General features: G+C 69.0%; 55 protein-coding genes (2 of these 55 cut by a window edge). 33 read left to right on the top strand and 22 right to left on the bottom strand.

Features of this window, described 5'->3' with window-relative positions:
• Positions 1 to 736, top strand: the 3' portion of a protein-coding gene (locus tag BRESU_RS02500; protein ID WP_013267918.1) for an RsmB/NOP family class I SAM-dependent RNA methyltransferase. 656 nt of this gene lie to the left of the window's left edge; only the last 736 of its 1392 coding nucleotides appear in the window; the start codon falls outside the window, past its left edge; its stop codon occupies positions 734 to 736.
• 137 nt (positions 737 to 873) lie between these two features.
• On the opposite strand, the gene BRESU_RS02495 is transcribed toward BRESU_RS02500, so the two are convergent.
• From BRESU_RS02495 to BRESU_RS02485, 3 genes are all read right to left on the bottom strand, one after another.
• A complete protein-coding gene (locus BRESU_RS02495) occupies positions 874 to 1956 on the bottom strand; it encodes a DUF4167 domain-containing protein (RefSeq protein WP_013267917.1) in 1083 nt (360 codons plus the stop codon).
• A gap of 293 nt (positions 1957 to 2249) precedes the next feature.
• Complete coding sequence (gene prmC, locus BRESU_RS02490; protein ID WP_013267916.1) at positions 2250 to 3134, bottom strand: peptide chain release factor N(5)-glutamine methyltransferase; 885 nt, start codon at positions 3132 to 3134, stop codon at positions 2250 to 2252.
• Positions 3135 to 3905 carry an MOSC domain-containing protein gene (locus tag BRESU_RS02485; protein ID WP_013267915.1) on the bottom strand — a complete coding sequence of 257 codons (771 nt, stop codon included), beginning with the start codon at positions 3903 to 3905 and terminating at the stop codon, positions 3135 to 3137.
• Positions 3906 to 4033: 128 nt separating this feature from the next.
• Here BRESU_RS02485 and BRESU_RS02480 point away from each other — a divergent pair, with 128 nt between their 5' ends.
• The 8 genes from BRESU_RS02480 to BRESU_RS02445 all read left to right on the top strand — a co-directional run bounded on the left by BRESU_RS02480 (position 4034) and on the right by BRESU_RS02445 (position 11236).
• Positions 4034 to 5209 carry a YihY/virulence factor BrkB family protein gene (locus BRESU_RS02480; protein WP_245528587.1) on the top strand — a complete coding sequence of 392 codons (1176 nt, stop codon included), beginning with the start codon at positions 4034 to 4036 and terminating at the stop codon, positions 5207 to 5209.
• A gap of 42 nt (positions 5210 to 5251) precedes the next feature.
• Positions 5252 to 5521 (top strand): hypothetical protein, encoded by a 270-nt coding sequence (locus BRESU_RS02475; protein ID WP_013267913.1) that lies wholly within the window; start codon positions 5252 to 5254, stop codon positions 5519 to 5521.
• 183 nt (positions 5522 to 5704) lie between these two features.
• On the top strand, positions 5705 to 5917 hold the full coding sequence (locus tag BRESU_RS02470; protein WP_013267912.1) for a cold-shock protein: 213 nt from the start codon (positions 5705 to 5707) through the stop codon (positions 5915 to 5917).
• Between the two features lie 130 nt (positions 5918 to 6047).
• Positions 6048 to 7124 carry a phenylalanine--tRNA ligase subunit alpha gene (gene pheS, locus BRESU_RS02465; RefSeq protein ID WP_013267911.1) on the top strand — a complete coding sequence of 359 codons (1077 nt, stop codon included), beginning with the start codon at positions 6048 to 6050 and terminating at the stop codon, positions 7122 to 7124.
• Position 7125: 1 nt separating this feature from the next.
• On the top strand, positions 7126 to 7536 hold the full coding sequence (locus BRESU_RS02460) for a hypothetical protein (RefSeq protein ID WP_013267910.1): 411 nt from the start codon (positions 7126 to 7128) through the stop codon (positions 7534 to 7536).
• Positions 7533 to 9971, top strand: a complete 2439-nt coding sequence (pheT, locus tag BRESU_RS02455; protein ID WP_013267909.1) for a phenylalanine--tRNA ligase subunit beta — start codon at positions 7533 to 7535, stop codon at positions 9969 to 9971. Before BRESU_RS02460 ends, pheT begins: the two co-directional genes overlap by 4 nt.
• A gap of 3 nt (positions 9972 to 9974) precedes the next feature.
• Positions 9975 to 10517 (top strand): TIGR00645 family protein, encoded by a 543-nt coding sequence (locus BRESU_RS02450; protein ID WP_013267908.1) that lies wholly within the window; start codon positions 9975 to 9977, stop codon positions 10515 to 10517.
• Between the two features lie 101 nt (positions 10518 to 10618).
• On the top strand, positions 10619 to 11236 hold the full coding sequence (locus BRESU_RS02445; protein WP_013267907.1) for a DUF1134 domain-containing protein: 618 nt from the start codon (positions 10619 to 10621) through the stop codon (positions 11234 to 11236).
• Here BRESU_RS02445 and BRESU_RS02440 read toward each other — a convergent pair.
• From BRESU_RS02440 to glmS, 4 genes are all read right to left on the bottom strand, one after another.
• Positions 11233 to 12096: an SDR family oxidoreductase gene (locus BRESU_RS02440; RefSeq protein ID WP_013267906.1), complete on the bottom strand. Its 864-nt coding sequence runs from the start codon at positions 12094 to 12096 to the stop codon at positions 11233 to 11235. The two genes, BRESU_RS02445 and BRESU_RS02440, sit on opposite strands and share 4 nt — an antisense overlap.
• A gap of 8 nt (positions 12097 to 12104) precedes the next feature.
• Positions 12105 to 13361, bottom strand: coding sequence for an NAD-dependent epimerase/dehydratase family protein (locus tag BRESU_RS02435; RefSeq protein ID WP_013267905.1), 1257 nt, complete (start codon positions 13359 to 13361; stop codon positions 12105 to 12107).
• Positions 13362 to 13443: 82 nt separating this feature from the next.
• Positions 13444 to 14322, bottom strand: a complete 879-nt coding sequence (locus BRESU_RS02430; RefSeq protein ID WP_013267904.1) for a UTP--glucose-1-phosphate uridylyltransferase — start codon at positions 14320 to 14322, stop codon at positions 13444 to 13446.
• A 73-nt stretch (positions 14323 to 14395) separates the two neighbouring features.
• Positions 14396 to 16225, bottom strand: a complete 1830-nt coding sequence (glmS, locus tag BRESU_RS02425) for a glutamine--fructose-6-phosphate transaminase (isomerizing) (RefSeq protein ID WP_013267903.1) — start codon at positions 16223 to 16225, stop codon at positions 14396 to 14398.
• Positions 16226 to 16344: 119 nt separating this feature from the next.
• On the opposite strand from glmS, the gene glmM reads away from it, so the two are divergent.
• A complete protein-coding gene (gene glmM, locus BRESU_RS02420; RefSeq protein ID WP_013267902.1) occupies positions 16345 to 17694 on the top strand; it encodes a phosphoglucosamine mutase in 1350 nt (449 codons plus the stop codon).
• Here glmM and BRESU_RS02415 read toward each other — a convergent pair.
• On the bottom strand, positions 17691 to 18014 hold the full coding sequence (locus BRESU_RS02415) for an ArsR/SmtB family transcription factor (protein ID WP_013267901.1): 324 nt from the start codon (positions 18012 to 18014) through the stop codon (positions 17691 to 17693). The two genes, glmM and BRESU_RS02415, sit on opposite strands and share 4 nt — an antisense overlap.
• A 50-nt stretch (positions 18015 to 18064) precedes the next feature.
• Here BRESU_RS02415 and BRESU_RS02410 point away from each other — a divergent pair, with 50 nt between their 5' ends.
• The gene (locus BRESU_RS02410; protein WP_013267900.1) at positions 18065 to 18544 is read left to right on the top strand and encodes an SRPBCC domain-containing protein; all 480 of its coding nucleotides are present in this window, start codon (positions 18065 to 18067) and stop codon (positions 18542 to 18544) included.
• On the opposite strand, the gene BRESU_RS02405 is transcribed toward BRESU_RS02410, so the two are convergent.
• Positions 18535 to 19851 carry an FAD/NAD(P)-binding protein gene (locus tag BRESU_RS02405; RefSeq protein WP_013267899.1) on the bottom strand — a complete coding sequence of 439 codons (1317 nt, stop codon included), beginning with the start codon at positions 19849 to 19851 and terminating at the stop codon, positions 18535 to 18537. The two genes, BRESU_RS02410 and BRESU_RS02405, sit on opposite strands and share 10 nt — an antisense overlap.
• A gap of 72 nt (positions 19852 to 19923) precedes the next feature.
• Entirely contained in the window at positions 19924 to 20160 is a 237-nt protein-coding gene (locus BRESU_RS02400; RefSeq protein WP_013267898.1) for a hypothetical protein, read from the bottom strand.
• 240 nt (positions 20161 to 20400) lie between these two features.
• Here BRESU_RS02400 and BRESU_RS02395 point away from each other — a divergent pair, with 240 nt between their 5' ends.
• Positions 20401 to 20826, top strand: a complete 426-nt coding sequence (locus tag BRESU_RS02395) for a DUF2141 domain-containing protein (protein ID WP_013267897.1) — start codon at positions 20401 to 20403, stop codon at positions 20824 to 20826.
• Between the two features lie 78 nt (positions 20827 to 20904).
• The gene (locus BRESU_RS02390; protein ID WP_013267896.1) at positions 20905 to 22371 is read left to right on the top strand and encodes a carotenoid oxygenase family protein; all 1467 of its coding nucleotides are present in this window, start codon (positions 20905 to 20907) and stop codon (positions 22369 to 22371) included.
• Positions 22372 to 22393: 22 nt separating this feature from the next.
• Here the strand turns inward: BRESU_RS02390 and BRESU_RS02385 are convergent, their stop codons facing one another.
• Positions 22394 to 23176, bottom strand: coding sequence for a LytTR family DNA-binding domain-containing protein (locus BRESU_RS02385; protein WP_245528586.1), 783 nt, complete (start codon positions 23174 to 23176; stop codon positions 22394 to 22396).
• Between the two features lie 70 nt (positions 23177 to 23246).
• Between BRESU_RS02385 and BRESU_RS02380 the strand changes: the two genes are divergently transcribed.
• Complete coding sequence (locus tag BRESU_RS02380; RefSeq protein ID WP_013267894.1) at positions 23247 to 23657, top strand: DUF2141 domain-containing protein; 411 nt, start codon at positions 23247 to 23249, stop codon at positions 23655 to 23657.
• Between the two features lie 101 nt (positions 23658 to 23758).
• Positions 23759 to 24289 carry a DUF2306 domain-containing protein gene (locus BRESU_RS02375; protein ID WP_013267893.1) on the top strand — a complete coding sequence of 177 codons (531 nt, stop codon included), beginning with the start codon at positions 23759 to 23761 and terminating at the stop codon, positions 24287 to 24289.
• Positions 24290 to 24323: 34 nt separating this feature from the next.
• On the opposite strand, the gene BRESU_RS02370 is transcribed toward BRESU_RS02375, so the two are convergent.
• Positions 24324 to 25037, bottom strand: a complete 714-nt coding sequence (locus BRESU_RS02370; protein ID WP_013267892.1) for a TetR/AcrR family transcriptional regulator — start codon at positions 25035 to 25037, stop codon at positions 24324 to 24326.
• A gap of 179 nt (positions 25038 to 25216) precedes the next feature.
• On the opposite strand from BRESU_RS02370, the gene BRESU_RS02365 reads away from it, so the two are divergent.
• The 9 genes from BRESU_RS02365 to BRESU_RS02325 all read left to right on the top strand — a co-directional run bounded on the left by BRESU_RS02365 (position 25217) and on the right by BRESU_RS02325 (position 37285).
• A complete protein-coding gene (locus BRESU_RS02365) occupies positions 25217 to 27469 on the top strand; it encodes a TonB-dependent receptor (protein WP_013267891.1) in 2253 nt (750 codons plus the stop codon).
• A gap of 157 nt (positions 27470 to 27626) precedes the next feature.
• Complete coding sequence (locus tag BRESU_RS02360; RefSeq protein ID WP_013267890.1) at positions 27627 to 28952, top strand: spinster family MFS transporter; 1326 nt, start codon at positions 27627 to 27629, stop codon at positions 28950 to 28952.
• Between the two features lie 408 nt (positions 28953 to 29360).
• Positions 29361 to 29594, top strand: a complete 234-nt coding sequence (locus tag BRESU_RS02355) for a hypothetical protein (RefSeq protein ID WP_013267889.1) — start codon at positions 29361 to 29363, stop codon at positions 29592 to 29594.
• 91 nt (positions 29595 to 29685) lie between these two features.
• Positions 29686 to 30876, top strand: coding sequence for an ADP-forming succinate--CoA ligase subunit beta (gene sucC, locus BRESU_RS02350; protein ID WP_013267888.1), 1191 nt, complete (start codon positions 29686 to 29688; stop codon positions 30874 to 30876).
• Positions 30877 to 30934: 58 nt separating this feature from the next.
• Positions 30935 to 31837 (top strand): succinate--CoA ligase subunit alpha, encoded by a 903-nt coding sequence (gene sucD / locus BRESU_RS02345; protein ID WP_013267887.1) that lies wholly within the window; start codon positions 30935 to 30937, stop codon positions 31835 to 31837.
• A 295-nt stretch (positions 31838 to 32132) separates the two neighbouring features.
• Positions 32133 to 35129, top strand: a complete 2997-nt coding sequence (locus BRESU_RS02340; protein ID WP_013267886.1) for a 2-oxoglutarate dehydrogenase E1 component — start codon at positions 32133 to 32135, stop codon at positions 35127 to 35129.
• A 90-nt stretch (positions 35130 to 35219) separates the two neighbouring features.
• Complete coding sequence (odhB, locus tag BRESU_RS02335; protein WP_013267885.1) at positions 35220 to 36482, top strand: 2-oxoglutarate dehydrogenase complex dihydrolipoyllysine-residue succinyltransferase; 1263 nt, start codon at positions 35220 to 35222, stop codon at positions 36480 to 36482.
• A 69-nt stretch (positions 36483 to 36551) separates the two neighbouring features.
• Entirely contained in the window at positions 36552 to 36833 is a 282-nt protein-coding gene (locus BRESU_RS16745) for an antitoxin (protein ID WP_013267884.1), read from the top strand.
• Positions 36827 to 37285: a type II toxin-antitoxin system VapC family toxin gene (locus BRESU_RS02325; RefSeq protein WP_013267883.1), complete on the top strand. Its 459-nt coding sequence runs from the start codon at positions 36827 to 36829 to the stop codon at positions 37283 to 37285. Before BRESU_RS16745 ends, BRESU_RS02325 begins: the two co-directional genes overlap by 7 nt.
• On the opposite strand, the gene BRESU_RS02320 is transcribed toward BRESU_RS02325, so the two are convergent.
• From BRESU_RS02320 to BRESU_RS02300, 5 genes are all read right to left on the bottom strand, one after another.
• Positions 37275 to 38465, bottom strand: coding sequence for a CaiB/BaiF CoA transferase family protein (locus BRESU_RS02320; protein ID WP_013267882.1), 1191 nt, complete (start codon positions 38463 to 38465; stop codon positions 37275 to 37277). The genes BRESU_RS02325 and BRESU_RS02320 overlap by 11 nt on opposite strands.
• Before the next feature lie 10 nt (positions 38466 to 38475).
• Positions 38476 to 38742 carry a DUF6356 family protein gene (locus tag BRESU_RS02315; RefSeq protein WP_013267881.1) on the bottom strand — a complete coding sequence of 89 codons (267 nt, stop codon included), beginning with the start codon at positions 38740 to 38742 and terminating at the stop codon, positions 38476 to 38478.
• A 56-nt stretch (positions 38743 to 38798) separates the two neighbouring features.
• Positions 38799 to 39326, bottom strand: coding sequence for a hypothetical protein (locus tag BRESU_RS02310; protein ID WP_013267880.1), 528 nt, complete (start codon positions 39324 to 39326; stop codon positions 38799 to 38801).
• A 139-nt stretch (positions 39327 to 39465) separates the two neighbouring features.
• Positions 39466 to 39918 (bottom strand): hypothetical protein, encoded by a 453-nt coding sequence (locus BRESU_RS02305; RefSeq protein ID WP_013267879.1) that lies wholly within the window; start codon positions 39916 to 39918, stop codon positions 39466 to 39468.
• A 72-nt stretch (positions 39919 to 39990) separates the two neighbouring features.
• A complete protein-coding gene (locus BRESU_RS02300) occupies positions 39991 to 41226 on the bottom strand; it encodes an argininosuccinate synthase (RefSeq protein WP_013267878.1) in 1236 nt (411 codons plus the stop codon).
• A gap of 148 nt (positions 41227 to 41374) precedes the next feature.
• Here BRESU_RS02300 and BRESU_RS02295 point away from each other — a divergent pair, with 148 nt between their 5' ends.
• Complete coding sequence (locus BRESU_RS02295) at positions 41375 to 41614, top strand: DUF1674 domain-containing protein (RefSeq protein ID WP_013267877.1); 240 nt, start codon at positions 41375 to 41377, stop codon at positions 41612 to 41614.
• A gap of 7 nt (positions 41615 to 41621) precedes the next feature.
• Here the strand turns inward: BRESU_RS02295 and dapF are convergent, their stop codons facing one another.
• The gene (gene dapF, locus BRESU_RS02290; protein WP_013267876.1) at positions 41622 to 42455 is read right to left on the bottom strand and encodes a diaminopimelate epimerase; all 834 of its coding nucleotides are present in this window, start codon (positions 42453 to 42455) and stop codon (positions 41622 to 41624) included.
• Between the two features lie 109 nt (positions 42456 to 42564).
• Here dapF and BRESU_RS02285 point away from each other — a divergent pair, with 109 nt between their 5' ends.
• From BRESU_RS02285 to BRESU_RS02260, 6 genes are all read left to right on the top strand, one after another.
• Entirely contained in the window at positions 42565 to 42963 is a 399-nt protein-coding gene (locus BRESU_RS02285; protein WP_013267875.1) for a host attachment family protein, read from the top strand.
• 81 nt (positions 42964 to 43044) lie between these two features.
• Positions 43045 to 43842 (top strand): potassium channel family protein, encoded by a 798-nt coding sequence (locus BRESU_RS02280; RefSeq protein ID WP_013267874.1) that lies wholly within the window; start codon positions 43045 to 43047, stop codon positions 43840 to 43842.
• Between the two features lie 98 nt (positions 43843 to 43940).
• Positions 43941 to 46121 (top strand): prolyl oligopeptidase family serine peptidase, encoded by a 2181-nt coding sequence (locus tag BRESU_RS02275; RefSeq protein WP_013267873.1) that lies wholly within the window; start codon positions 43941 to 43943, stop codon positions 46119 to 46121.
• Between the two features lie 54 nt (positions 46122 to 46175).
• On the top strand, positions 46176 to 48359 hold the full coding sequence (locus tag BRESU_RS02270; protein ID WP_013267872.1) for a prolyl oligopeptidase family serine peptidase: 2184 nt from the start codon (positions 46176 to 46178) through the stop codon (positions 48357 to 48359).
• A gap of 91 nt (positions 48360 to 48450) precedes the next feature.
• Positions 48451 to 49203 (top strand): DUF1223 domain-containing protein, encoded by a 753-nt coding sequence (locus tag BRESU_RS02265; RefSeq protein ID WP_013267871.1) that lies wholly within the window; start codon positions 48451 to 48453, stop codon positions 49201 to 49203.
• A gap of 146 nt (positions 49204 to 49349) precedes the next feature.
• A complete protein-coding gene (locus BRESU_RS02260; protein ID WP_013267870.1) occupies positions 49350 to 50027 on the top strand; it encodes a pre-peptidase C-terminal domain-containing protein in 678 nt (225 codons plus the stop codon).
• A 4-nt stretch (positions 50028 to 50031) separates the two neighbouring features.
• Here BRESU_RS02260 and BRESU_RS17270 read toward each other — a convergent pair whose 3' ends face one another.
• Both BRESU_RS17270 and greA read right to left on the bottom strand, forming a co-directional pair.
• Positions 50032 to 50208, bottom strand: a complete 177-nt coding sequence (locus tag BRESU_RS17270) for a hypothetical protein (protein ID WP_013267869.1) — start codon at positions 50206 to 50208, stop codon at positions 50032 to 50034.
• Positions 50209 to 50308: 100 nt separating this feature from the next.
• Complete coding sequence (gene greA / locus BRESU_RS02255) at positions 50309 to 50785, bottom strand: transcription elongation factor GreA (RefSeq protein WP_013267868.1); 477 nt, start codon at positions 50783 to 50785, stop codon at positions 50309 to 50311.
• A 65-nt stretch (positions 50786 to 50850) separates the two neighbouring features.
• On the opposite strand from greA, the gene BRESU_RS02250 reads away from it, so the two are divergent.
• Positions 50851 to 52086, top strand: coding sequence for a BaiN/RdsA family NAD(P)/FAD-dependent oxidoreductase (locus BRESU_RS02250; protein ID WP_013267867.1), 1236 nt, complete (start codon positions 50851 to 50853; stop codon positions 52084 to 52086).
• Positions 52083 to 53231, top strand: coding sequence for a serine hydrolase domain-containing protein (locus BRESU_RS02245; RefSeq protein ID WP_041761224.1), 1149 nt, complete (start codon positions 52083 to 52085; stop codon positions 53229 to 53231). Before BRESU_RS02250 ends, BRESU_RS02245 begins: the two co-directional genes overlap by 4 nt.
• Here BRESU_RS02245 and BRESU_RS02240 read toward each other — a convergent pair.
• Positions 53216 to 54688 (bottom strand): MFS transporter, encoded by a 1473-nt coding sequence (locus tag BRESU_RS02240; protein WP_013267865.1) that lies wholly within the window; start codon positions 54686 to 54688, stop codon positions 53216 to 53218. The genes BRESU_RS02245 and BRESU_RS02240 overlap by 16 nt on opposite strands.
• 9 nt (positions 54689 to 54697) lie before the next feature.
• A protein-coding gene (gene rarD / locus BRESU_RS02235) for an EamA family transporter RarD (protein WP_013267864.1) crosses the window boundary here: on the bottom strand, positions 54698 to 55530 show its 3' portion. It continues 100 nt past the right edge of the window; only the last 833 of its 933 coding nucleotides appear in the window; its start codon lies beyond the right edge, outside the window; the stop codon is at positions 54698 to 54700.

Below are 55530 nucleotides of genomic sequence, written 5' to 3'. Positions count from 1 at the left end.
CCTGGCCGAGGCTCTGGAAGCCACCGTCCTGCCCGGTGGCACGGTCCGGTCCGGCGTGCGCGGCGACGTGTCCGCCTGGCCCGGCTATGACGCCGGCGGCTGGTGGATCCAGGACGCCGCCGCCGCCATCCCCGCCCGAATGCTGGCACCGAAAGCGGGCGAAACGGCTCTGGACATGTGCGCGGCCCCGGGCGGCAAGACGCTGCAGCTGGCCGCCTCGGGCGCCTCCGTGGTGGCGCTGGACCGGTCCGAGGCTCGCCTGCGTCGCCTGCGTCAGAACCTGGAGCGGACCGGCCTGTCGGTCGAGATCGTGGTCACGGCGGCCGAGGACTGGGACGATCCCCGGACCTTCGACGCCGTGCTGCTGGACGCGCCCTGTACGGCGACCGGCACGCTCCGCCGCAACCCGGAAGTCCTGCGCGCCACCAAGCCGGCCGAGGTCGCCAAGCTGGCCGACGTCCAGCACCGGCTGCTGGATGCGGCGGCACTGCGCGTCGCGCCCGGAGGCCGGCTGGTGTATTGCGTCTGTTCGCTGGAGCGCGAGGAGGGCGAGACCCAGGTCATCGCCTTCCTGCGCCGGAACCCGGACTTCCGCACGGTCCCGGCCGACGTCGCCGCCGTGGGCGCCCCGGCCGAGGCCCTGACGCCCGAGGGCTGGCTGCGCGTCCTGCCGTCGTACTGGCCCGAACAGGGCGGGCTGGACGGCTTCTTCATCGCCGGACTGCAGCGCGTCTAGAGCCTGATGGACGCCGACGGTGGACGCCCGAAAGGGGTCCACCGCGAACGATCCCGCCTCTTGTCTCGGTCGTCGCCGAATTCTCCGTTCCGCGTATGCGAAGTCACCGGATCGCCGTCGTCGAATTCCCCGTCGGCCTATTCCCCGTCGGCGGGGGCCTCGGCCTTCTTGCGCGGGGCCCGACGCTTGGGCGCGGCCTCGTCGGACGAGGCCTCGGCGGACGCCGCCGGCGCGGACGAGCGGGTCAGAAAGCCGGGCAGGGCCTGGGCCGTGTCGCCGTCGTTCTCGGCCTTGGGCGTGCGGGTACGACGCGCGGGCCGTTCGGGTTTTTCAGGGACCGCCGGCGCGGACTCGACCGGGGGCGAATAGGCGATCGGGGCCGTCGAGACGACCGAGTCCGATCCGCTTTCGCGGTGACCCTCGGTCCGTTCGGCGTCGCCACGGTCGCTGCGGTTCTGGTCGCGCCCGCCGTCGTTCCGGTTGCCTTCGCCGCGATTTCCCTCGGCTTCTTCGTAGGTTCGCAGGTCGGGCGTGCCGCCCTCGGCCTCATAGCGACGGTTGCGTTCCTCGCGGCGGCGCTCCCAGCGCTCGCGACGGGTCTCGCGGCGACTGCCCTCGCCCCCTTCGCCTTCGGCGCGGGGCTGGCCCCCCTCCTGGCCGTCGCGGGTCTCGCGGGGCGGACGCGGGGTCCACTCACGGTCGCGGTTCTGGGTCTGGTCGCGGTCCTGATTCTCGCGGGGCGGGCGCGGCGTCCACTCGCGCTGTTCGCGGGGCTGCTGCGAACCCTGCGCGGCTTCCGCGTCGCGGGCGTCGCTCTGCTGCTGGATCCGGTCGGCCGCCTGCTGGGCGGCGAGGAAGGCGGCCGCCTGGGCCCCCGTCTCATCCTCGAAATCGATGTCGTAGCCCTGGTTCGACAGCTCGCGCGCAGCGATCTCCGATACGGGCCGCTGGGGCTGCAGGGCGCGCAGGACGCGGAAATAATGCTCGGCGTGCTGCAGATAGTTCTCGGCCAGGACCCGGTCACCCGAGGATCCCGCGTCGCGCGCCAGCTGCTGGTAGCGCTCGTAGACGGTCTGGGCATTGCCCCGAACCTTGATGTTTTCGGGACCCTGCGAGTCCCAGGACCGGTTCGGATTGGCCGCATTGGCATTGCCGCCGCTACCGCCGCCGGGTTTCCGGTTGCGGCCACGCTGGCGCTTCATGCCCTTGAAATCTCGCATCGAGGCTTACCGTGCTGGTTCGGCGTGGCCCTGCGCGACAGTTGCGAGGGTGACAGGCCGGTTTTCGTGGTTCCGGGTTCGCTGGGGGCCAATCCCTGCAGCGATGTGATCGGAAGGACTTCTGTCGCCCGTCGTGGTCCGCAGGGGGTTGTTTTCAACACCCGACCTTCACGCACGTCCCGGCCGAGCGTCACGGAACCTCGAAAGGCGGTCCAGTGAGATGCGGTTGGGAGGGAGACACTGAAGGCTTAGCGCGGGTCGGGCCCGTTTGAAAGGGGTTTTGTGTGGCGGGCTTACGATGCGCGGATCGGCGTTGTCCTGGGGTCCGGACCGTTGGTGACCACCCGGTGGCGATCGCCCAGATCCTTGACGACCTTGACGTCCGTCAGGCCGGCGGCCTCGAACAGGGCCTTGACCTGCGGCCCCTGGTCCCAGCCGATCTCGACGGCGAAAACCCCCCCGGGCTTCAGGATGCGGGCGATCTCGGGGGCGAGGTCACGATAGGCCTGCAGACCGTCGGGCCCGCCATCGAGCGCCAGGACCGGATCGTGATCGCGGACTTCCGGATCCAGACCAGGAATGTCGCCGGACGGAATATAGGGCGGGTTGGACACGACCAGATCGAAACTGGCATCGCCGAATCCGGCCGCCCATTCGGTGCGCAGGAAGGTGGCGCGGCCGTCCAGACCCAGATTGGCCGCGTTTTCCCGGGCGACAGCGAGCGCCTCGGACGAGATGTCGGTGCCGACGCCGTGGGACCCGGGCCGTTCGGACAGGACCGCCAGCAGGATCGCCCCCGAACCGGTCCCCAGGTCGATCACATTGAAGGCCTGCGCCGGCTCGAAGGCCAGCATGGCGACGTCGAGAATGGTTTCCGTATCCGGGCGTGGGCTGAGGACGTCGGGCGTGACGTTCAGCATGATCTTCCAGAACCCCTTGCGGCCCAGGATGCGCGAGACCGGCTCGCGCCTCAGGCGGCGCTCCAGATAGCCGGCCAGGGCGGCCTGCTGATCGGGCGTCAACGGGCGGTGTGGATCGGTCAGGATGTCCAGGCGCGACGCGCCCGAGGCCGCTTCCAGCAACAGACGGGCATCGATGGCCGGGCTGTCGATGCGCGCGGCTTTCAGTTCGCCTTGCGCGGCCTTCCAGGCAGAGACGAGGGTCGGGGTATCGGTCATTCAGATCAGCTCCGCGCGGTCGCCGGGGCGCACGGCGCCGCCGGCCTCGACCGAAAGATAGAGGCCGCACCAGCGGTGGCCATAAAGGTCATGGAGAGCGGAAACCACATCGATGTCGCGGGTTCCGGTCACGGGGTTCGCATGGGTCGCGACGCAGCGGACGATCGGCTTGACCACCTTCAGCCTCGCGCCTCCCAGTCTCAGATCGCGGCCGGTCCAGTCGTTCTCGATCCAGGCGGGCCAACCCTCGACCCAGACATTGGCCCGGAACCGCAGGGGATCGACCTCGACCTCCAGGCGCTGCGAAAGGTCGCGCACGCTGGCCAGGTTCAGTACCGAGACGGCCCCGGACGGGTCATCCATGAACCGGTGGCCTTGCCCGTCGAGCAGGCGCAGAGGGGCCGTCGCCTCCTCGCCCAGGACATCGGTCAGCCAGGCTTCCAGGCGGCGATCATCCACGGCCAGCCCCAGCCGCACGACCAGGTCGGCTGCGCCCGGAGCCGAAACGGTCAGCGTATCGGTCGGCTCATCCCACTGCGTGCGGACCCGTGCCATCTGCGGCAAGCGTGCCAGAACGGTGAACCGCATTTTCGAGATGTGGGCGGGAGCGGCCGGATCGAAACCGGACGGGCCGATCTCGATGGCGCGCAGGCGGTCTCCGGGAAAGGCCTCCCCCGCGCCCAGCAAGGCCTCGTCCAGCGGCTCGGGCGTGAAGCCCTTGACCGGATGCCGATACAGGGCGGCGATCGTTGCGGGATTTGCGTCTGGCACGCCCGGTGAGTGCCCCAGCCGGGGATTTCAGGCAAGGTGGTCGGGCCGGAACGTCTCCGGAGTCTGAGCCGTTCTCCGCCCCAATGACCTCCTCCAAATCCCGTCCTCTCTCGTCCGTCTGGAAAATCGTGGGCGCCGTCGCCGGTGGCCTCGCCGCCGGAGCGGGTGCCGCGCATCTGATCTACAGCCAGGGACACCGGTACGGACTCGAACTGCGGCGCGAGCGGCCCGCCCCGACGCCGGTCAAGCCTCCGACCCCGGAGGCGCTGGACCTGATGGCCCCCCGGCGCGGGCGTCTCGCGCAGAGACCCGCCCACATTCCGGCCAAGGGCTGGATCGACATCGTCTGGCGCGTGGTCAACGGCTATTTCAACGACCAGGTCGGGTTCGTCGCGGGCGGCGTCACCTTCCTGATGCTGCTGTCGCTGTTCCCGACGCTGGCCGCCTTCGTAACCGTCTATGGGCTGTTCGCGGATCCGGCCGACGCCTCGGCCCGCATCCAGTTCCTGTACTCCTTCCTGCCGGCGAACGTGGCGGGCTTCCTGGCCCAGGAACTGACCCGGCTGGCGGCCGGCTCGACCGGATCGCTGACCTTCACACTGATCTGGACCCTGGCCCTGTCGCTGTGGACCGCGAACAACGGGGTCAAGACGCTGTTCCACGGCATCAACGTCGCCTACCACGAGGTCGAGAAACGCGATTTCGTGCAGTACAACCTGCTGTGTTTCGCCTTCACCCTGTCGGGACTGGCCGCGGTCCTGCTGAGCGCCGCCCTGGTCGTCGGCGTGCCGATCTTTCTGGGGCTGTTCGGCCTGGCCGACGACTGGGAGCGACTGGCCCCCCTGCGCTGGCCCATGCTATTCGCTATCTATGTTCTGACGCTGGTCACCATGTACCGGTTCGGACCCAGCCGCACCCGGGCGCGCATCCGCTGGCTGGTGCCCGGCGCGCTGTTCGCGGCCAGCGTCAGCGTCTTCATCTCGTTCGCCTTCAGCTGGTACCTGACGACCTTCGTGCGGATGGACTCCTACGGGCCGCTGGCGACGGCCATGGGTTTCCTGCTGTGGGTCTGGCTGTCGGTGCAGGTCGTCCTGATGGGTGCCAAGCTGAACGCCGAGATCGAGCATCAGACGGCCATGGACACCACCGTGCTGCGCGGGGCCGACATCGGCGCGCGCGGGGCCATGATGGCCGACACCGTCGGTTCGCCGCAGGCCAGTCGCGAGGTCGTGGCCTTCACCCGGCGACAGGCGGCAATGGTGGGGCGCATGATGGGCCGCGGTCCCAAGACGCCCCCCGCCTGAACCTCCCTCGCTTATCGGCCCGGACGTCCCTATCTAGGGTCGATGAGCAACAACTTTCGACCGACGACCCTCGAACGCGCCTACGAACTGGCCCGCAGCGGCGAGTGCCGCACCGTGGGCGACATCAAGACCCGCCTGCAGCAGGAAGGCCACGAGCGGGTCCAGGACCGGCTGTACGGCGGATCCCTGACGTCGGCGCTGCGCAAGCTGTGCGTGGCGCACTATGTCGCGCCCGAAGGCGAGGAGGCCCCGGTGGGGGCTGCTGATCAGGACCTCGACGACGCTGAAGAAGACGGTCCGATCCCCGCCTGAATCGGGCATCGTCGAGACTCAGGTTGTACACAGGGGCGTTTCGGTCCATATGAGGGCCGTCGATCTCTCTGCGTAACGCCCCTCTCTCTTTGCGAACGCACCGAGTTTCTGGCCGATCCCATTCAGACCCGACAGGCTTCAGGCGCTCTTGCCTGATGCAAACTGCTAACGGAGGTCCTTAAAATGGCTACCGGCACTGTCAAATGGTACAACTCCACTAAAGGCTACGGCTTCATCGAGCCCTCGGACGGCGGCAAGGACGTGTTCGTTCACGTTTCCGCCGTTGAAGGCGCTGGCATGAACGGCCTGAACGAAGGCCAGAAGGTCTCGTACGAAGTCGAAAAAGATCGCCGCACCGGTAAGGAATCGGCAGGTCAACTGAAGGCCGCCGAATAGTCCTAACGGATTATCTGGCGACAGATTCGGAAGGGCCGGTGCATCGCGCCGGCCCTTTTTCGTTGCGTGACGACCGACGGAGAGCCCGGCCACTTTCCCCTGTGGCGCTCAACCGCTAGACGGACCGGCCATGACCGACCTCGCTGCTCTCGAACTCGACCTGATCAACGCCATCGGCGCTGCCACCACCGTGGCGGAGGTCGAGGCCGTGCGCGTCGCGGCGCTGGGCAAGACCGGCGCGATCTCGGGCCTCCTCAAGGGCATGGGGGCCATGAGCCCGGACGAACGCCGCGAGCAGGGGCCCGTCATCAACGGCCTGCGCGACCGCGTGACCTCGGCGATAGCCGAGAAAAAGGCCGGGCTGGAGGCCGCCGAGTTGGATGCGCGCCTGCAGGCCGAGCGGATCGACCTGAGCCTGCCGGCCCGTCCGCGTCGCAAGGGAGGTGTCCACCCCACCATGCAGGTGATGGACGAGATGATCGCCCTGTTCGCGGAGATGGGGTTCGCGGTCGCCGAAGGGCCGGACATCGAGGACGACTTTCACAACTTCACGGCCCTGAACTTCCCGCCCAAGCATCCGGCCCGCGAGACCCACGACACCTTCTTCCTGAGGCCCGACCCCGAGACGGGCGAGCGCAAGGTCCTGCGCACCCACACCAGCCCGGTCCAGGTGCGCACGATGATGAGCCAGGAGCCGCCGATCCGCATCGTCGCGCCTGGACGGACCTTCCGGAAGGATTCCGACGCGACCCACACGCCCATGTTCCACCAGATCGAGGGTCTGGTGATCGGCCGGGACATCCACATGGGTCACCTGAAGACGACCCTGGAGACTTTCGTCGCGCGCTTCTTCGAGCTGGACGGCGTCGACGCGCGGTTCCGGCCGCACCATTTCCCCTTCACCGAGCCGTCGGCCGAGATGGACATCCGCTGCGACCGTTCGGGCGGCAAGCTGGTGCTGAACGAAGGCACCGACTGGCTCGAGATCCTCGGCTGCGGCATGGTGCATCCCAATGTCCTGAAAAGCTGCGGCATCGACCCGGACCAATGGCAGGGCTTCGCCTTCGGCATGGGCGTGGACCGGATGGCCATGCTGAAATACGGCGTGCCGGATCTGCGCCCCATGTTCGAGGCCGACGTCCGCTGGCTGGCCCACTACGGCTTCTCGGCCTTCGCGGCCCCCAACCCTTCCAGCGGACTGAGCTGACATGACCTCCAGACTGCCGATCACCCGCGCCTACAAGGCCCCCACCGATTTCGACGCCGCCGTGTTCGAGGACGTCGATCTGTTCGTGCACCAGATCCTGGCCGCCAGCATGGCCAAGGGCATCCCGGCGATTCAGGATCGCGTCTTCCGGGGTTGCCGCATCAATGGACCGGCCCTGTTGCTGCCCACGCGCGGCACCAGCTTCGACGACTGCAATTTCGGAGACCCGCGCGGAGACATCAACAATCTGCTGTTCCAGCCCCTGGGCGACCGTGCGACGGGGGCCGTGGCCCTGCTGAACTGCAAATTCGAAGGCTGCGAATTCTCGGAGGTCGGCTTCACCGGACCCACGACGTTCATGGACAGCATGAAGGCGATCGGGACCAAGCCCCGGTTCGGCACCCTCTCGTGAAGTTCACGCTCTCCTGGCTGAAAGACCACCTCGAGACGACCGCCTCCGCCGCCGGGGTGGCCGAGGCCATGACCATGGCCGGCCTGGAGGTCGAACATGTCGCCGACCCCACCGTCGCGCTCGCGCCGTTCACCGTGGCGAAGATCGTCTCGGCGGAGCGTCACCCGAACGCAGACCGGCTTCAGGTCTGCCAGGTCGAGACCATCGACGGCATGAAGGAAATCGTCTGCGGCGCGCCGAACGCGCGGGCGGGCCTGACCACCATCTATGCGCCGATCGGAGCCTGGGTCCCCGGCCTGGGCGTCACCCTGGTCGAGAAGCCGGTGCGCGGCGTGGTCTCGAACGGCATGCTGTGCTCGGCCTCCGAGCTGCAGCTGGCCGACGAGAGCGACGGCATCCAGGAGCTGCCGCCCGAGATCCCGGTCGGCACGCCGGTGGCGAAACTGTTCGGGGCCGAGCCGGTCATCGACTTCGAGGTCACGCCGAACCGGCCCGACTGGCTGGGCGTCGCGGGCATAGCCCGCGATCTGGCGGCGGCGGGCGTGGGCACGCTGAAGCATTTCGACATCGCGGTGGTGCGTGGGGCCTATCCCTGCCCGATCTCGGTGCGGCTGGATGCGCCGGAGATGTGCCCCGTGTTCGCCGGTCGCGTGATCCGCGGCGTGTCGAACGGGCCCTCTCCCGCCTGGCTTCAGACGCGGCTGCAGGCCATCGGGCTGCGGTCGATCAACCGGCTGGTCGATGTCACCAATCTGATTGCCTACGACCGCGCCCGGCCGCTGCACGTCTATGACGTGGGCAAGCTGGTCGGGACTGAGATCGTCGTGCGCGCCGGCCAGGTGTCCGCCGGCAGCGAACACATTGCGGCCGGGACGCCCGAGCAGCTGATCGCCCTGGACGGCAAGACCTATGGCGTCGATCCGACCATGTGCGTGATCGCCGACGCCATGGGCGAACGCCCCATCGGCCTGGGCGGGGTCATGGGCGGGGAATCGACCGGCTGTTCTGACGAGACCACGGACGTCTTCCTGGAGAGCGCCTGGTTCGATCCCTTGGTCACGGCCCAGACCGGCCGCAGCCTGACGATCAACTCCGACGCCCAGTATCGGTTCGCCCGCGGCGTCGATCCGGTCTCGGTCACGCCGGGGCTGGAACTGGCGACGCGGCTGATCCTGGACCTGTGCGGCGGCGAACCGTCCGAGATCGTCTTCGTCGGCGAACCCCCGGCCAGCCCGGCCCCCTTCGCCTTCGACCCCGCCTATGTGAAGCAGCTGTCGGGCATGGACCTGTCCGAGGACCGGATCGGCACCATCCTCAGCCAGCTGGGCTTCCTGGTGCAGGCGGCCCCCGCCGGCGCGGCCGGCCCCTGGATCGTGACGCCTCCGTCGTGGCGTCGCGACGTGGGCGGCAAGGCCGACCTGGTCGAGGAGGTCACCCGCATCCACGGCTTCCAGCACCTGCCCGCCACCCCCCTGCCCGATCAGGGCGCGCCGTCGAAGGGCGTGCTCAACCCGCGCCAGACCCGCGTGCGGATCGCGCGCCGTGCGCTGGCGGCGCTGGGCTATTCGGAAGCCGTGACCTGGTCGTTCACGCGCCGGGACATCGCGACGCTCTTCGGCGGGGGTGACGAGCGCCTGATCGTCGACAACCCCATCGCCTCCGACCTGGACTGCATGCGACCCTCGGTCCTGCCGAACCTGATCCAGGCGGCGGCGCGCAATGCCGCGCGGGGCCATGCCGACGTCGCCCTGTTCGAGATCGGCCCCATCTATCTCGGCGACCGGCCGACCGATCAACGGACTGTGATCTCAGGTCTGGTCTCCGCCCGCGCCGCGCGCCACTGGGCCGGTTCGGGCGAGGATGCCCTGTTCGGCCTGAAGGGCGACCTGATGAGCGTGCTGGAGGCCATCGGCGCGCCGGTCGGATCGCTGCAGCTGGCCCAGGGCTCCAACCGCGACTGGTGGCATCCGGGCCGGTCCGCCCGTCTGCAGCTGGGCCCCAAGACCGTGATCGCCGAGTTCGGCGCGTTGCATCCGCGCGTGCTCAAGGGTCTCGACGCTGACGGCCCCCTGCTGGCGTTCGAGATCATTCTGGACGCGGTGCCCGAGCCGAAATCGAAACCGACCAAGGCGCGCGGCAACGCCGACCTGCCCAATCTGATGCCCCTGACCCGCGACTTCGCCTTCGTCGTGGCCGAGGACCGGGCGGCCGGCGATCTGGTGCGGGCGGTGCAGGGCGCGGACAAGGCCCTGATCACGGATGTGCGCGTGTTCGACGTCTATCGTGGACCCGGCGTGGACGACGGGTCGAAGTCGGTGGCCCTCGAGGTCGTCGTCCAGCCGCGCGAAGCCACCTTGACCGACGCGGATATCGAGGCACTCTCGACCCGCATCGTCACGGCGGCCGAAAAGACCGGGGCGCGTCTGAGGGGGTAGGGCATGGGGCTGAAGCCACGCATCGAGACGGCGTTCGAGCGCCTTCTGTTCCAGTCGCGCTGGCTGATGGCCCCCTTCTACGTCGGACTGGCGCTCGCGCTCGCCATGCTGCTCGCCGTCTTCGTGGCCGAGTTGTTCTACTATGTGCCGCAGGCCTTCGTGATCGGCGAGCGGATGGATTCGAACGACGCGATCCTGGCCGTCCTGACCCTGGTCGACCTGTCGCTGGCCGGAAATCTGCTGCTGATCGTGATGTTCTCGGGCTACGAGAACTTCGTCTCCAAACTGGATCTGGACGGCGAGACGGACCGGCCGCCGTGGATGGGCACGGTCGATTTCTCGGGCCTGAAGATGAAGCTGATCGCCTCCATCGTGGCGATCTCGGGCATCCAGCTGCTCAAGGTGTTCATGAACATCGGCAAGCCCGGCTACCCGCTGGACGAGGCGGCCATGATGTGGGGCGTCATCATCCACCTGACCTTCGTGGTCTCGGGCGTGCTGCTGGCCCTGATGGACTGGCTGACGGCGAAAACCGACAAGCACTGAGGTAAGGTCTGGTTAACCTTGAGGCCGCAAGTCTGCCGCAAAACCCAGCGACCCTGCGGCCTCGCCCGCGTCGCGGACGACCAGCTTTCGGGGACACCACCATGCACCGCCGCCACCTGATCCAGACCGGCTTCGCCGCGACGGCCATGACCGCTCTCGGCGCCTGCGCCACCGCCCCGCAGCAGCAGCCGAACGAGCCCCAGTATCCGATCGCCTCGGACACCACGGCCCCCGCCTACACCTCCGACGAACTGGTCGCCGCCGGCTCGCGCGAGCTGGGCATCGCGGCCGAGGCCATGGGCGCGGCCATCGAGAAGATCTTCGCCGACCAGGGCGACCGCCCCACCGCCTATATCGCGGGCGAGGAAGGGGCCGGGGCCGCCGTCGTCGGTCTGCGTTATGGCCGCGGGGCCCTGCACATGAAGGACCTGTCGGCTTCGCAGGAAGTGTTCTGGCAGGGAATCTCGGTCGGCTGGGACGTCGGCGGCAATGCCAGCCGCGTGTTCACCCTGGTCTATGGCCTCTATGCGCCCGACGCGATCTACCGCCGCTATCCGGGGGTCGAGGGCTCGGCCTATCTGGTCGGGGGCGTGGGGGTGAATTACCAGCGCGCCGACGGTATCGTCCTGGCCCCGGTCCGCACCGGCGTCGGCCTGCGGCTGGGGGCCAACGTCGGCACCATGGCCTACAGCCGCCAGCGGAACCTGCTGCCCTTCTAGACGGTCAGCTGCGCCTCCAGCCCCTCGCGCCACGTCGGGTACATCGGCTGCCAGCCCAGCTCGGCCTTGGCCCGTGCGTTCGAGATGCGTTTGCTGTCGAGGTAGAACCTGCGCATGGCGTCGGAGACCGAGGGATCGGTCCACTCGACCTCTGGCGGGCTGGGCAGGCCCATGCGATCGGCGGCCCAGCTCATGACCACGTCGGCGGACGACGGCTCGTCGTCGCACAGATTGTAGGTACCTCCCGGGCGCGGGCGGGCGATGGAGGCGAACATCCCGCCCACGGCGTCCTCGACATGGACGCGGTTGAAGATCTGGCCGGGCTTTCTGACGATGCGGGCCGAGCCGTCGCGCAGCCGGTCCACGACCGAACGGCCGGGGCCGTAGATACCCGGCAGACGGAAGATCTGCACGGTCAGCCCCATGCCGCGCCCGGCGTCCAGCCAGTCGGCCTCGGCCCGGACGCGACGGGCCCCTTCCAGGCTGGCGGCGTTCAGGGCGTCATCCTCGAACACCCAGCCGCCGGCGCGGTCGCCATAGACGGCGGTGGAGGAGACATAGCCGATCCAGTCGGGATAGGCGCCGCTGGCGCTCAGGGCTGGCGACAGCGCCCGCAGACCGGGACAGCCGCGCGCGTCCGGCGGCGCGGTAATAAGGATCGCCGACGCGTTCACGACCGCGGCCTGCATCGCTGCGTCGTCCAGCGGATCGACGGGCGCGATGCCCTCGGCCTCCAGCGACGCCCGGCGCGCCGGGTCGCGTGACGTCGCGGCGGCCGTCATACCGCGCCGCTGGGCCTCGCGCGCAGCGGAGATGCCCAGATAGCCGGCCCCGAAGATCAGCAGGGATGGGGACGCCATGGAGAGGGTCAGCCGACGACCTTGGTCCGGACGGAGTCGGTCTGGAACGCGGCCTGGCTCGCGACGCAGGGATCGGCCGGCGCGGCTTTCAGAGCCTCAGCCCGCGCCCCGTTCCAGGCCGATACGCACGGAATCTTGGAACAGTCGGCCCGGTCGGCGTAGCGGCGCGCGATGTCGGTGACGTCGCCCATCAGCCCCTCGGCCAGGGTGATCGGCTTCAGACCCAGGTCGCGGAACTGGTCGTTGGCGACCACCAGCTCGTTCTCGTCGGCCTCCTGCCTCGGATTGGCGACGTTGTGGATCTCGGCCCCGGTCATGTCCGCCACCAGGGCCGCCAGGTCGCGCACGCGGCGGCTCTCGGTCATCTGGTTCAGGATCTTGACCCGTTCGCCCCTCTTGGGCGGGTTCTTCAGCGCCAGCTCGACGCAGCGCACCGTGTCCTGGATGTGGATGAAGGCCCGCGTCTGGCCGCCCGTGCCGTGCACCGTGAGCGGATAGCCCAGCGCGCCCTGCATCAGGAACCGGTTCAGGACGGTGCCGTAGTCGCCGTCATAGTCGAAGCGGTTGATCAGCCGCTCGTCCAGCCGCGTCTCCTCGGTCTGGGCTCCCCAGACGATGCCCTGGTGCAGGTCCGTGATCCGGACCCCGTCGTTCTTCGCGTAGAACTGGAACAGCAGGGCGTCCTGGGTCTTGGTCATGTGATAGATGCTGCCCGGATTGGGCGGGAACAGGATCTCCTGCTCGGTCGGACCGAAATCCGTCTGGACGGTGACGGTCAGATAGCCCTCGGGAATGCGCAGCCCGGCGGTGGTGTAGCCGTAGACCCCCATGGTCCCCAGGTGCGCCAGGTGGACGTCCAGACCGCTCTCGACGATCGCGGCCAGCAGGTGGTTGGTCGCGTTGATGTTGTTGTCGACGGTGTAGAGCTTGTGCCGCGCCGACTTCATCGAATAGGGGGCCGCGCGCTGCTCGGCGAAATGGACCACGCTGTCGGGTTTCTCGGCGCGGACCAGGGCGACGAGACCGTCGAAATCCTTGCCGACGGTGAGGTTGACGAAGCCGATGTCGCGGCCGGACACCTCTTTCCAGGCCGCGATCCGGTCCTCGATCGTGCCGATCGGCGTCAGGGACTGGACGCCCAGTTCCACGTCGATATCGCGGCGGCTCAGGTTGTCGACGATGGTGACGTCCCAGCCCCGTGCTGACAGATGCAGCGCCGTCGGCCAGCCGCAGAATCCATCTCCGCCCAGAACCAGAACCTTCATCCGCTCGCTTCCCTTTGTGTTCGTTGGGATATGCGTAGCCGATGCGCAGGAACTGGCAAAGCGTGACCGTAACGCGCGGTGCCTAGAGGAGGCCCGTCACCGCCGCCCGCGCCGCCTCGCTCAGTGATGCGTGCTCCAGCGCATAGGCGACATTGGCCCGCAGCAGGCCGACCGGATCGCCGCAGTCGTAGGTCGCGCCCTCGTACTCCAGGGCGTGGAAATCCTTGACCTTCATCAGCCGCGCCATGGCGTCGGTCAGCTGGATCTCGCCGCCCGCCCCCGTCTGCTGGTCGGCCAGCAACGGGAAGATGTCGGGCGTCAGGACGTAGCGGCCCGAGATGAACAGGTTGGACGGCTCGGTCCCGAGGGGCGGCTTCTCCACCATGCCGGTCATGCGATTCAGCCGACCGTCCTGACCGTCGAGCGCGACGATGCCGTATTTGTGGGTCTCGCCTTCCGGGGCCTGTTCGACCACGACGACATTGCCGCCGGTCTTTTCATGGGCGTCGATGGCCTGCTTCAGCGCGGGGGTGTCGGCCATCATCAGCATGTCGGGCAGCATGACCGCGAAAGGCTCGTCGCCGATCAGGTCGCGGGCGCAGAAGACGGCGTGACCCAGACCCAGCGGAGCCATCTGGCGCACGTAGCTCATCTCGCCGGGCTTCGGCAGGTCGGCCACCACCTGGGCCAGGATGTCGTCCTTGCCCTTGGCCTTGAGGATCGCCTCCATCTCGTAGGCGTGGTCGAAATAGTCCTCGATCGAGCCCTGGCCGCGTCCGACGACGAAGATGATGTGTTCGATGCCCGAGGCGCGCGCCTCCTCGACGATGTGCGACAGGATCGGCCGGTCGAACACGTTCAGCATGTTCTTGGGCGTGGTCTTGGCGGCGGGCAGGACCCGGGTGCCCAGCCCGGCGACGGGCAGGACGGCCTTGCGGACGCGAGACGGCGATGTGGTCATGACGGGCTCCCCTGACGGCAGGATCAGCCTAACGCACGCGCAGCCATCGCGAACCCCGCCTTGCGAAAAATCGCTATTCGACCGTCACCGACTTGGCGAGGTTGCGGGGCTGGTCGACATCCGTGCCCTTCTGGACGGCGGTGTAGTAGGCCAGCAGCTGGACCGGGACCGCATAGACCAGCGGGGCGATCAGCGGGTGGCAGTCCGGGGCATGGATGCGGCGGATGCCCGCGCCGTGTGGATCGGGCGCGGTGCGCGGGGCGATCATGATCACGGGGCCACCGCGTGCTGCGACCTCCTGCAGGTTCGACGCGGTCTTTTCGAACACATCGTCCAGCGGAGCCAGGGCGATCGTCGGCGTTTCCTCGTCGATCAGGGCGATGGGGCCGTGCTTCAGCTCCCCCGCGGCATAGCCCTCGGCATGGATATAGCTGATCTCCTTCAGCTTCAGCGCCCCCTCCATGGCCAGCGGGAACATCGCGCCCCGGCCGAGGAAGAGGACATCGGTCGCCTTTGACAGGTCATGTGCCACGGCGCGGATGTCGGCATCCATCTGAAGCGCCTCGGCGATCAGGCGCGGGGCCTCGAACAGCGCCTTGACCAGCTCGCCCTCCGACTGTCCGTCGATCCGGCCCCGGGCGACCCCGGCGGCAACGGCGAGCGCCAGCAAGGCCGCGACCTGGGCCGTGAAGGCCTTGGTCGAGGCGACACCGATCTCGGGACCCGCATGGGTCGGCCACAGCACATCGGCCTCGCGCGCCATGGAAGACGAATGGACATTGACCACGGCGGCGGTCTTCAGCCCCTGGCCCTTGCACCAGGTCAGGCTGGCGAGGGTGTCGGCGGTCTCGCCCGACTGGCTGACGGCGACCGCGAGGGTGCCCGGCGTCACGGCCGGGGAGCGGTAGCGGAACTCGGACGCGATCTCGACGTCACAGGGCAGGCCAGCGATCCTCTCGAAGGCATAGCGGCCGATCTGTCCGGCATAGAAGGCCGTGCCGCAGGCGACGATCTGGATGCGGTCGATCCGGGCGAAGTCGATCGCGCCGGCCTCCAGCGTCTGGACCTTGGCCCGGCCGGTCACCAGATCGAGATAGTGTGACAGGGTATGCTGCACGCTGTCGGGCTGTTCATGGATCTCCTTTTCCATGAAGTGGCGATAGGCGCCCTTCTCGACCATGGCCGAGGAGGCGGACACCTGGACCACCGGCCGGTCCACGGGCGCGCCAGACGCATCGAACATGGTCGCGCCTGACCGCGTGACGGCGACGAAATCGCCCTCTTCCAGGTAGCTGATCTTCTGAGTGAACGGTCCGACGGCCAGGGCGTCGGAGCCCAGATACATCTCGCCCTCGCCCCAGCCGACCACGAGGGGACTGCCCTTGCGGGCGCCCAGGATCAGCTCGTCCTCGCCCTCGATCAGCACGGCCAGGGCATAGGCCCCGGTCAGCCGGTCCAGCGTCGCCTTGAAGGCGTCCAGCGGCGATTTGCCGGTCCCCAGTTCGTGATCCAGCAGATGGGCGACGACCTCGGTATCGGTCTGGCTCTCGAAGGCCCGCCCCTCGGCCTGCAGTTCGGCCTTCAGCTCGGCGAAATTCTCGATGATTCCGTTATGGACCAGGGCGACACGGCCGGCCTTGTGCGGGTGGGCATTGGGGGTCGTCGGCGCGCCGTGGGTGGCCCAGCGGGTGTGGCCGATGCCGATGGTGGCAGCCAGCGGCTCGGCCACGAGCACGGCCTCCAGTTCGCGGATCTTGCCCTTGGCGCGGCGGCGCTCGATCCGGCCGTCGACCATGGCCGCCACGCCGGCGGAATCGTAGCCGCGATATTCCAGCCGCTTCAGGCTGTCGATCAGCCGGGGAACGGCAGGGCCGGTACCGGTCACGCCGATGATGCCGCACATAGGGGGTCTCCGTGGTCCGCCCCGCCCAAGGATGACGGCGTCGATATCCTGCTCTAGGACGGGCTTAGGACGTCATCACCTAAAAAGGCGTTTCGGATGATTTCGGCCGGGAGCTGACGATGGGCGAGCGCAAATATTTCGGGACCGACGGCATTCGCGGCAAGGCGAACGCGTCGCCCATGACGGCCGAGATCGCCCTGCGGGTCGGACTGGCGGCGGGCAAGCTGTTCATGTCGGGCGACGACCGCCGCCACCTGGTGGTGATCGGCAAGGACACCCGCCTCAGCGGCTATATGATCGAGCCCGCCCTGGTCGCCGGGTTCGCCTCGGTCGGGATGGATGTGCGCACCTTCGGCCCGATCCCGACGCCGGGTGTGGCCATGATGACCCGGTCCATGCGGGCGGACCTGGGCGTGATGATCTCGGCCTCGCACAACGACTATGCCGACAACGGCATCAAGCTGTTCGGACCGGACGGCTACAAGTTGTCGGACGAGATCGAGCTGAAGATCGAGGCGCTGATGGATGCCGGACTCGACGAAGGCCTGGCCCCGTCCAACCGGCTCGGGCGCGTCAAACGCATCGACGACGCCCCGCCCCGCTACATCGAGATCGCCAAGGCGGCCTTTCCGCGCCACCTGTCGCTGTCGGGCCTGCGCATCGCCGTGGATTGCGCCAACGGGGCCGGGTACCGCGTCGCGCCGACCACCCTGTTCGAGCTGGGGGCCGAGGTCTGCGCCGTTGGCGTGTCGCCGAACGGGACCAACATCAATGCCGAATGCGGCTCGACCCATCCGGAAACCCTGGCGGCGGCGGTCAAGCAGTACCGGGCCGACATCGGCATCGCCCTGGACGGAGACGCCGACCGGCTGATCGTCTGCGACGAGAACGGCAAGGTCGTCGACGGCGACCAGATCATGGCGCTGATCGGCCGCGACTGGGCCCGGCGCGGCGTGCTGAAGGGCGGAGGCGTGGTGGCGACCGTCATGTCCAACCTGGGCCTGGAGCGCGCCCTGAAGGCCGACGGCCTGACGCTGGAGCGGACCAAGGTCGGCGATCGCTACGTCATGGAGCGGATGCGTTCGGGCGGCTTCAACCTGGGCGGCGAACAGTCCGGCCACCTGATCCTGCACGACCACGCCACCACCGGGGATGGCCTGATGGCGGCGCTTCAGGTGCTGGCCGTGATGGTCGAGAGCGGCAAGCCGATGAGCGAGCTGGCCCGCCAGTTCGCGCCGGTGCCGCAGTTGCTGCAGAACGTCCGCTTCACGGGCGGAAAGCCGCTCGAGGACGCCGCGGTCAAGGCGGCGATCGCCGAGGGCGAGGCCGCGCTGAACGGTTCGGGCCGGCTGCTGGTCCGGCCGTCCGGCACCGAAAAGCTGATCCGGGTGATGGCCGAGGGCGACGACGGGGCCCTGGTCAAACGGGTCGTGGCGGATGTGTCGGCTGCGGTGAAGGCGGCGGGCTAGCCCTCCACCCGCTCTTTCAGGTCCGCCAGCATGGCCACGGCTCCGCGCGCATAGGGCGCGATCCAGCGGTCGTGAACGGCCTTGATCGGCATCGCGTTGAGGTGATTCCAGCGTTCACGGCCTTCGCGCCGTACGATGATCAGGTCAGCCGTTTCCAACGCCTTCAGGTGCTGCATGACCGTGCACCGATCCAGCGAGGACTCGGCCTCGCACAGCTGCCCGGTCGTGCGCGGCCCGTCCTTCATCGCATCCAGCAGGCGTCGCCGAACCGGATTGGCCAGGGCCTTGAAAACGTTGTCGAGATCGTCGTCGTTTGACATGTTATGTTTCTATAACATATAAGGCGTCCCATCAACCGTGGAGAGGGACGATGGAGCTGAAATTCGAGGTGAGCACCCGGGTTGGCCGGCCCGTGCGCGAGGTGTTCGAGGCTGTGGCCGATCCCGCGAAACTGTCCCAGTATTTCACCACCGGCGGGGCGGCGGGACGGCTCGAGACGGGCGCAACCGTGCAGTGGGATTTCGCGGACTTTCCCGGTGCCTTCCCGGTCGAGGTGGTCGAGGTCATCCAGGACGAGCGGATCGTCCTACGATGGGAGGCCAACGAAGGCGTCCCCAAGGACGGCGACCCCGTGATCGGCGCGAAATACATGACCACGGTGACCATGACCTTCTCGCCGCTCGACGACGGCGGCCGAACCCTGGTGCGGATCGCAGAGGAGGGATGGCGCGAGACGCCGACCGGACTCAAGGCCTCCTACGGCAACTGCATGGGCTGGACCCAGATGCTGTCGGCGCTCAAGGCCAGCGTCGAATACGGCATCAACCTGCGCAACGGGGCCTATGCCTGAGCGGTCAGGGCCGTGACGACGTCCTCGATTCGCTTGCGGATATCGGGCACCGCGATCGTCTCCCAGAAGGCCGCACGCGCGGGCGGGCCGAGGACGAACAGCCGGGAATCGGGGTCGCCGGCGGCGTTCAGCACGCGTCCACCCGGATCGAGCTCCAGCCCCAGTCCCAGCGGATCCAGTCGCGCGCGCCCCGAGGCGATCAGCGGGGCCGTCAGGGGATCGGCGTCCGGAGCGTGACCGGGGCCGGAGCAGTCGATCAGCCACCGTGCGCCGAGCGCCGGCCGGGCCGGGCCGTGTCGCGGGGTCCAGTCCAGACGCACCGCGCCCTCGTCGGAGGTGACCGTTCGCACGCGTCCGGCCACGACATCCAGACGTCCCTCAGCGCACAGACCTTCGATGACGGCCGCGACGGCCGGGGCCACGCGATGACGGTGGACATCCCACCAGGGTCGCAGATGCCGGACCACCCGGCTGCGCGTGGCCAGGTCCGCCTCGCCCCACAGGCGGGCCGTGATCGGCCTCAGGCCTTCCATCACCTCGCGCCAGCCGCCCAGATCGGACAGACGTCGGGCCTCTGAAAGCCGCGTCGACAGGCGTCCGGACAGCAAGGCCTCCGTCGGGGATGTCGGGCTGTCCGGTTTCAGGCGATGGCCCCGGGGCAGGAGTCCGCGACGCGACAGCGCCGTGGCCCGCCCTCTCCATCCGCCGGCGTTCAGGCTCAGCAGCACATCGACCATGGTCAGACCCGTGCCAATCAGGAGGATGTCGTCGTCCGCGGCGATCCTTCCCAGCGCACCGGGTGCCCAGGGATCGGGAACGACGGCGTTCGAGGAACCGGCCGGGCCCGCCGTGCGCGGAGCCGGATTGCCGGTGGTCAGGACGACGGCATCGGCGGCGATCACCGCACCGTCGTCCAGTCGAACGCCCTCGGGCACGATGGCCGCGACCTCGGCGATCCGTCTCTGGATCCGGCCGGGATGACGGGCCTCCACCTCGGCGAGGCGCGACTGGACATAGAGGCCGAACAGCCGACGGGGCGCGAACCCGTCCGGGTCCGCCAGCGATGGATGGTGATCCTGCAACCAGCGCACGAAATGGCCAGGATCCTCGGCCAGGGCGCTCATACGCGCCGAGCGGACGTTCAGGAGGTGACCGTCAAAGGGCGTGGAATAGGCGACGCCCAGCCCGAAATCGGCGGTCCTGTTGATCAGGATCGAGGGGGCACCACGCTCGGCCAGCCGCGCCGCCAGCATGGCCCCGGAAAAGCCTCCGCCGACGATGGCCACGCTGTCGATCGGTCCGGTCACGCAGGTCCCCGCTGTGTCCGGGCCTTCTGAACCGCTGCGTCGGCGCGGTCAAACAGGGGTTGAATCGTGCGCTCAGTTGCGCAGGCGTGTGCCGCCGTCATTGATCCTGCAGGCATATTCCGTCTGCGGGCGACCCACCTGACGGCCGACCTCGGCGGGCGTCAGGATGCCACCGCGCGCCGTGCAGCTTGCCTCCAGTTCGGCCAGCTCGGCGGCGTAGCTGTTGGGTCGGCTGCCCGCGCTCGCACAGGCCGAAGCGGCAAGGGCGAGGGACAGGGCGAGCAGAATCTTGGGGGCGGACTTGGTCATGGGACGGTCTCCGGGATGCAACACCCCGATGATGCGCCTCAAACATCCCTGCGGAAAGTGGTCGTTGGCGTGGAAAGGTCTCCGTGGTGGCCATTCACGCATCGCCGATGGACGTGCGCCGCCATTCGCGAAGACCGGGCGGGCATCGCCGCAAACCGGCTGGCGACCGTCGATCCGCCGGCTCACGGTCGGGTCATCGAAGGCCCGGTGGTCGGACCTTCAAGCCCGAGGATGCCAGCCATGTTCCGCACCGCTTCCCTGATCGCCGCCGTCATCATGTCCGCCGCCCCCGCCTTCGCGGCCGAGCCCGGTGCCGACGCTTCCGTCAGCCTGACCTTCGAGACCCGCGCGGACACCGGCGCCGTGATGGTCGCCCTCTACGACCAGACAACCTATGGCGGAGGCCAGCCGGTCCGGGCCGCCCGCATCGACGTCGCCGCCGGCGAGCGCACGGTCACGTTCGACGGCCTGCCCGACGGCGACTATGGCGTGAAGGCCTTTCACGACGTGAACGGCAATGGCCGGATGGACACTAATCCGTTCGGCATGCCGACCGAGCCCTTCGCCTTCTCCAACAATGCCGTCGGCAACATGGGGCCGGCCGGCTGGGATCGTGCGCATTTCGCGGTCTCGGGAGCCACCGCACAGACCATCAGCATCCGTTGAGCCTGCCGCGAGCCGCCGCTCATCCTGCGGCGGCTCACCGTGGCTGCACACTCCGAAATCCCTGACATGAGATCCGCCATGACCCCGTCCCGCCGCCACTTCCTGATGGGTGCCGCCGCCCTGTCCGCTGCCGTCGCCACGCCCGAAATGGTGCGGGCCGCGATCGCCCAGGACGCCGCCGCCCCCTGGGCCCTCGCCACCGCCGACCTGGAGGGCGACGTCGCCCCCCGCGCCATGCGGCTGGTCCACGGCCGGGCACCGGCGGGACTGGAGGGGACGCTGTTCCGCAACGGTCCCGGAAAGTTCCGCCGGCCCGGCGGATCGGCCACTCACTGGTTCGATGGCGACGGGCTGATGCGGTCCTTCAGTCTGGTGGACGGCGGCGTCACCCTGGCGGCCCGTTTCGCGGACACGCCCAAACGCCGGACCGAAACGGAGCTGGACGCCGTCGTCACGCCGGGGTTCGGAACGCCCGGCGACGCCCGGGCGCGGATCGGGTCGAACGACGACGCGAACGCCGCCAACACCGCCGTCATGGTCACCGGCGACAAGGTCTGGGCCCTGTGGGAGGGCGGCGCGCCCCTGGCGATGGACGCCGCGACCCTGGCCACCGAGGACTTCGTCACCCTGCGACCCGACCTGAAGAGCATGCCGTTCCAGGCCCACCCGCGCTTCGCGCCGGACGGCACCATCTGGAACGTCGGCACCAATGGCGAACAGGCCATCGTCTGGCATCTGAACCGCGACGGCAGCCTGATCGACGCCCAGGTCGTCACCCTGCCCCGCGCCAGCTACCTGCATGACTTCACGGCCACCGAGCGATCGCTGATCTTCGTGCTGCAGCCTTGGGTGTTCGACCACCGGGCCATGCCGTTCCTGACCCAGTTCGCCTGGAAGCCGGAGCTGGGTACCCAGGTCCTGGTGGTCGACAAGGCCGACCTGACCCGCACGCGGCTGTACGAACTGGAGACCTTCTCGTTCTTCCATCTGGGCGATGGCTGGGAGGAGGCGGACGGCACGATCCGGTTCGACGTCGCGGCCAATATCGACAACACCTTCGCCATCGAGGGGGCGCGGGTCCTGGTCGCCGGGCGTGGCACGGTGCCCGGCCAGCCGAGCGTCCTGAAACTGGTGACCCTGCATCCCGACGGCCGGGCTGGGATGGCCTCGTCCGGCGTGACCGCCGAGTTCCCGAAGGGCGATCCCCGCCGGGCCGGCCTGGCCCGCGACCTGACCGTCCATGTGGCCGGCGAGCGCGGCGGACGGCCCCTGCCCAACGGACTGGCGATCCAGGACTGGAGGACCGGGCGCAATCACGCCTTCGCCTTCGACGACACCCAGATCATGGAGGAAGCCGTCTTCGTGCCCAAACCGGGCACGACCGCCGAGCGCGACGCCTGGCTGGTCGCGCCGTCGATCAATCTGGCCGAAGGGGTGACGGAGCTGCATGTGTTCGACGTCGCGCGCGTCGAGGACGGTCCGGTCGCCACCTGGCGCGCCGATGTGGCCCTGCCTGCCGGATTCCATGGGGCCTGGCGCGGGTGACGGACCCCGATCGCCCCCGGACTCAGTACCAGCCGGCCTCTCGGAGAGCCCGGGCATAGCGGCGGCTGACCGGCGCGGTCAGGCCCCCGTCCAGGGTCAGGGTCGCGCGGCCGTCCCCCCGGGAAATGTCGCGCACGGCGTCGCGGGCCACCCACCAGCTGCGGTGGGTCTGGGAGCCTTCCAGACCTTCCAGTTCGTCCAGAGCGTCGGACAGTCGCATCAGGATCAGGTCGGACCCGCGATCGGTGTGGATACGCAGATAGTGGTCCTCGGCCTGGACCGCGCGGATCGTGGCTCCTCTCAGCTTCATCGGCAGGCGGTCGGGGAACCGGGCGGGAGCCGTGCCGGTCGGGGCGGCATGGGTCTGGACCGGCTGGGCCTTGCCGAGGAAGACGTTGATGGCGCTCATGACGGCCGTGATCGTCAGCACCGGACCGATCATCAGGGGCAGGGACGACAGCGGATAGACCTGACCCTCGAACACCAGTCCGGTGGCAAGCCACACCAGCAGGGAGACCGGCCCGGTGATGGTGGCCGTCAGGGCCAGGACCGTCAGCCAGGGTCGCTCGTCCATGTCGATCCAGCGATCGACGATGCGCGAGCACACGTGTCCCCAGGACGCCCCGGCCAGCATCACCGGGACCCAGTAGGCCAGCCTCAGCCAGAGCGGTACCCCGACGGTGCCGAACGCGCCGGTCAGCGCCAGCACCACGCCGGCGGCAGCGGCGACGCCCAGTCCCCGCGCCAGACCGACATTCATCGGACGGACAGGGCGGGCTGCGGTCGGGGCAGGCGTGACGGTCATGGCTGGACGGACGGCTCCGGCGGATGGCATCAGGGGTCGGGGCGGGCGCAGATCACCAAAAGGCGTTTCGATGAAGTTGGCAATCGCGGCGATCGTCACGGTCCTGGCGAGCCCGGCCGTGGCATCGGACCTGACGCTGGACATCGCGTCCCGGGGCAGCGGCGGGTCGATCGCGGTGGCCGTCTATCGCGATGCCGCGTCCTTCCGGAGCGGCGAGGGACCGGTCGCGACCCGGACCGTACCGCGCAACGGACCGGTGACCTCGGTCGTGATCCCGGGGCTGGCACCCGGCCGGTATGCGGTCGCGGCGTTTCATGACACGGACGGCAACGGCGACCTGACCCTGTGGCCGATCGGCGTGCCGAAGGAGGCCTATGGCTTCTCCAACGACGCGCGCGGCCGGTTCGGACCGCCGCCCTTCGACGCCGCCGCGATCGATGTCCCGACCCGTGGGGCCAGAGGAGCCTTCACCCTGCGTTAGGGCGTGCCCGTTCGCGAACGGCGGGTGGTCGACGGCGCAAGGACGCTGGCCGGAGGCCGCGGGACGGGGAACGGTCCCCGGACTTCGCAAGGACCGACCCCATGACTCACCTGATCCCGACGCAGGGCCCGCTTCGCCAGACCCTGACCTTCGGCCCGCCCCTGATCGCGGCGGCCGTTCTGGCGTGGCTTTTGTTGGTGCTTGCGCCGGGCTGGGGGCTGCCCGTGCGCCTGCATGCGCCCGACTGGGCCCTTCTGGCGGAGCAGGCCCCGGTGCTGCAGGTCCACATCGGCGCGGCCACGCTGGCTTTGGGGATCGGTGTCGTCCTGCTGGCGGGGGTCAAGGGCAACACCCTCCACCGGACCCTCGGCTGGACCTGGGCCGCCGCCATGGCGACCGTTGCCCTCAGTTCGCTCTTCATCCGGAGCATCAATCCCGGGTCATTCTCGTGGATCCACCTGTTGACCGGCTGGACCCTCATCATCCTGCCGATGGCCCTCTACGCCGCCCGGACCCATAACGTCGCTGCACACCGGAGCCGGATGACAGGGCTGTTCGTCGGAGCCCTGCTGATCGCGGGCATGTTCACATTCTTTCCCGGCCGATTGATGTGGCGTGTCTTCCTGGGATGACAACGGGATCGCTTAAGCCGCGAGCCGTAGCGCCCTAGGCTTTCTCGCAGACCGCGCGGAATCCGGCGGCGGCGAAGCGGACCATGTAGTCGCAGGCCGTCTCCAGATCGCCGGATCGGCACAGCCCGTCCGACAGCCGGTCCAGGCGTCCCGTCTCGCCCAGCGTCAGGGTCAGGGCCCCCGAAAGATTGTGCCAGGCCCAGTAGAGATCGACCTCACGCGCCTCCGGCAGCAGGGTCCGGATCAGTTCGATCAGCCGGCGGATGGCCGGGTCGAAATAACGGGCCATGGTTTCCCCCCCGAAAGTCGGATTGGCGTTGGTCTGCGCCACCAGGGCGGCATAGTGCTTCCACCCCGGCCCACCCTTCAGCGACCACTGGAACGGCGGATCCAGGAACGCGCGCAGCAGACCTTCCAGCGTCATCGACCCGGCATTCGCCAGGGCATAACGGTTGATCGCCGCCACCCGCTCGTCGTTCCAGACCTCGGCCCGGCGCAGGAAGACCGCGTCGAACAGCCCCCGCTTGGCCCCGAAATAGTAGTGAACCAGAGCCGTATCGACCCCGGCCTCGCGCGCCACCTCGCGGATCGTGACCCCATAGAATCCGTGCTTGGAGAACAGGTCCTCGGCCGCGTCGAGGATGGACTCGCGGGTGTCGCCGCCCACGGACTGGGCCTTGACCTTGGGGGGTCGGCCTCGCCTGGCCGGAACGGCGGGCGTGAGGGGCGGGACATCGAACTTTGTCATCGCATCAAGCTAGGCACGGGCACGACGTCGGTGCAACGGCGCCACAGCCGCCGTCGACTTTCCGTTCCGGAAGCGCTGCTGTTTGACACCGGGACCAAAGGCCGTCAGTTTCGCGAAAATCATCGAACGCTGAATAAAAGCGTCCAACGGCTGGAAACGAACAAAGGATGGGGTTTCGCATGAACAGATTCATGAAGAGTGTGCTGCTGGCTGGCGCGGCATGGAGCGCGGCGTCGTCGATGACGATGGCGCAGGACGCCCAGTCGGACGAACAGACGACCGTCGAGGACATCGTCGTCACCGCCCGCCGCTCCGAGGAATCGGTCCAGACGGTGCCGCTGGCCGTGTCGGCCTTTTCGGGTGAGTCGCTGGAACGCCGCGGAGCGCAGCAGGTGCTGGACCTCCAGGGTGCGGTGCCGAACCTGAACATCGTCCAGGGCCGTGGGTCGTCCAACGCGACCAACATCTACATTCGCGGCGTGGGTCAGCCGGATGCGTTGCAGACGTTTGATCCGGCGGTGGGGGTCTATGTCGACGACGTCTACTACAGCCGGATCCGGGGGACGCAGTTCGATCTGCTGGACGTGGAGCGCGTCGAGGTGCTGCGCGGGCCGCAGGGGACCCTTTACGGCAAGAACACCATCGGCGGAGCGCTGAAGCTGGTGTCGCGTCGTCCGGGCCAGGAGTGGCGCGGGCGCGGTTCGGTCGCGTACGGCGACTACAACATGATCGACGTCCAGGGCGCCGTGTCCGGCCCGATCACCGACCAGCTGGCCTTCGGCCTGTCGGCCCTGCGCTCGACCCGCGACGGCTACGTCACCAACCCGGTGACGGGCGCGGAGTACAACGACAAGGACTCCACCGCGGTGCGCGGCACCCTGGCCTGGGACCCGGCCGACAACCTGCGCATCGACATCATCGCCGACTATTCGAACGACGACGCCGGCCTGACGGTCGGCCAGGCCACAAACAGCCTGGTCGGCTCGAGCGGCCAGACGATCGTCGCCGTGCCGTCGCCCCTGCCGGAGTACAACTTCCAGACCGTGGTCGATCCCGGCCTGCCGAACTCCACCCGTCTGGAATCGCGCGGCATCTCGGCCAACATCGCCTGGGACATCAGCGACAGCCTCACCCTCCGGTCGATCACGGCCTATCGCAAGCTGAACACGGACGACTACATCGACTTCGACGCCACGGCGCGCGAGGTCACCTCGGCCCTGGTCGCCGTCGATCAGGACCAGGTCAGCCAGGAGTTCCAGCTGAACTACACCTCCGGCCCGATCAGCGCGGTCGGCGGCCTGTACTACCTGAAGGAAAACGTGGATTCGCATCAGGAGGCCTATGCCGACGACCTGCTGGGCGCCCTGTTCCTGAACTCCGGCTTCCTGCGCACGGTCGACGACACGCTGGAGACCACCTCCAAGGCGGTCTACGCCAACCTGACCTATTCGGTCACCGACCAGCTGCGGCTGTCGGGCGGCGTCCGCTACACGGAAGAGGAAAAGGACTACGTCCGCACCACCTCGACCTTCTTCAGCGCCCTGCCGGCCTTCAACGCGACCTTCCCGTTCCGTCCGCCGGTCGCCGAGTACGACGACACCTCGGTCATGCTGTCGGCCGACTACCAGATCACGCCGGACGTGCTGGCCTATGCCCGCTTCGCCCAGGGCTTCAAGTCGGGCGGCTACAACGGCCGTGCGAACTCGGCGGCCGAGGCGACCGAATATGCGCCGGAAACCGCCGACACCTATGAGATCGGCGTCAAGACCACGTCGATGGACGGTCGCCTGCGGCTGAACGGCACCGTGTTCCAGACCAACTACCAGGACTTCCAGGCCCGCGTGTCGGGGCTGGAGACCGACCCGATCACCAACCTGCCGGTCGCCGTCCTGTCGGTGATCAACGCCGGCGAGCTGAAGATCAACGGGGCCGAGCTGGAAATGATCGCCCAGCCCTATCCCGCCTTCACCATGGACGCCCAGATCGGCCTGCTGAACGCGGAATACGACACCTTCCGCGACGCCCGCTTCACGGCGTTCAACGGCAGCCGCGCCTTCCAGACCCCGGCCTTCTCGCCGAAATGGACGGTCCGCTACGGCATGCAGTACGTCCTGGACCTGGACGGCGGCTCGAACTTCACCTTCGGCGGCGCGGTTCGCTATCGCTCCTCGATGGCGCTGGCGGTCGACAACACGCCGGTCAACTCGGACGTGCAGCTGCCCGGCGTGTTCCAGGACGGCTACCTGCTGTACGACGCGCGCATCGTCTGGAACGACCCGACCGACCGGTATTCGGTCGGCGTCTACGGCCAGAACCTGTCGGACGAGGTCTACAAGACCGACGCCCAGGAGTTCTCCTCGGTCGGCGGCATCCGCACCGCCTACTACGGCGCGCCCCAGACCGTGATGGTCAAGGCGACGGTTCGCTACTAGGCGCGCCATGGCTCCCCGGGACGCAGTCTTCGTGCCCGGACGAGACGGATGAAACTGGGGCGGCGGTTCGATCGGGCCGTCGCCCTTTTTCTTTTGCAGCCTTGATCCGGCCCGCTACGGTCGGCGGCAAGGAACGAGAGTCCACGAGGAAACCCGGATGACGCTGAACGACGCCACGGCCGCGCCGACCCCGCTGGAGCGGCCGGCCTACCGCTATTACGTCCTCGGGCTCCTGATGGTGGTCTACACCTTCAACTTCATCGACCGGCAGGTGCTGGCCATCCTGGCCCCCTACATCCAGGCCGAGATGAATTTCACCGACAGCCAGCTGGGCCTGCTGGGCGGGCCGGCCTTCGCCGTCGTCTATTCGACCCTGGCCCTGCCGATCGCCTGGCTGGCCGACCGGGTCAGCCGCACCTCGATCATCGCCACGGCCCTGGCGGTCTGGTCCGGCTTCACGGCCCTGTGCGGCCTGGCGACCGGCTTCACCTTCCTGTTCGGGGCGCGCATGGGCGTCGGCGTCGGCGAGGCGGGCGGCGTGGCCCCGTCCTATTCGCTGGTCGCGGACTATTTCCCCAAGATGCAGCGGGCACGGGCGCTGGCGGTCTATTCGTTCGGCGTCTCGATCGGCACGGCGCTCGGCTATCTTTTCGGCGGCCTGCTGGCGGCGGCGATCGACTGGCGCGCGGCCTTCATCGTCATCGGCCTGGCCGGGGTGCTTCTGGCGCCGCTGCTGAAACTGACGGTCAAGGACCCCGTGCGGGGCCGATACGACCGGGCCGCCCCGGGCGCCGATGCGTCCGGGATCGTCACGCCCCTGGTGCCGGTCAAGGCCGCCTCGTTCGGCGAGGTCTGGGCCATCCTGCTGAAGAAGCCCAGTTTCTGGTTCCTGTCGTTCGGGGCCGCCTGTTCCTCGGTCTACGGCTATGGCGCGGCCTTCTGGCTGCCCAGCTTCTTCCAGCGCTCGCTGGGCATGGAGGGGGCCGAGCGCGCCTGGTACATGGCCGGCATCTCGTTCATCGGCGGCACGGCCGGCATCTGGCTGGGCGGCTGGCTGGCCGACAAACTGGGCAAGGGCGTCAAGAAGGCGACCTATCCGCTGGTCCCGGCCGTCGGCTTCATCATCGCCGTGCCGCTGTTCTTCATCGCCATGAACACCCCGGACAAGTGGACGGCTTTCGCCCTGTTCCTGGTGCCCCAGGCCCTGGCGCTGGCCTGGCTGGGACCGATCACGACGGCGGTCCAGCACCTGGTGCCCGCGCACATGCGCTCGACCGCCTCGGCCAGCTTCCTGCTGATCAACAACCTGGTCGGCATCGGACTGGGGATCTATCTGCTGGGCGCGGTGTCGGACTATCTGACGCCCCGGTTCGCCGAGGAGGCCCTGCGGTACTCGCTGTACGTCGGGCAGTGGTTCTATGCCCTGGCGGCGATCCTGCTGTTCATCGCGGCGCGCAGCCTGAGGCGCGACTGGGTCGACTGAGGCGTCGACTTGCTCGACTGCGAGGTGCCCGGAAGCGGGAATTCCTCCAGTCGAGCGGACGACATGAGAGACATGTCGGGGAGACTTCGGAGACAGGCCGGGGCGATTTCGGGGACAATCCGGCGACGGACACGGGCGACACCGAAGACTTCGACGACCGCTGGCCGGCCCGGGCTGGGGCGTTCCGACCGATTCTGACGCAGGGACAGTCCACACTGTCCCGATGCACACCCCGACACCCCGCCGGTATCGCGGCCCCGAAATCTGGGCCAAGGTGAAAGCCGCCTATCTGGCAGGCGAGCCCGCGCCGTCGGTCTGTCGCCGGTTCGACGTCGGCCTGGCCAACCTTCGCCGACGCGCGGGGCCGAGGGGTGGACCCGGCTGGAGACCGCGATCCGGGACGATCCGGTGGCGACCGCCGCGATCCCGCCGATCGATCCCATCGACGCGCCGACCTACCATGTCTCGTCCCGCGAGGCCCTGTTGCGCGCCTCCCAGCGCGCGGCCTGGCTGCTGGCCGAGGGACGGGCCGCCGAGGCCGACGCCCTGACGCGGGCCGCGCGCAACCTGGGCGACCTGATCGAGCGACACAGGCTGGATCCCGCGGCCACCGTGATTCCGGTGCGGCCGCGGCGGGCCTGAACGACCGCGCGGCCCGCAGACGGTTGCACCTGCGAAGGGGCCACGCCTATAAGCGCGACCAACTTCTCCCAGCGATCGCGGCGGTCTTTCCATGAACATCCACGAATACCAGGCCAAACAGGTCCTGAAGGGCTTTGGCGCACCGGTCGCCGCCGGCGTCGCCGTGACCTCGGTCGATCAGGTCGAGGCCGCTGCCAAGTCCCTGCCCGGCCCGCTCTATGTCGTGAAGTCGCAGATCCACGCCGGCGGACGCGGCAAGGGCAAGTTCAAGGAACTGGGCCCCGACGCCAAGGGCGGCGTGCGCCTGGCCTTCTCGGTCGAGGAAGCCGTGGCCCATGCGAAAGAGATGCTGGGCAACACCCTGGTCACCGCCCAGACCGGTGACGCGGGCAAGCAGGTCAACCGCCTGTACATCGAGGACGGCGCCGACATCGAGCGCGAGCTGTACTGCTCGCTGCTGGTCGACCGTGCCCACGGCCGCATCGCCTATGTCGTCTCGACCGAGGGCGGCATGGACATCGAGGCCGTCGCCCACGACACGCCCGACAAGATCCAGACCATCGTCATCGACCCCGAGACGGGCGTGACCGAGGCCGACGTGGCCGCCATCAACGCCGCCTATGGCCTGACCGGCGCGGCCGCCGAGGACGGCAAGTCGCTGTTCCCCATCCTGTACAAGGCCTTTGTCGAGACCGACATGGACATGCTGGAGGTGAACCCCCTCATCGTCATGAAGGACGGCCACCTGCGGGTGCTGGACGCCAAGGTCAGCTTCGACGGCAACGCCCTGTTCCGCCACGAGGACATCAAGACCCTGCGCGACGAGACCGAGGAAGACGCCAAGGAGATCGAGGCGTCCAAATGGGACCTCGCCTATGTCTCGCTGGACGGCAACATCGGCTGCATGGTCAACGGCGCCGGCCTGGCCATGGCGACGATGGACATCATCAAGCTGTACGGCAAGGAACCCGCCAACTTCTGCGACGTCGGCGGCGGCGCCGGCAAGGACAAGGTCGCGGCGGCCTTCAAGATCATCACCGCCGACCCGAACGTCCAGGGCATCCTGGTCAACATCTTCGGCGGCATCATGAAGTGCGACGTGATCGCCGAGGGCGTGGTCGCGGCCGTGAAGGAAGTGGGCCTGAAGGTGCCGCTGGTCGTCCGTCTGGAAGGCACCAATGCCGAACTGGGCAAGAAGATCCTGAACGAGTCGGGCCTGGCCATCACGGCCGCCGACGACCTCGACGACGCCGCCCAGAAGATCGTCGCGGCGGTCGGCTGAGGTTCACGCCTCTCCGCCACCGCCCTGCTGACAGACACATCCAGAGATCGATAGACCCATGTCCATCCTCGTCGACAAGAACACGAAAATCATCGTCCAGGGCCTGACCGGCAAGACCGGCGGGTTCCACACCGAACAGGCCCTGGCCTATCACGGCACCCAGATGGTCGCGGGCGTGCACCCGACCAAGGGCGGCACGAACTGGACCGGATCGCATGGCGAAAGCCTGCCGATCTACGCCTCGGTCGCCGAAGCGAAAGAGGCCACCGGGGCCGACGCCTCGGTCATCTACGTCCCGCCGGCCGGGGCCGCGGCCGCCATCATCGAGGCGATCGACGCCGAGATCCCCTTCATCACCTGCATCACCGAGGGCATCCCGGTGCTGGACATGGTCAAGGTCAAGCGGCACCTGGAAGGCTCGAAGTCGCGCCTGCTGGGCCCCAACTGCCCCGGCGTCCTGACCCCGGACGAATGCAAGATCGGCATCATGCCGGGTTCCATCTTCAAGAAGGGCTCGGTCGGCGTCGTGTCGCGTTCGGGCACCCTGACCTATGAGGCCGTGTTCCAGACGACCAACGAGGGCCTGGGCCAGACCACGGCCGTCGGCATCGGCGGCGACCCGGTCAAGGGCACCGAGTTCATCGACGTGCTGGAAATGTTCCTGGCCGACCCCGAGACCACCTCGATCATCATGATCGGCGAGATCGGCGGCGGGGCGGAAGAAGAAGCCGCCCAGTTCCTGATCGACGAGGCCAAGAAGGGCCGCAAGAAGCCGATGGCCGGCTTCATCGCCGGTCGGACCGCGCCCAAGGGTCGCACCATGGGCCACGCCGGGGCCGTCGTCAGCGGCGGCAAGGGCGATGCGGAGAGCAAGATCGCGGCGATGGAAGCCGCCGGCATCACCATGTCGCCCTCGCCCGCGCGCCTCGGCAAGACGCTGGTGGAAGTGCTGAAGGGCTAATCCGCCCCCGCGCAGCGGGGGCTGCGGGCGGCTCGTATACGAGCCGTCCTCAGGACCGCCGCGCTCTGGCGCGGGGGTGGAGGGGGCGACCCCCGACACGGTGCATGCTTTCGCCCCCTCCACCGCTTCGCGGTCCCCCTCCCCCGTTCGCTGCGCTCCGGGGGAGGATAAAAAGTGCCTTTTCGCCCTCCTTCGGTCATGACCCATAAGGAAACAGCGCCTATATCAACCGCGCTGGCCTCACGCGGATGTGACCGCTGATCAACCCGGGGCCGAAGTCGGGACGACGAATACTATGGCGGACGATGCCGGTCGGCTGAACCAGGTCTTTGCCGAGACCAGTTTCCTCTATGGCTCCAATGCCGCCTTCATCGAGGAACTGCACGACAAATGGGCGGCCGATCCGTCCAGCGTCTCGGCCGAATGGCGCGGCTTCTTCGACCAGCTGAGGGACTCCGCCGCGACCGTGCAGGCGTCCTCGGCCGCAGGGAGCTGGGGCCGGTCGCAGGCGACCGAACCCACCGAGGAGACCGGGGTGTTCGACGGCCGCTGGCCCGCCCCGAAGGCTGACCCCAAGGCGAAGCCGGCCGCCGGCGCCCCCGCCGCCCCGGCCGCGACCGGAGCCTCCGCCGAGGAGGTCCGCGCCGCCGCCCACGATTCCATCCGTGTGCTGATGCTGATCCGCAGCTATCGCGTGCGCGGGCACCTGCAGGCGACGCTGGACCCGCTGGGGATCGAGGCCCGGACCAACAATCCCGAGCTGACCCCCGAGTTCTACGGCTTCACCGAGGCCGACATGGACCGGCCGATCTATCTGGACGGGGTGCTGGGCCTGCAGACCGGCACGATCCGCGAGGTGCTGGCGATCCTGAACCGCACCTATTGCGGCAATATCGGCATCCAGTTCATGCATATCGCCGAGCCGGAGGAGAAATCCTGGCTGCAGCAGCGGTTCGAGGGCGCCGACGCCTTCGAGAAGAACGGCTTCACCCGGGAAGGCAAGATCGCCATCCTGAACAAGCTGATCGAGGCCGAGGGCTTCGAGCGGTTCCTGCACAAGCGCTTCCCCGGCACCAAGCGGTTCGGGCTGGACGGCGGCGAGGCCATGGTCCCGGCGCTGGAGCAGATGATCAAGCGCGGCGGGGCCCTGGGCGTCGACGAGATCGTCATCGGCATGGCCCACCGCGGCCGCCTGAACACCCTGGCCGCGGTGATGGGCAAGCCCTATCGCGCCATCTTCCACGAGTTCCAGGGCGGCTCGACCGTGCCCAGCGACATCGAGGGCTCGGGCGACGTCAAATACCACATGGGGGCCTCCTCGAACCGCGAGTTCGACGGCAACCACGTCCACCTGTCGCTGACCGCCAACCCGTCGCACCTGGAGATCGTCAACCCGGTCGTGCTGGGCAAGGCGCGGGCGAAACAGGCGTTCGACATCCGCGAGGCCAACGCCGGCCTGCCGGAAGCCCAGTGGGCGCTGGACCGGTCCAAGGTCATGCCGCTGCTGATCCACGGCGACGCCGCCTTCGCCGGCCAGGGCGTGGTCGCTGAATGCTTCGCCCTGATGGGGCTGAAGGGCTACCGCACCGGCGGGACGATGCATTTCGTCATCAACAACCAGATCGGCTTCACCACCAGCCCGCGCAACAGCCGGTCCAGCCCCTATCCGTCGGACGTGGCCCTGATGGTCCAGGCCCCGATCTTCCACGTCAACGGCGACGATCCGGAAGCGGTCGTCTTCGCCGCCAAGGTCGCGACCGAGTTCCGCCAGAAGTTCAAGAAGGACGTGGTGGTGGACATGTTCTGCTACCGCCGCTTCGGCCACAACGAGGGCGACGATCCGACCTTCACCCAGCCGGTGATGTATTCGAAGATCCGCAGCCTGCCCTCGACGCGCGAGATCTATTCCAGGCGGCTGGTCGAGGAGGGCGTGCTGAGCGCCGCCGAGGTGGACGCCGAGATCGCCCGGTTCGAGGCCTATCTGGACGAACAGTTCGAGGCCGGAAAGAGCTTCGTCGCCGACAAGGCGGACTGGCTGGACGGCCAGTGGAAGGGCGTGGGCCTGCCCGACGGCGAGGAACGCCGCGGCGACACGGCGGTGGCGGAAGCCAAGCTCAAGGACCTCGGCCACCGGCTGACGACCATCCCGAACCAGGTCGACATCCACAAGACGCTGAAGCGCGTCATCGACGCCCGCCGCGCGACCATCGACAAGGGCACCGACATCGACTGGGCTACGGCCGAGAGCCTCGCCTTCGCCTCGCTGCTGACCGAGGGCTTCCCGGTCCGGCTGTCGGGCCAGGATTCGGTGCGCGGCACCTTCAGCCAGCGCCACTCGGGCATCGTCGATCAGACCACGGAGGAACGCTATGTGCCTCTGAACAACCTGGGCGGCGACCACCAGCATTTCGAGGTCATCGATTCGGCCCTGTCGGAAGAGGCGGTGCTGGGCTTCGAATACGGCTATGCGCTCAGCGATCCCAACACCCTGGTGATGTGGGAGGCCCAGTTCGGCGACTTCGTGAACGGGGCCCAGGTCGTGATCGACCAGTTCATCAGTTCCGGTGAACGCAAATGGCTGCGCATGTGCGGCCTGACGATGCTGCTGCCGCACGGCTACGAAGGTCAGGGGCCGGAGCATTCCTCGGCCCGGCTGGAGCGGTTCCTGCAGCAGTGCGCCGAGGACAATATGCAGGTCGCCAACTGCACGACCCCGGCCAACTATTTCCACATCCTGCGCCGCCAGATGCACCGGCCGTTCAGGAAGCCGCTGATCATCATGACGCCCAAGAGCCTGCTGCGTCACAAGAAGGCGGTCTCGACCCTGAAGGACATGGCGGAGGGCTCGTCCTTCCACCGCGTGCTGCACGACGACGCCCAGACGCGGCCCGAGGTCAGCGGCATCACGATCAAGGGCGACAAGGACATCCGCCGCGTCGTGCTGTGCTCGGGCAAGGTCTATTACGACCTGCTGGACGCGCGCGAGAAGAAGGGCGTCAACGACGTCTATCTGATGCGGCTGGAGCAGTTCTATCCGTGGCCGATTAAGTCGCTGTCGACCGAACTGGCCCGCTTCCCCAACGCCGAACTGGTCTGGTGCCAGGAAGAGCCCAAGAACATGGGCGGCTGGACCTTCGTCGATCCCTGGCTGGAGCTGACGCTGGAGAAGCTGGACGTGAAGTCCAAACGCGCCCGCTACGTCGGACGGCCCGCCTCGGCCTCGACCGCCGCCGGCCTGATGAGCCGCCACCTGAAGGAACTCGAGGCCTTCACCTCCGAGGCCCTCGCCTGATTGTCGGCGTCGGGTGTCTCACACCCGACGCCGTTATCGCCTATATGACCGCCAAGCCCTGACGCTGACTGAACGACCGGAAACCTCCCCATGGCCGACATCCTGACCCCCACCCTCGGTGAATCCGTCTCCGAGGCGACCATCGCCAAATGGTCCAAGAAGGTCGGCGACGCCGTCAAGAAGGACGAGATGCTGGTCGAGCTGGAGACCGACAAGGTCTCGCTGGAGGTCGTCTCGCCGTCCGACGGCACGCTGGAGGCCATCCACTTCGCCGAGGGTGACACGGTGACCCCGGGCGCGGTCCTGGGGGCCGTGACCGAAGGCGCCGCCACCGCCAAGCCCGCCGAGGCCGCCCCGGCCCCGGCCGCCGCCGCTGCGCCCGCACCGGCCCCCGCCGCTGCCCCGGGTGGTTCGGCCAACAGCGGATCGGCCGCCTTCAAGGCCGCCGATGCGTCGCAAGCCGACAAGCCGCTGTCGCCGTCGGTGCAGCGCGTCGTGACCGAGAACAATCTGGACGCCTCGGCGATCGCGCCGACGGGTCCGAAGGGCAACATCACCAAGGGCGACGCCCTGGCCGCCATCGGGGCCGCGCCGGCCAAGGCCGGTGCGCCGGCGCCGGCGCCGGTCGCGGCCGCCGCCCCGCGCGCCGACCAGCCGCGCGAGGAGCGGGTCAAGATGACCCGGCTGCGCCAGACCATCGCGCGCCGCCTGAAGGAATCGCAGAACACGGCCGCCCAGCTGACCACCTTCAACGAGGTGGACATGACCACGGTCATGGCCCTGCGGACCCAGTACAAGGACGCTTTCGAGAAGGCCCACGGCGTCAAGCTGGGCTTCATGAGCTTCTTCACCCGCGCGGTCGTCGCGGCGCTGAAGGAGATCCCGGCCGTCAACGCCGAGATCGACGGCACCGACATCATCTACAAGAACCACTATGACATCGGCGTCGCCGTCGGCACCGAGAAGGGTCTGGTCGTGCCGGTGCTGCGCGACGCCGACACCCTGTCGCTGGCGGGCATCGAAAAGGGCATCGCAGCCCTGGGCAAGGCCGCCCGCGACGGCGACCTGACGCTGGACCAGCTGCAGGGCGGCACCTTCACCATCACCAACGGCGGCACCTACGGCTCGCTGATGTCGACCCCGATCCTGAACGCGCCCCAGTCGGGCATCCTGGGCATGCACAACATCGTCCAGCGCCCGATGGCCGTGAACGGCCAGGTCGAGATCCGCCCGATGATGTATCTGGCGCTCAGCTACGACCACCGGATCGTCGACGGCAAGGAGGCCGTGACCTTCCTGGTGCGGATCAAGCAGCTGCTGGAAGACCCGGCCCGGGCCCTGCTGGACCTGTAGGACCGGCGTTCGGTTGAAAATGGTGGCCGGAACACGTATCTACGATCTGTAGATACGAAAGCCGCCGCCATGGCCCCCTCTCGCAAGCCCCCCGGTGTCGCCGAAACCGCCCGCCTGTTCGCGCATGGCGGCAGCCAGGCCGTGCGACTTCCCAAGGCCTTTCGTTTTGAAGGCGGCGAGGTGCGGATACGCAGGGAAGGCGACGAGGTCATCCTGACGCCGATGCCGAAACAAGCCCGGACGCAAGAAGAACTGGACGCTTTCTGGGCCGGGATCGACGCGCTTATCGATCCGGATGATCCCTTTCCTGATCCGCCGCCTCAGACGATCACGCCCGGCAAACCTTGGTAGTTCTGGCGCTCGACACCAGTGAGATCGTCGCCGCGTTGCGTCGACGACCCCGGTATGATCGCCGCTGCTTCGACCAGGCGCGGCATGAAGGCGTGCCGCTGCTCATCTCCGCCATCGTGGTGCACGAACTCGTTCGTGGAGCCTCCATCAGCCAACAGCCGGCCGAGAACACGGCGCTTGTGGAGCGCTACCTCCGGGACTTCGAGACGATCGATTTCACAACGGACGATGCCGCCTCGTCCGGACGATTGAGCTCTGAACTTAGAGCCGCCGGCACGCCCATCGGCGACATCGACACCCTGATCGCAGGTCAGGCGCTCGCGCGAAGCTGGACCCTGGTCACCCGAAATGTCCGCCATTTCGGCCGTGTGCCGGGTCTGTCCCTGATCGACTGGTCGATCGGTCCCGATCCCTTATCCGCCGAGGAGATTGCGGGTCGGGTCAACGGCTGATCGAGGCGAGAACCTCGTCCGTGTCCGCTCCCAGAGCCGGCGGGGCGGCGGCATATCGGACCGGCGTCGCCGACATCCGGATCGGCGAGGCCACGGTACGGACCGGCGCCGACAGATCGGCGCGCGACTGCTCGATCTCCAGCCCGCGATGTTTCGCCTGGGGCTCGTCGAACACCTGGTCAAGGGTGTTGACGGGGCCGCAGGGCACGCCGGCGGGTTCCAGCTTCGCCATCAAGGCACCCATCGTCAGATCGCGCGTCAGGGCCGAGAGCGCCGCGACCAGGTCGACCCGGTGCGCGATCCGGCCCGCGTTGGTGGCGTAGCGATCGTCCCCGGCCAGGGTATCCGCCCCCAGCACGGCGCACAGGGTGCGGAACTGACCGTCGTTGCCGACGGCGATCACCACCATGCCGTCCGTGCACGGGAAGGGCTGGTAGGGCACCAGATTGGGGTGGGCATTGCCCATCCGCGTCGGGGCGGTGCCGGAGACGAAGTAGTTGGTCGCCTGATTGGCCAGCATCGCGGCCTGGACGTCGAACAGGGCGATGTCGATGTGCTGGCCCTGTCCGGTCGCCCGGGCATGCAGCAGGGCGGCGAGGATGGCGTTGGAGGCATAGAGCCCCGTGGCCAGATCGACCACGGCGACGCCCACCTTCATCGGCTCGGCCCCCGGCGATCCATCCGGCTGGCCGGTGACGCTCATCAGGCCGCCCATGGCCTGGATCATATAGTCGTAGCCCGCCTGCGACGCGCGCGGGCCCGTCTGGCCGAAGCCGGTGATCGAGCAATACACCAGGGCCGGTCGATCTTTGGGCCGGTCCCTGGACAGCGAGGCATAGTCCAGGCCGTATTTGGCCAGTCCGCCGACCTTGAAGTTCTCGACCACGACATCGCAGGTCGCGGCCAGACGCCGGATCGTGTCGACCCCTTCCGGGCTGGCCATGTCCAGTTCGACCGACTTCTTGCCCCGGTTGGCGCACATGAAGTAGGCGCTGTCGCCGCGCGATCCGTCGGTCCGGGTGGTGAAGGGCGGGCCCCAGGCGCGGGTGTCGTCGCCGACGCCGGGCCGTTCGATCTTGATGACCTCGGCCCCCAGATCGGCCAGCAGCTGGGTGGCCCAGGGCCCCGCCAGCACGCGCGACAGGTCGAGCACGCGCACGCCCGCGAGGGCCTGGGGCATGGGGGTCACGTCAGAGGCCGGGATCGAAGGCGCCGGCCTCGGCCATCCGCGCCTCGCGCGCGACCTCGGCCCGGTAGCCCAGATCGTCGGCCATCGACTTGATGGCGGTCGAAACGGTCTTCTTGTGCAGGCCCGGCACCACGGCATGGATGAAGGCGGCCACAGAAAGACGGGCCAGACGCAGGCCCGTGCGCGCGGCGACGCCCGCGTGGTGCAGATAGCTCTCGCCGACCTCGCGGGGATGATCGACAAACAGGCGGGTCAGGGGCCGGATCATGCGGTCACCCTAGCCGGGCTTGCGTCGTCTCACTACCCCGCACCGGACAGGCAGCCTCAGTCCTCGGGGGCGACCACGACCTCGGCATCGGCCTCTGTCACCGCTTCGGCGGCCTGATCCAGGGCGTACTGGGCGATCAGGCCATAGGTGACGATCTGCTCCGGGTCATTGGCGGCCCAGGCCCCGCTGGTCGCCATGACCGGCGCGGCGGCCAAGGCCCCCTGGACCTGGGGGTCGTTCATGGCGTCGGCGACTAGGGCTTCCACGTCGATGTCCGCGAGGGCTTCCTGGGCGATGCTGCCGGCGTGGCGGGTGATCTCGGCGGTGAAGGCCGAGACCTCCGGTGCGTATTCGGCCCAGATCGCCGCGATCCGCGTCTCGCGCTGGATGGCGGTCAGGCTCTCATCGGCGGAGATCGCCTCTGCGCGTTCGCCGAAGGCCTCCATCCGGGCCTCGAAGGCCGAGGCCGCGGCCTCGATGGCGGCCTCGGACGCGCTTTCAGGATCGCGCGGCGCTTCGCCGGCAAGGGCGCTGGACAGCGGCAGGACGGCGAGGGCGGCGGCCAGGGACAGGGCGCGGATCATGACGGCTCCTTGGGATCTGATGACCTCAAGGTCCGCCGGACCCGCCCCGCGCTCAAGTGAAATCGCGGTAAGGCGAAGTTGGAGCATGATTCACGCTATCGGCGGACCCACGATGTGGGCCTCCTCGACCCGTCGCGCTCTAGGCGGCCGGGGACGCCGTGGACTGTTCGACGACCGAGGCGCGGATCTGGGCGGTCGCACCGCGGATCTGGACGATCGCCATCTCGATGCCGGCGCGCATGCCGGTGGCCTGGGCCTCCGGCATCGTCGGGGCCATGGTGGCCACGAAGCTCTGGAGGTCGGCGACGAACGTGTCCACGTCGGGCTTGTAGCGGGCCTCGATCGCATCCAGGTCGGCGTCGCGTTTGGCCGTGTCGGTGCCGGCGGCGGTGACCGCCGCGCTCATCTCGCCCTGCATGGCCTCCATGCGCGCGCTGAAGGCCTCGGCCTTGGCCTCGAAGGCCGCCTCGGCGTCTTCGGCCGGCGGGGCCGGAGGCGTCGAGGGGGCGGGCGTGGTCTGGTCAGGCGCCGTCTGGGCGAGGGCCGGGGTCGCGAGCAGCAGGGACGCGACGAGGAACAGCGGGCGGATCATGACGTCTCTCTCGATGCAGCGGTTTCAGGAGCGTCCCCCGGATTCCCGCGGCGCTCAAGCAGAAATTGCAGCTCAGGTCCGACGATCGCGTTTGGCGAGCACGCGCAGGCGAAGGGCGTTCAGCTTGATGAAGCCGGCGGCGTCGTTGTGGTCATAGGCCTGGACGCCTTCCTCGAAGGTGACGAGGTCCTGATCGTACAGGCTGTTCGGGCTCTCGCGACCGATGACCGAGACATTGCCCTTGTACAGCTTGACGCGGACCGTGCCGGACACCTTCTGCTGGCTGTGGTCGATCGCGGCCTGCAGCATCTCGCGCTCCGGGGCGAACCAGAAGCCGTTGTAGATCATCTGGGCGTATTTGACGGCCAGTTCGTCCTTCAGGTGCATGGCACCGCGATCCAGGGTGATGGATTCGATGCCCCGGTGGGCGGCCAGCAGGATGGTGCCGCCCGGCGTCTCATAGACCCCGCGCGACTTCATGCCGACGTAGCGGTTCTCGACCAGGTCGAGGCGGCCGACGCCGTTGTCGTGGCCGAGCTGGTTCAGTTTCGTCAGCAGGGTGGCCGGCGACAGGGGTTCGCCGTCGATGGCGACCGCGTCGCCCTTTTCGAAGGTCATGGTGAAGACGTGCGGCGTATCGGGCGCGTCCTCGGGCGCGATCGTGCGCTGGTGGACGAATTCGGGGGCCTCGACGTTGGGATCCTCCAGGACCTTGCCCTCGGAGGAGGAGTGCAGAAGGTTGGCGTCGACGCTGAACGGGGCCTCGCCGCGCTTGTCCTTGGAGATCGGGATCTGGTTCTTCTCGGCGAAGTCCAGCAGGGCCTCGCGGGAGCGGTACTCCCACTCGCGCCAGGGGGCGATGACCCGGATGTCGGGCTCCAGCGCATAGTAGCCCAGCTCGAACCGGACCTGGTCGTTGCCCTTGCCGGTCGCGCCGTGACAGACGGCGTCGGCCCCGACCATGCGGGCGATCTCGATCTGGCGCTTGGCGATCAGCGGCCGGGCGATCGAGGTGCCGAGCAGATACTGGCCCTCGTACAGGGCGTTGGCGCGGAACATCGGGAAGACGAAGTCGCGCACGAACTCCTCGCGCAGGTCGTCGATGAAGATGTTCTCGGGCTTGATGCCCATCTTCAGCGCCTTCTCCCGGGCGGGGGCGAGCTCCTCGCCCTGACCGAGATCGGCGGTGAAGGTGACGACCTCGGCGTTGTACTCGGTCTGGAGCCACTTCAGGATGATCGAGGTGTCGAGACCGCCCGAATAGGCCAGCACGACCTTCTTGACGGGCTTTTCGGAGGCCTTGGCCATGGCGGGATCCTTGGAGAACGATGCGCGGCGGGGATTGGCGGCGCTTAAAGGGCCGATGCGTCACCGATGCAAGGGCCGGAATGCGGCGAGGCGTCTGGCGCCGGCGGCCTTCGGCCCTATCTGAAGACCCTGCTGACCGGATGCCCGCATGACCGACGCCGACCCAGACCGTGGCCCCGCCCCCGTTGACGCCGATCCGTCGGCAACCGAACCTGCGCCGCGCGTGCTGAGCGACGCCGCGCGCCGGGCCCTGGCCGAGGCGGCCGAACGGCGCGCGGCGGCGGAGGCGGAGGCGGCGGCCTTGCCCGAAGAGCACGGCGGTCCGCGCGGGCCCGAGCCGACCCGTTACGGCGACTGGGAAAAGAAGGGCCTGGCGATCGACTTCTGATCGCGGCTCAGGCCAGGCGGCCGGTCCGCTCGATCTCGACCGGGCCGGTCATCAGGACGTGGCCCGTCGTCTCGTCCCAGTCGATGTCCAATTCGCCCCCGTCGACGACGACCGTCGCGCTGCGGCCCGTCAGGCCCCGGCGCGAGGCGGCCACCAGGGCCGCGCAGGCGCCCGTCCCGCAGGCCCTGGTCAGGCCGGCGCCCCGCTCCCAGACCCGCAGCCGGATCCGGTCGGGGGCCAGGACATGGGCGAAGCCGACGTTGACCCCCTGGGGAAACAGCGGGTGGTGCTCGATCATCGAGCCCGCCCCGGTGACGAAGACGTCGTCCAGCCGGTCGGTGAAGAAGACGACGTGCGGATTGCCCATGCTGACCGCGCCGGGCGTGTGCATGACGGGATCGTCGATCGGGCCGATCTGCAGCTCGATCCCGCGCGTGTCCATCGCCTCGGCGAGGGGGATCTCGCGCCAGTCCAGCCGGGGCGCGCCCATGTCGACGGTGACCCGCTCGGGCCCCGCACGACGGGCGATGGCAGGGCCGCCCAGGGTGTCGATGGTGGCGCTGTCGGTGCCGTTGGCCTGCATCAGCATCCAGCCGACGCAGCGCAGGGCGTTGCCGCAGGTCTCGACCACCCCGCCGTCGGCGTTCCACACCCGCATGAAGGCGTCGGCCCGGTCCGAGGGCTCGATGGCGATCAGCTGGTCAAAGCCCTCGCCCGTCCGGCGGTCGGCCAGGGCGCGCACGCGGTCGGCGTCCGGCGTGAACGGCGTCTCCAGCGCGTTGACCACGACGAAGTCGTTGCCCGCGCCGTTCATCTTCACGAAGGGGGTGGAGGCCTGCATGGGCGGCATATAGGCACGCCCAGGGTCCGCGCCCAAGCCGTCGGCACGCAACGCCCCGGCCGCCCGGCCGTTAGCGGGTCTCCCCCCACAACGAACGAGGCTTTTAAAGATGAACCTTCCCAATGGCGCGATGGTGGCTGTGGTCGACGGCGAGAAGCTGGCCCTGTTCAAGAACACCGGCCACAACGAGGTCGCCCTGACCGCCCAGCCGGCCCCGTCGATCGAGGATCGCGCCTCCGGCTCGCCGGGTCGAAGCTCCAGCGAGGCCAACCCCGACAACGACACCCAGGCCGAGGACGGCTTCGCCATGGGCGTGGCCGAGGTGCTGAACAAATGGGCGCTGTCGGGCAAGTTCGAGAACCTGCTGGTCATCGCCGCGCCCAAGACCCTAGGTGAGCTGCGCAAGCACTGGCACAAGGAACTGTCGTCGAAACTGGTCGGCGAGATCGCCAAGGACCTGACCGGCCATTCCTCCGACCAGATCGCCGCCGCGATCCAGAAGCACTGACCTTCAACGTTCGACGGTCTGGCCCCGGCAGGACCGTCGAACGGCGTTGGTCCCGGCCCCGACCTCGGCTAGAGAAAGCCCATGACTGCATCGGAGCGGCCTGCCGGCGGCGGGTTGAGAATTCGGGCCCGGCTGCGGGCGCTTTATCATGGCACCTCGCGCACGGCCGTCCGGTTCCGCCTGGCGGTGCTGGTCGTCGATCTGGCCATCATCGCCTTCTTCATCGCCGCCCCCCTGCTGAGAGGGGACCGGCTCGTCTTCTATGTGATCGACTACGTCGTGGCCGCCCTGCTGGGGGCCGATCTGCTGGCCCGGGCCCTGGCCTATTCCGACATCAAGGACTGGTTGAAGCGGCCGATCGTCTGGGTCGACCTGTTCATCCTGGCCACCCTGCTGTTCCCGGCCTGGCTGTTCAACCTCGGCTTCCTGCGGGTGATCCGGCTGTGGACCCTGGTCAATTCCGAGTTCTTCTGGCGCACCGTGGGGCGGCGCTACGACGACACCCGGGTCGAGGACACAGCCAAGGCCGTGACGGCCCTGGTGACCTTCGTCTTCGTGGCCACCGGCTTTGTCTACACCAGTTTCATGGGTCGCTATGACGGCATCAGCGGCTGGGTCGACGCCCTGTACTTCACCGTCACCAGCCTGACCACGACCGGCTATGGCGACATCCTGCTGCCCGGGGTCTGGGGGCGGATCGTCTCCATCGTCATCATGCTGGTCGGGGTCACCCTGTTCGTCCGGCTGGGGCAGACCCTGCTGCGCCCGCACAAGGTCCGCTATCCCTGCGACCAGTGCGGCCTGTTCCTGCACGACCCCGATGCGGTCCACTGCAAGGCCTGCGGCAACCTGCTCTGCATCCCCGACGACGGTCGCTAGGGACCACGCAGATGACAAATCCGTAAGGTCGGACCCCGCCGCCTTGCCGGGCAGGCCTCACCGCCTAAGGTGCCACCGACACCGCCCCAGGACCCGCCATGTTCCGCCGCACCCGCCTCGCCGCCCTGCTCGCCACGATCCTCCTTGGAGCCCCCGCCATCGCCCAGACCACGCCCGGCCAGACGCCCAATCCGCCCCTGATCGAAGGGGCCTTCGCCACCTCGGACGAGACCGACCCATATCTGTGGCTGGAAGAGGTCGAGGGCGAGCGCGCCATGGCCTGGGTCAACGAGCACAACACCCGCTCGCTGGGCGTGCTCGAGGGCGATCCCCGCTACGAAGGCCTGCACCAGCAGGCCCTGGCCCTGGTCCAGGCGCGGGACCGCATCCCGGCCCCCGGCTTCACCCACGCCGGCCTGATCGACAACATCTGGCAGGACGCCCAGCACGTCCGCGGCATCTGGCGGCGCACGACGCTGGACAGCTACCGCACCGAGACCCCGGCGTGGGAGACGATCCTGGACCTCGACGCCCTGGCGGCGGCCGAGGGCAAGAACTGGGTCTACAAGGGCTCGACCTGCCTGGCCCCCGAAGAGCGGCTGTGCCTGATCTCCCTGTCGGACGGCGGCAAGGACGCGGTCGTGATCCGCGAATTCGATTCCGAGGCCCGGGCCTTCGTGCAGGGCGGGTTCGAGCTCCCCGAGTCCAAGGGCGGCGTGGCCTGGGTCGATGCCGACACCCTGCTGGTCGCCCGCGATTTCGGACCGGGCACCATGACCACCTCGGGCTATCCGATGATCGTCAAGCGGATGAGCCGGGGCCAGACCCTGGACCAGGCCGAGACCGTGTTCACCGGCCAGCCGTCGGACGTCTCGGTCGGCGGCTACACGCTGCGCGATGCGGACGGGGCGGTCCAGGCGGTCCTGATCAACCGCGGCGTCAGCTTCTACGAGGGCGAGACCCATCGCCTGAACGCGGACGGCACCACCACGCAACTGGCCCTGCCCGCCAAGTCCGACATCAACGCCCTGGTCCAGGGCCAGCTGGTCGTCACGATCAAGCAGGACTGGACCGCCCCGTCCGGCCAGGCGTTCCGGACCGGCGACGTGATCGCCTGGCCGCTGCAGGCCTGGCTGGCCGACCCGACCACCCAGGCGCGGCTGGTCATCCGGCCCGGCGCCCGCGAGTCGGTCGAATCCGTGACCGCCACGCGCAACCACCTGATCGTCGGCCTGTTCGAGAACGTGCGGGGCGCGGCCTATGTCTATACGCCGAACCCGGACGGCGACTGGGCCCGCCGCCGTCTGGACCTGCCCGAGAACGCCACGGTCGGACTGGGCTCGGCCTCGGAGATCGACGACAAGGTCTTCGTCAACGTGTCCGGCTATCTGACGCCGCAGAGCCTGTATCTGGCCGATGCGGCCTCGGGCAACGTCGCCCCGGTCAAGGCCCTTCCGGCCAAGTTCGACGCCGACGGCATGACGGTGGACCAATTCGAGGCCCGCTCGGCCGACGGCACGATGATCCCCTATTTCGTCGTCCACAAAGCCGACCTGGCGCTGGACGGATCGAACCCGACCCTTCTGTACGGCTACGGCGGGTTCCAGAGCTCGCTGCTGCCCGGCTATTCCCCCACGGTCGGCAAGCTGTGGCTGGAGCGGGGCGGGGTCTATGTCGTCGCCAATACGCGGGGCGGCGGGGAGTTCGGACCCAACTGGCACGATGCGGCCCTGCAGGAAAACCGCCAGCGCGCCCACGAGGACTTCCAGGCCGTGGCGCAGGACCTGATCGCGCGCAACATCACCAGCCAGCCCCGCCTCGGCATCATGGGCGGGTCGCAGGGCGGGCTGTTCATGGGGGCGATGCTGACCCAGCGTCCGGACCTGATCAACGCCGCCGTCATCCAGGTGCCCCTGTTCGACATGCTGCGCTTCCACCGCCTGCTGGCCGGGGCCTCCTGGATCGCGGAGTACGGCAACCCGGACATTCCCGAGGAACGCGCCTGGATCCAGGCCTATTCGCCCTACCAGAACCTGCGGGCGGACCAGCCCTATCCGGAGGTCTTCATCCACACCTCGACCAAGGACGACCGGGTCCACCCCGGCCATGCCCGGAAGGCGGCCGCGCGTCTGGAAGATCTGGGCTATCCGGTCCTGTTCTACGAGAACACCGACGGCGGCCACGCGGCGGGGGCCAACCTGCGCGAGACCGCCCGCCGGATCGCGCTGGAGTACACCTATCTGAGCCGCCGGCTGATGGATCAGCCGGCACAGCAGTAGACGGACGGATCCTCCCCCGCTTGGCGGGGGAGGCTTGAAGCCACGGAGTTCGACATGCGTATCCAATCCCTGATGGCGGCCACGGTGCTTGCGGTCTTCGCCGCCCCCGCGTTCGCCCAGACGCCCCCGCCCCACCTGCCGGCCGACCTGTCGCCCGCGGGCGTCCGCGCCGCGGACGACCATCTGGCGCTGGAGGAGGTCGAGGGGACCGAGGCCATGGCCTTCGTCCGCGCCGAGAACGAGCGGTCGCTGGCGGCCCTGACGGGCGATCCGCGCTACGAGACCTTCCGGGCCGAGGCGTTCGACATCCTGTCGTCCACCGCCCGCATTCCCGGCCCGTCCTTCCTGGGCGAGGGCATCGGCAATTTCTGGCAGGACGCGACCAATCCCAAGGGGCTGTGGCGGCGTACGTCGCTGGACAGCTACCGCACCGACGCGCCCGTCTGGGAAACCCTGATCGACGTCGACGCCCTGTCGAGGGCCGAGGGCCGGGACTGGGTCTGGAAGGGCGCGAACTGCCTGGCCCCGGACGAGACCCGCTGCCTGGTCTCCCTGTCCGAGGGCGGCAAGGACGCGGTCGTGGTGCGCGAGTTCGACACGACGACCAAGGCCTTCGTCGACGACGGCTTCGTCCTGCCCGAAGGCAAGCACCGGCTCAGCTGGCTGGATCGCGATACCCTGCTGATCGCCACCGATTTCGGGCCGGAGGACGGGCAGCCCACCCTGACCGAGAGCGGCTATCCCTTCATCGTCAAATCCCTGTCGCGCGGCCGGACCCTGGCCCAGGCGACCGAGGTCTATCGCGGCGAGCAGGGCGACGGCGGCTATGGCGTCAGTCCGGCCGTCTATCGCAACAAGGACGGCGTGGTCGAGGCGGTGCTGTTCAACCGTCCGCTGGACACCTTCCGCGCCGAGACCTGGCAGTGGGTCGACGGGCGCGCGGTGCGGCTGAACCTGCCCGAACGGGTGTCGGTGCAGGGCACGATGGGCACGCAGCTGATCTTCTCGCTGGACGAGCCCTGGGCCATCCCCGGAAGCACCCTGCCCGCAGGCGACCTCGTCGTCGCGACGCTGGGTCGGCTGCAACAGCCGGAGATAACCTCCGCCACCAACGACCCCCAGGTGATCTTCCACCCCGGCCCACGCCAGTCGCTGCAGGACACGACGGTGATGTCGGACCGCATCGTGGCGGTGGTGTCCGACCACGTGGTCGGCACGCTGAAGGTCTTCACGCCCGAAACGACGGCGCGCGGCCACACGACCTGGGCCGCCACCGAGATCGCCGTGCCCGCCAACAGCGCCGTGGCGCTGGGCGACAGCTCCCGCTCGCGCGGCGAGGTCTTCGTCTCGAGCCAGGGCTTCCTGACCCCGCCGACGCTGAGCCTGGCCGACGTCGCGACCGGCGACCTGGCCCAGGTCAAACAGGCCCCGGCCCAGTTCGACGCCGCGACCCACGTCGTCGAACAGTTCGAGGCGGCCTCCAGCGACGGGACGAAGATCCCCTATTTCGTCGTCCATCCCCGGAACGCCCCCGCCGACGGCTCCACCCCGACGGTCCTGTTCGGATACGGCGGCTTCCAGGTCAGTTTCCCGCCCGCCTACAAGCCCGAACTGGGCAAGCTGTGGCTGGAGAACGGCGGGGCCTATGTGGTCGCCAACATCCGCGGTGGGGGCGAGTTCGGCCCGGCCTGGCACCAGGCGGCGCTGCGCGAGAACCGTCAGCTGGCCTTCGACGACTTCGCCGCCGTGGCGCGTGACCTGTCGGCCCGCGGCATCGCCTCGGCCCGGCACCTGGGCATCTACGGCCGCTCGAACGGCGGCGTCCTGACCTCGGTGTCGATCACCCAGCACCCGGAGCTGTTCAACGCGGCGGTGATCGAAAGCCCCCTGATCGACATGCTGCGCTATCAGGACCTGCCGGCGGGCGCGTCATGGATCGGCGAATACGGCGACCCGCGCATTCCCGGCGACGCCGCCTTCATCGCCCGGTACTCCGGCTATCAGCAGCTGCGGCCCGAGACCGACTATCCGCGCGTCTACATCACCACCAACACCCGCGACGACCGGGTCCATCCGGGTCATGCGCGCAAATTCGCCGCCCGCCTGGGCGAGCAGGGCCACGACCACCTCTATTACGAGGAGACCTCGGGCGGTCACTCCAACGACGCCGATCCGGTCGCCAACGCCCGCCGCTGGGCCCGTCACTACGTCTATCTGAGCCAGCAGCTGATGGACTGAGACGGACCCGCCTCCGCCGCTGCGTGGGGGCGGCGGGGTTCACGCGATTATGAGGCGCGGTCGCGAACGGTTCCGGTTAGGAGTCCGCCCCATGCACGCACGGGGCTTCATCATCGCCGGCCTGGCCGCCCTGATCGGGGCCGGCGCGGTCGGATCGTCCGCGCAACCGGTCGGTCCGCGCCCGGCGGTCCGCAACATCCGGCCCGTCGAGCCGGTCGTGGTCGAGCTGTTCACTGCCCAGGGATGCTCCGGCTGTACGGAGGCCAACCGCGTGGTGGAGGCCCTGGCCGATGCGCCCGGCGTCATCGCCCTGACCTGGTCGGTCGACTACTGGGACTATCTGGGCTGGGCCGATACCTTCGCGCGGCCCGAGTTCGCCCAGCGGCAGAGGGCCTACCAGTCCGCCCTGCGGCTGCGCAGCGTCTATACGCCGCAGGTGGTGATCGACGGTCGCCGTCAGGTCTCCGGGGCCGACGCCGATGCGGTCGATGCCGCCATCGACGAGGAGGCCGCCCGTCGTGTTTTCCCGCCCGACGTCCAGTTCCGCGAGAACGGCGAGGCGGTCGGGGTCGGCAGCGGGCGTGTGCCGGTCGGCGGGGCCGACGTCTGGGCCGTCACCTATCGCCCCGGGCGTCAGGACGTCAGCGTCTCCGGCGGCGACAACCGGGGCCGGGTCATCGGCTCGGTCAATGTGGTTCGCAGCCTGACCCGGCTGGGGGCCTGGCGAGGCCAGCCCATCCTGCTGACCCTGCCCACCCCCGCCGATGCACAGGACCGCACGGTCGTCCTGGTCCAGGCCCGGGCGGATCGGCGAATTCTGACAGCGGCGCTGAGCCAGGACTAGAGCGGCGGCGTCCTACCGCCAAGGAAGCTAAGCCTTGGCGAATCCATCAGATTCGATCAGTGTCCGCCGCCGTACGAACGGCGCAATCCGAACACGGTCGCCGCTCTGGGTATCGCTTTTGGGGGAAGGCGAAAATGGGAGAGCGCATGGAACGATCCGGTCGGGGGACTTCGGGACGACTCCTTGCGTTCATCGCTGCCCTGGCCGCCGCGCTGACCGCCGCCCCGGCCGGGTCCCAGATCCGGTCGGGGCCAGGCGAGGCCTCCGATCCCGACACCGAGGCCCGCGCCATCACCCAGATCGTCACGGCGGCGGAAGTCGCGGACTGGGCGCGCGACCGTGGCGACGCCGAGGCCATGCTGGTCGCGTCGCGCATGATGGCCGAGATCCACAACCGCGCCCGCAACGGCGACGCGCCCTTCGTAACCTCCTCGATCCTGCTGGACGAGGCCGAGGCCCTGGCGGCCGACGACCCCTACATCCTGCAGCGGATCCAGCGGCTGCGGTCACCCGACAAGGGGGTACGGTCCTCGCCCTTCGGACCCGGCCCCATCGTGCTGGTGCGGCGCCTCAGGGCGCGTGAGACCTACAGCTTCACCGTCGAGGCGCGGCGCAACGAGGTCCTGCGGGTGGCAGCCATCGGCGACGGCGACACCAACATCGACCTGACCATCCGCGATTCAGCCGGCGTCGTCGTGTGCAACGACGGATCGCGCGACCACTATCCCGTCTGCACCCTGAACCGGCCCCAGCCCGGCACGCTGAGGGTCGAGGTGGTCAATCGCGGCGGGGTGTGGTCGCGCGTGCAGATCCTGACGAACTGAGCCTTCAGGCCTGTTCGTCGGCCTCGTCCGAAGGCGGAGCCCAGTCGGGGTGATCGACGTCCTCGCCCCGGGCCTTGGCGTCCTTCTTGGCCTGCTTGGCCGCGGCCTTGCGCGCCGCCTTTTCCGCGTCGGCCTTGTCGCGTTCCATCCGTTCGAAGCCGTAGTTGGGTTTGCGGGCCATGGAAGATCCTTCTTGAGTGGCGCTAACGCTCCCGACGCGGTCGGTCGCTGCTCGAGCGCCGACGGCGCCTGTCGTGATCAATGTGGGGCGCACCGGCCCTTCAGTCCACCGCGATGATGTCCACAGCCTGTCCGGCGACCACCGCCTCGTCCCCGACCCCCTTGCCGGTGAGGGCGCGGGCGAGGGGGGAGACATGGCTGACGGAGCCGTTCGCCGGGTCCGCCTCGTCCTCGCCGACGATGCGCCAGGTCTGGGTGCGGCCGTCCTCGCGCTCGATGGTGACCGATCCCCCGAAGCGGACGCGGCCCTCCGCGGCGGTCTCGACGACCTGGGCATTGGCGCGCCGCGCGGACCAGTAGCGCAGGTCGCGCGTCGCCCGGGCCATGGCCGTCCGGTCAGCCTCGATCGAGCCGGATGCCTGGGCCGCGCCATAGGCCGCGCGCGCCTGGGCCAGGGCGTCGTCGATCGCGGCGAGGCCCTGGGGCGTCACCAGATTGGCATGGGGGGACACGGGGCGGTCGGGCAGATCGGCGGCCGTGGCCTCCAGATCCTCCTCGCGGGTGAAGGCGACACTCATGATGGTCGAAGCGTATGCGGGACACGGACGTTCCTCCGCAAGGCCCGGCGGGCTAGAGGACGCCCATGACCGAACACCCTGAACCCGCCGTCCACGTCATCGGAGCCGGTCCCGCCGGGCTGATGGCCGCCGAGACCCTGGCCCGCGCCGGCGCGCGCGTCGTCGTCCACGACCGGATGCCGTCGGTGGGGCGCAAATTCCTGATGGCCGGGCGCGGCGGGCTGAACCTGACCCATACCGAGGACCAGCCGGCGTTCCTCGCCCGCTACGGGCCGGCGGAGAGCGCCGTCGCCGCCTGGCTCGACGCCTTCTCGCCCGACGATCTGATCGCCTGGGCGCACGGGCTGGAGCAGCCGACCTTCGTCGGGTCCAGCGGGCGGGTGTTTCCGCGCGCCATGAAGGCCTCGCCCCTGCTGCGGGCCTGGCTGGGGCGGCTGGCCGGCCTGGGGGTCGAGATCCGCACCCGCTCGCGCTGGACCGGCTGGCGCGGCGAGGCCCTGGTGTTCGAGACGCCGGAGGGCGAACGGATCGAGCACCCGGCCGCCACCGTCATGGCCACGGGCGGGGCCAGCTGGCCGAGGCTGGGATCCGACGGGGCCTGGGTGCCGCTGCTCGAGAGCGAGGGCGTCGCGGTGGCGCCGCTGGTGCCCGCCAACGCCGGCTTCGACGTGGCCTGGTCCGAGGTGGTCGCCGACCGGTTCGCCGGGGCGGTGCTGAAGCCCGTCACCCTGACGTTCGGCGGCCGGTCGATCCGGGGCGAGGTCGTGCTGACCCGCTACGGGATCGAGGGCGGGCCGGTCTATGGCCTGTCGTCGGCCCTGCGGGCGGCGCTCGCGGCGGACGGCGGGGCCCTGGTGACGCTAGACCTGCGGCCCGACCTGACCGAGGCGGCGCTGGCCGAACGTCTGGCCCGGCCGCGCGGCAAGGACAGCATGACCAACCACCTGCGCAAGGCCGGCGGCCTGTCGGCGGCCGCAATCGGCGTGCTGCGCGAGATCGGCGACATCCCGCCGGGGTTCGACAAGCTGGCCAAGCGGATCAAGGCGGTGCGGCTGAAGCTGACCGGCATCCAGGGTCTGGACCGGGCCATCTCGACGGCGGGCGGGGTCCGGCTGGAGGGTCTGGATCCCTCCCTGATGACGGTGGCCCGGCCGGGCGTGTTCGTGGCGGGCGAGATGATCGACTGGGAGGCACCCACGGGGGGCTATCTGCTGCAGGCCAGCCTCGCTTCCGGCGTCGTCGCCGCCGAGGGCGCTCTGCGGTGGCGGGCGTCGCAAACGCCGGATATGAGCCCCGCATGACCCTGACCGCCCCCGAGATCTCCGGCCTGTGCCCGCCCCGCTTCGACGCCGTGAAGGACGCCTTCGCGCGGAACTTCACCGACGCGCCCGAGGGCCTGAACGAACAGGCGGCGCGGTTCTCGGTCGTCGTCGCGGGCGAGACGGTCGTCGACCTGTGGGCGGGTTCCGCCGACCCGCGCCAGCAGACGCCCTTCACCGACCGGACCCTGGTCCCCGTCTTCTCGACCGGCAAGGCGGTCATGGCCCTGCTGATGGCCTCGGCCGTCCAGCGCGGCAAGCTGGCCTATGAGGAGAAGGTCGCCAGCCTGTGGCCGGCCTTCGGGGCCGGCGGCAAGGACACGGTCACCGTCGCCCAGATGCTGTCGCACCAGGACGGCCTGCCCGGCTTTTCCGAACCCGTGGATCCCGCCATCTGGTTCGACCAGAGGGCGGTGCTGGACCGGCTGGCGGCCCAGGCCCCGATGTGGCCGCCGGGAAGCGCCTCGGGCTATCACCCCGTCACGGTCGGCTATCTGGCCAATGAGGTCCACCGCCTGGCGGACGGCCGCTCGCTCGGCCAGGCCCTGCGCGAGGACTTCGCCGGGCCCTTCGGTCTCGACCTGTGGATCGGCCTGCCCGAAAGCGAGCACGACCGGGTGGCCGTCCTGCGCAAGCCGTCGGCCGCCGCCAGCCTGGGCCCCGTCGACGCCATCAAGACCGCCGCCTTCCTCGACAAGGGGTCGGCCCCCGGCGGGCGCGGCTCGGCCGAGTGGCGCACGATCGAGATCCCCTCGGCCAACCTGCACGGCACGGCGCTGGATCTCGCCCGGATCATGGGCCTCGTGGCCAATGGCGGTGGGCTCGACGGCAGGACGGTGCTGTCGCCCGACGTTCTGGCCCAGGCGACGAAGGAACGGATCCACGGTCAGGATCTGGTGCTGCCCTATGTCATCAGCTGGGCGGCGGGCCTGATGCGCAATGCGGGCCTGGACATCTTCGGGTCGAACCCGGACGCCCTGGGCCACTGCGGATGGGGCGGCAGCTGCGCCTTCGCCGACCCGTCGGCCCGGCTGTCGGCCGCTTATGTGATGACCCGACAGTCCCCGCACCTGATCGGCGACCCCCGGGCGCAACGGTTGATCGACGCGCTTTACGCGGCGCTCTGAACCCGGCCGGGCGCGGTCAGAAGCCCGATCACCCCGGCGGCGACCGCGCAGGCGGCGCAGGCCAGCATCACCGCCCGATAGGCCCCGTGAAAGGCGTCCACGGCGCGGGCGGACACGCCCGCCTCTCCGCCCGCCATGACCGCTCCCAGCTGGGCCCGCGCATCCGGCGAATCGACGCCCGCCACGAAGACGGCGGACAGCAGGACGCCCAGAAGGGCGATGGCCAGAAGGCCCGCGATCCTCGCCACGGCGTTGTTGACGCCCGACGCCACGCCGGTGTGGCCCGGCTCCACCGCCCCCATGACCGCCGCCGTCAGCGGTCCCACGGCCAGGGTCATGCCGATCGCCAGCACGGTCATCCCCGTCAGAGGCCCGGTAACATAGCCGGCGTCCGGCGACATCAGGGCCAGCAGGGCGAGGCCGACGCCCGCCAGCATCGGCCCGACGCTGAGGGACAGTTTCGCCCCGAACCGGTCGGCGAGCCTTCCCGCCACACCCGAGAACAACCCCATGACCACCGCGAAGGGCAGCATGGCCGACCCCGCCCCGGTCGCGCTCCAGCCGTGGACGCGGATCAGTTCGAACGGGAGGAAGAACATGGCCCCGCTCAGGGCGAAATAGAGCAGCAGGGTCAGGGCGTTGATCCCGCTGAACACGCGCGACCGGAACAGCGTCAGGGGCATCATCGGATGCGCTTCCTTCGCCTCGGCCCACAGGAAGGCGATGAGGAGCAGCAGTCCGCCGCCCAGTCCGGACAGCACGCCGGGATGGGCCCAGCCCAGATCGGGACCCGCCGTCAGACCCCAGATCAGGGCGCCGAGACCACTGATCCCCAGCACCGCGCCCGGCCAGTCCAGCCCTGTGGCCTGCTCATCCCGGCTCTCCGGCACAGCTTTCAGGGCCACGACCACCGTCAGGGCCGCGAGGGGCACATTGATCCAGAAGATGAATCGCCAGTCGGCGTGATCCGCGAGCCAGCCGCCGACCAGAGGCCCGACCATGCCGAACAGGGCCCCCGCGCCGGCCCAGGTCCCGAAGGCGGCGCCCCGTTCCCGCTCCGGAAAATTGGCTCCGATCAGGGCCAGCGCCCCGGGCGTCAGCAGCGCCGCGCCGATGCCCTGCAACGCCCGTCCGGCGATCAGCAGCGAGGCCGTGGGGGCCAGGCCACAGGCGATCGAGGCCAGGGCGAAGACGACCACGCCGATCAGGAACACGCGTTTGCGCCCGAACCGGTCTCCGGCGGCCCCGCCGATCAGGACCAGGGCCCCGAGCGTCAGCAGATAGGCGTTGGAAATCCACTGGGCCGCCGCCGGACCGGCCCCGAGGTCGCGCTGGATCGCGGGAAGGGCGACGCCGAGCGCCGATCCGTCGATGAAGGTCAGGGCCGAGCCCAAGACGGTGGCGGCGAGGATCCAGCGCTTCCGGCCGGCCGACAGGGAAGAAGGTTCAGCGGCCATGGACACAGGCTAGACCTGCAGCGCGCTGTCCGCCAAGGCCCGCCGCGCCGCCCGTGCCCGGAAGAGGGCCGCCGCCGCGAACACACCCGCGCCCAGCCAGATGAAGACGAACGACACCGCGCGGAGCGGCGTGAACGCCTCGCCGGTCGCCAGACCGACGCAGAACTGGAGCGTCGGGGCCAGGAACTGGATGAAACCCATGGTGGACAGCGGCATGCGCCGTGCGGCGTAGGCGAACAGGGCCAGAGGCAGGACCGTCGCCGGCCCGTTCAGCAGGGCCCAGCCGAAGGCCACCGGGCTGGCGAAGGCATGGCCGAGGCCATGCATCTGGAGCCAGGCGACGAACACCAGCCCGAACGGCAGGAGGAACAGGCATTCGATGAACAGGCCGGCCTGGGCCTCGACCGGGATCCGCTTCTTGATGACGCCGTAAGCCCCGAAGCTGAGCGCCAGGGCGATGGAAATCCAGGGGGGCCGGCCGAGGGCCAGGGCCTGGAACAGGACGCCGACGGCCGCCAGCCCGATGGCGGCCCAGCCCCACCGGTCGATCTTCTCGCGGAACAGCCACAGCCCCACGATCATGTTGAGCAGCGGATTGATGTAGTAGCCGAGGCTGGCCTCGAGCGTCGCATGGTGGGTCGTGGCCCAGACGTAGAGGCCCCAGTTGACGGCGATCAGGACCGTCGCCAGCGCCAGCCACGCCAGGGTCCGGGGCTGGCCCAGGACCGCGCGGACCTGACCGGAATGACCGGCCAGAAGGACCAGACCGCCGGCGAACAGCACCGACCACAGGGCGCGGTGCGACAGGATCTCGGGCGCGGAGAATCCCAGCGCCGCCTGAA

This window comes from Brevundimonas subvibrioides ATCC 15264 (assembly GCF_000144605.1).
Lineage (GTDB): Bacteria > Pseudomonadota > Alphaproteobacteria > Caulobacterales > Caulobacteraceae > Brevundimonas > Brevundimonas subvibrioides.
This window is presented reverse-complemented; position numbering and strand designations above follow the sequence as displayed.

Excerpts from the sequence above, each read along its gene's own strand:
- BRESU_RS02495 (WP_013267917.1), bottom strand. The coding sequence starts at position 1,956 with ATGCGAGATTTCAAGGGCATGAAGCGCCAGCGTGGCCGCAACCGGAAA.
- prmC (WP_013267916.1), bottom strand. The coding sequence starts at position 3,134 with ATGACCGATACCCCGACCCTCGTCTCTGCCTGGAAGGCCGCGCAAGGC.
- BRESU_RS02475 (WP_013267913.1), top strand. The coding sequence starts at position 5,252 with ATGAGCAACAACTTTCGACCGACGACCCTCGAACGCGCCTACGAACTG.
- BRESU_RS02470 (WP_013267912.1), top strand. The coding sequence starts at position 5,705 with ATGGCTACCGGCACTGTCAAATGGTACAACTCCACTAAAGGCTACGGC.
- pheS (WP_013267911.1), top strand. The coding sequence starts at position 6,048 with ATGACCGACCTCGCTGCTCTCGAACTCGACCTGATCAACGCCATCGGC.
- BRESU_RS02460 (WP_013267910.1), top strand. The coding sequence starts at position 7,126 with ATGACCTCCAGACTGCCGATCACCCGCGCCTACAAGGCCCCCACCGAT.
- BRESU_RS02450 (WP_013267908.1), top strand. The coding sequence starts at position 9,975 with ATGGGGCTGAAGCCACGCATCGAGACGGCGTTCGAGCGCCTTCTGTTC.
- BRESU_RS02445 (WP_013267907.1), top strand. The coding sequence starts at position 10,619 with ATGCACCGCCGCCACCTGATCCAGACCGGCTTCGCCGCGACGGCCATG.
- BRESU_RS02440 (WP_013267906.1), bottom strand. The coding sequence starts at position 12,096 with ATGGCGTCCCCATCCCTGCTGATCTTCGGGGCCGGCTATCTGGGCATC.
- BRESU_RS02435 (WP_013267905.1), bottom strand. The coding sequence starts at position 13,361 with ATGAAGGTTCTGGTTCTGGGCGGAGATGGATTCTGCGGCTGGCCGACG.
- BRESU_RS02430 (WP_013267904.1), bottom strand. The coding sequence starts at position 14,322 with ATGACCACATCGCCGTCTCGCGTCCGCAAGGCCGTCCTGCCCGTCGCC.
- glmS (WP_013267903.1), bottom strand. The coding sequence starts at position 16,225 with ATGTGCGGCATCATCGGCGTGACCGGTACCGGCCCTGCCGTTCCCCGG.
- glmM (WP_013267902.1), top strand. The coding sequence starts at position 16,345 with ATGGGCGAGCGCAAATATTTCGGGACCGACGGCATTCGCGGCAAGGCG.
- BRESU_RS02415 (WP_013267901.1), bottom strand. The coding sequence starts at position 18,014 with ATGTCAAACGACGACGATCTCGACAACGTTTTCAAGGCCCTGGCCAAT.
- BRESU_RS02410 (WP_013267900.1), top strand. The coding sequence starts at position 18,065 with ATGGAGCTGAAATTCGAGGTGAGCACCCGGGTTGGCCGGCCCGTGCGC.
- BRESU_RS02400 (WP_013267898.1), bottom strand. The coding sequence starts at position 20,160 with ATGACCAAGTCCGCCCCCAAGATTCTGCTCGCCCTGTCCCTCGCCCTT.
- BRESU_RS02395 (WP_013267897.1), top strand. The coding sequence starts at position 20,401 with ATGTTCCGCACCGCTTCCCTGATCGCCGCCGTCATCATGTCCGCCGCC.
- BRESU_RS02390 (WP_013267896.1), top strand. The coding sequence starts at position 20,905 with ATGACCCCGTCCCGCCGCCACTTCCTGATGGGTGCCGCCGCCCTGTCC.
- BRESU_RS02385 (WP_245528586.1), bottom strand. The coding sequence starts at position 23,176 with ATGACCGTCACGCCTGCCCCGACCGCAGCCCGCCCTGTCCGTCCGATG.
- BRESU_RS02380 (WP_013267894.1), top strand. The coding sequence starts at position 23,247 with ATGAAGTTGGCAATCGCGGCGATCGTCACGGTCCTGGCGAGCCCGGCC.
- BRESU_RS02375 (WP_013267893.1), top strand. The coding sequence starts at position 23,759 with ATGACTCACCTGATCCCGACGCAGGGCCCGCTTCGCCAGACCCTGACC.
- BRESU_RS02370 (WP_013267892.1), bottom strand. The coding sequence starts at position 25,037 with ATGACAAAGTTCGATGTCCCGCCCCTCACGCCCGCCGTTCCGGCCAGG.
- BRESU_RS02365 (WP_013267891.1), top strand. The coding sequence starts at position 25,217 with ATGAACAGATTCATGAAGAGTGTGCTGCTGGCTGGCGCGGCATGGAGC.
- BRESU_RS02360 (WP_013267890.1), top strand. The coding sequence starts at position 27,627 with ATGACGCTGAACGACGCCACGGCCGCGCCGACCCCGCTGGAGCGGCCG.
- sucC (WP_013267888.1), top strand. The coding sequence starts at position 29,686 with ATGAACATCCACGAATACCAGGCCAAACAGGTCCTGAAGGGCTTTGGC.
- sucD (WP_013267887.1), top strand. The coding sequence starts at position 30,935 with ATGTCCATCCTCGTCGACAAGAACACGAAAATCATCGTCCAGGGCCTG.
- BRESU_RS02340 (WP_013267886.1), top strand. The coding sequence starts at position 32,133 with ATGGCGGACGATGCCGGTCGGCTGAACCAGGTCTTTGCCGAGACCAGT.
- odhB (WP_013267885.1), top strand. The coding sequence starts at position 35,220 with ATGGCCGACATCCTGACCCCCACCCTCGGTGAATCCGTCTCCGAGGCG.
- BRESU_RS16745 (WP_013267884.1), top strand. The coding sequence starts at position 36,552 with ATGGCCCCCTCTCGCAAGCCCCCCGGTGTCGCCGAAACCGCCCGCCTG.
- BRESU_RS02320 (WP_013267882.1), bottom strand. The coding sequence starts at position 38,465 with ATGCCCCAGGCCCTCGCGGGCGTGCGCGTGCTCGACCTGTCGCGCGTG.
- BRESU_RS02315 (WP_013267881.1), bottom strand. The coding sequence starts at position 38,742 with ATGATCCGGCCCCTGACCCGCCTGTTTGTCGATCATCCCCGCGAGGTC.
- BRESU_RS02310 (WP_013267880.1), bottom strand. The coding sequence starts at position 39,326 with ATGATCCGCGCCCTGTCCCTGGCCGCCGCCCTCGCCGTCCTGCCGCTG.
- BRESU_RS02305 (WP_013267879.1), bottom strand. The coding sequence starts at position 39,918 with ATGATCCGCCCGCTGTTCCTCGTCGCGTCCCTGCTGCTCGCGACCCCG.
- BRESU_RS02300 (WP_013267878.1), bottom strand. The coding sequence starts at position 41,226 with ATGGCCAAGGCCTCCGAAAAGCCCGTCAAGAAGGTCGTGCTGGCCTAT.
- BRESU_RS02295 (WP_013267877.1), top strand. The coding sequence starts at position 41,375 with ATGACCGACGCCGACCCAGACCGTGGCCCCGCCCCCGTTGACGCCGAT.
- dapF (WP_013267876.1), bottom strand. The coding sequence starts at position 42,455 with ATGCAGGCCTCCACCCCCTTCGTGAAGATGAACGGCGCGGGCAACGAC.
- BRESU_RS02285 (WP_013267875.1), top strand. The coding sequence starts at position 42,565 with ATGAACCTTCCCAATGGCGCGATGGTGGCTGTGGTCGACGGCGAGAAG.
- BRESU_RS02280 (WP_013267874.1), top strand. The coding sequence starts at position 43,045 with ATGACTGCATCGGAGCGGCCTGCCGGCGGCGGGTTGAGAATTCGGGCC.
- BRESU_RS02275 (WP_013267873.1), top strand. The coding sequence starts at position 43,941 with ATGTTCCGCCGCACCCGCCTCGCCGCCCTGCTCGCCACGATCCTCCTT.
- BRESU_RS02270 (WP_013267872.1), top strand. The coding sequence starts at position 46,176 with ATGCGTATCCAATCCCTGATGGCGGCCACGGTGCTTGCGGTCTTCGCC.
- BRESU_RS02265 (WP_013267871.1), top strand. The coding sequence starts at position 48,451 with ATGCACGCACGGGGCTTCATCATCGCCGGCCTGGCCGCCCTGATCGGG.
- BRESU_RS02260 (WP_013267870.1), top strand. The coding sequence starts at position 49,350 with ATGGAACGATCCGGTCGGGGGACTTCGGGACGACTCCTTGCGTTCATC.
- BRESU_RS17270 (WP_013267869.1), bottom strand. The coding sequence starts at position 50,208 with ATGGCCCGCAAACCCAACTACGGCTTCGAACGGATGGAACGCGACAAG.
- greA (WP_013267868.1), bottom strand. The coding sequence starts at position 50,785 with ATGAGTGTCGCCTTCACCCGCGAGGAGGATCTGGAGGCCACGGCCGCC.
- BRESU_RS02250 (WP_013267867.1), top strand. The coding sequence starts at position 50,851 with ATGACCGAACACCCTGAACCCGCCGTCCACGTCATCGGAGCCGGTCCC.
- BRESU_RS02245 (WP_041761224.1), top strand. The coding sequence starts at position 52,083 with ATGACCCTGACCGCCCCCGAGATCTCCGGCCTGTGCCCGCCCCGCTTC.
- BRESU_RS02240 (WP_013267865.1), bottom strand. The coding sequence starts at position 54,688 with ATGGCCGCTGAACCTTCTTCCCTGTCGGCCGGCCGGAAGCGCTGGATC.